General features: G+C 62.9%; 58 protein-coding genes and 4 tRNA genes (2 of these 62 cut by a window edge). 16 read left to right on the top strand and 46 right to left on the bottom strand.

Going from position 1 to position 56,621, the window contains the following annotated elements:
- Both ACKAMS_RS01920 and ACKAMS_RS01915 read right to left on the bottom strand, forming a co-directional pair.
- On the bottom strand, window positions 1-553 hold the 5' portion of the coding sequence (locus ACKAMS_RS01920; protein ID WP_019744299.1) for an NADPH:quinone oxidoreductase family protein. The gene continues 413 nt to the left of window position 1, outside the view; the window shows 553 of its 966 coding nt (coding positions 1-553); the start codon lies at window positions 551-553; its stop codon lies off the left edge, out of view.
- Between the two features lie 79 nt (window positions 554-632).
- Window positions 633-1,289 (bottom strand): TetR/AcrR family transcriptional regulator, encoded by a 657-nt coding sequence (locus tag ACKAMS_RS01915; RefSeq protein ID WP_019744300.1) that lies wholly within the window; start codon window positions 1,287-1,289, stop codon window positions 633-635.
- A gap of 65 nt (window positions 1,290-1,354) precedes the next feature.
- Between ACKAMS_RS01915 and ACKAMS_RS01910 the strand changes: the two genes are divergently transcribed.
- Window positions 1,355-2,344, top strand: coding sequence for an NAD(P)-dependent alcohol dehydrogenase (locus ACKAMS_RS01910; protein ID WP_020906826.1), 990 nt, complete (start codon window positions 1,355-1,357; stop codon window positions 2,342-2,344).
- Between the two features lie 44 nt (window positions 2,345-2,388).
- On the top strand, window positions 2,389-3,147 hold the full coding sequence (locus tag ACKAMS_RS01905) for an acyl-[acyl-carrier-protein] thioesterase (protein ID WP_020906825.1): 759 nt from the start codon (window positions 2,389-2,391) through the stop codon (window positions 3,145-3,147).
- Here the strand turns inward: ACKAMS_RS01905 and ACKAMS_RS01900 are convergent.
- Window positions 3,144-3,344, bottom strand: coding sequence for a hypothetical protein (locus ACKAMS_RS01900; RefSeq protein WP_003941897.1), 201 nt, complete (start codon window positions 3,342-3,344; stop codon window positions 3,144-3,146). The two genes, ACKAMS_RS01905 and ACKAMS_RS01900, sit on opposite strands and share 4 nt — an antisense overlap.
- Window positions 3,345-3,417: 73 nt before the next feature.
- On the opposite strand from ACKAMS_RS01900, the gene ACKAMS_RS01895 reads away from it, so the two are divergent.
- Window positions 3,418-3,915, top strand: coding sequence for a histidine phosphatase family protein (locus ACKAMS_RS01895; RefSeq protein ID WP_256064652.1), 498 nt, complete (start codon window positions 3,418-3,420; stop codon window positions 3,913-3,915).
- Window positions 3,916-3,928: 13 nt separating this feature from the next.
- On the opposite strand, the gene ACKAMS_RS01890 is transcribed toward ACKAMS_RS01895, so the two are convergent.
- Window positions 3,929-4,936 (bottom strand): LLM class flavin-dependent oxidoreductase, encoded by a 1,008-nt coding sequence (locus ACKAMS_RS01890; RefSeq protein WP_408988527.1) that lies wholly within the window; start codon window positions 4,934-4,936, stop codon window positions 3,929-3,931.
- An 88-nt stretch (window positions 4,937-5,024) separates the two neighbouring features.
- Here ACKAMS_RS01890 and ACKAMS_RS01885 point away from each other — a divergent pair, with 88 nt between their 5' ends.
- On the top strand, window positions 5,025-5,411 hold the full coding sequence (locus ACKAMS_RS01885; protein WP_003942070.1) for a glyoxalase superfamily protein: 387 nt from the start codon (window positions 5,025-5,027) through the stop codon (window positions 5,409-5,411).
- Window positions 5,412-5,506: 95 nt separating this feature from the next.
- Here the strand turns inward: ACKAMS_RS01885 and ACKAMS_RS01880 are convergent, their stop codons facing one another.
- The 27 genes from ACKAMS_RS01880 to ACKAMS_RS01750 form a co-directional block, all read right to left on the bottom strand.
- Complete coding sequence (locus tag ACKAMS_RS01880; RefSeq protein WP_019744304.1) at window positions 5,507-9,463, bottom strand: DNA-directed RNA polymerase subunit beta'; 3,957 nt, start codon at window positions 9,461-9,463, stop codon at window positions 5,507-5,509.
- A gap of 117 nt (window positions 9,464-9,580) precedes the next feature.
- Window positions 9,581-13,087 (bottom strand): DNA-directed RNA polymerase subunit beta, encoded by a 3,507-nt coding sequence (gene rpoB, locus ACKAMS_RS01875; RefSeq protein ID WP_019744305.1) that lies wholly within the window; start codon window positions 13,085-13,087, stop codon window positions 9,581-9,583.
- A 450-nt stretch (window positions 13,088-13,537) separates the two neighbouring features.
- Entirely contained in the window at window positions 13,538-14,401 is an 864-nt protein-coding gene (locus tag ACKAMS_RS01870) for a hypothetical protein (RefSeq protein WP_408988526.1), read from the bottom strand.
- 45 nt (window positions 14,402-14,446) lie between these two features.
- Window positions 14,447-15,175, bottom strand: coding sequence for a hypothetical protein (locus ACKAMS_RS01865; RefSeq protein ID WP_019744307.1), 729 nt, complete (start codon window positions 15,173-15,175; stop codon window positions 14,447-14,449).
- A gap of 99 nt (window positions 15,176-15,274) precedes the next feature.
- Window positions 15,275-16,522, bottom strand: a complete 1,248-nt coding sequence (locus tag ACKAMS_RS01860) for an MCE family protein (protein ID WP_019744308.1) — start codon at window positions 16,520-16,522, stop codon at window positions 15,275-15,277.
- Window positions 16,519-17,796 carry an MCE family protein gene (locus ACKAMS_RS01855; RefSeq protein WP_020906821.1) on the bottom strand — a complete coding sequence of 426 codons (1,278 nt, stop codon included), beginning with the start codon at window positions 17,794-17,796 and terminating at the stop codon, window positions 16,519-16,521. Before ACKAMS_RS01855 ends, ACKAMS_RS01860 begins: the two co-directional genes overlap by 4 nt.
- Window positions 17,793-19,046 carry an MCE family protein gene (locus tag ACKAMS_RS01850; protein ID WP_003941941.1) on the bottom strand — a complete coding sequence of 418 codons (1,254 nt, stop codon included), beginning with the start codon at window positions 19,044-19,046 and terminating at the stop codon, window positions 17,793-17,795. The genes ACKAMS_RS01855 and ACKAMS_RS01850 overlap by 4 nt, the downstream gene beginning before the upstream one ends.
- The gene (locus ACKAMS_RS01845) at window positions 19,046-20,041 is read right to left on the bottom strand and encodes an MCE family protein (RefSeq protein ID WP_003942053.1); all 996 of its coding nucleotides are present in this window, start codon (window positions 20,039-20,041) and stop codon (window positions 19,046-19,048) included. The genes ACKAMS_RS01850 and ACKAMS_RS01845 overlap by 1 nt, the downstream gene beginning before the upstream one ends.
- Window positions 20,038-21,117 carry an MCE family protein gene (locus ACKAMS_RS01840; RefSeq protein WP_019744310.1) on the bottom strand — a complete coding sequence of 360 codons (1,080 nt, stop codon included), beginning with the start codon at window positions 21,115-21,117 and terminating at the stop codon, window positions 20,038-20,040. The genes ACKAMS_RS01845 and ACKAMS_RS01840 overlap by 4 nt, the downstream gene beginning before the upstream one ends.
- Entirely contained in the window at window positions 21,114-22,475 is a 1,362-nt protein-coding gene (locus ACKAMS_RS01835; protein WP_019744311.1) for an MCE family protein, read from the bottom strand. Before ACKAMS_RS01835 ends, ACKAMS_RS01840 begins: the two co-directional genes overlap by 4 nt.
- On the bottom strand, window positions 22,472-23,332 hold the full coding sequence (locus ACKAMS_RS01830; protein ID WP_003941894.1) for an ABC transporter permease: 861 nt from the start codon (window positions 23,330-23,332) through the stop codon (window positions 22,472-22,474). Before ACKAMS_RS01830 ends, ACKAMS_RS01835 begins: the two co-directional genes overlap by 4 nt.
- Before the next feature lie 5 nt (window positions 23,333-23,337).
- Window positions 23,338-24,132 carry an ABC transporter permease gene (locus ACKAMS_RS01825; protein ID WP_003942038.1) on the bottom strand — a complete coding sequence of 265 codons (795 nt, stop codon included), beginning with the start codon at window positions 24,130-24,132 and terminating at the stop codon, window positions 23,338-23,340.
- Window positions 24,133-24,141: 9 nt separating this feature from the next.
- Complete coding sequence (locus ACKAMS_RS01820; RefSeq protein WP_024487305.1) at window positions 24,142-25,263, bottom strand: ABC transporter ATP-binding protein; 1,122 nt, start codon at window positions 25,261-25,263, stop codon at window positions 24,142-24,144.
- Window positions 25,264-25,522: 259 nt separating this feature from the next.
- A complete protein-coding gene (gene rplL, locus ACKAMS_RS01815) occupies window positions 25,523-25,909 on the bottom strand; it encodes a 50S ribosomal protein L7/L12 (protein WP_003941857.1) in 387 nt (128 codons plus the stop codon).
- Between the two features lie 78 nt (window positions 25,910-25,987).
- Window positions 25,988-26,572, bottom strand: coding sequence for a 50S ribosomal protein L10 (gene rplJ / locus ACKAMS_RS01810; protein WP_003942074.1), 585 nt, complete (start codon window positions 26,570-26,572; stop codon window positions 25,988-25,990).
- A gap of 418 nt (window positions 26,573-26,990) precedes the next feature.
- Window positions 26,991-27,683, bottom strand: a complete 693-nt coding sequence (locus ACKAMS_RS01805) for a hypothetical protein (RefSeq protein WP_046378226.1) — start codon at window positions 27,681-27,683, stop codon at window positions 26,991-26,993.
- A gap of 152 nt (window positions 27,684-27,835) precedes the next feature.
- The gene (gene rplA, locus ACKAMS_RS01800; protein ID WP_003941982.1) at window positions 27,836-28,555 is read right to left on the bottom strand and encodes a 50S ribosomal protein L1; all 720 of its coding nucleotides are present in this window, start codon (window positions 28,553-28,555) and stop codon (window positions 27,836-27,838) included.
- 109 nt (window positions 28,556-28,664) lie between these two features.
- A complete protein-coding gene (rplK, locus tag ACKAMS_RS01795) occupies window positions 28,665-29,099 on the bottom strand; it encodes a 50S ribosomal protein L11 (RefSeq protein ID WP_003941896.1) in 435 nt (144 codons plus the stop codon).
- Window positions 29,100-29,165: 66 nt separating this feature from the next.
- The gene (nusG, locus tag ACKAMS_RS01790) at window positions 29,166-30,002 is read right to left on the bottom strand and encodes a transcription termination/antitermination protein NusG (protein ID WP_003942049.1); all 837 of its coding nucleotides are present in this window, start codon (window positions 30,000-30,002) and stop codon (window positions 29,166-29,168) included.
- A gap of 84 nt (window positions 30,003-30,086) precedes the next feature.
- On the bottom strand, window positions 30,087-30,590 hold the full coding sequence (gene secE, locus ACKAMS_RS01785; protein ID WP_020968963.1) for a preprotein translocase subunit SecE: 504 nt from the start codon (window positions 30,588-30,590) through the stop codon (window positions 30,087-30,089).
- A 31-nt stretch (window positions 30,591-30,621) separates the two neighbouring features.
- Window positions 30,622-30,694: transfer RNA gene (locus tag ACKAMS_RS01780), tRNA-Trp, on the bottom strand.
- Window positions 30,695-30,867: 173 nt separating this feature from the next.
- Window positions 30,868-31,293 carry a (3R)-hydroxyacyl-ACP dehydratase subunit HadB gene (hadB, locus tag ACKAMS_RS01775; RefSeq protein WP_003941909.1) on the bottom strand — a complete coding sequence of 142 codons (426 nt, stop codon included), beginning with the start codon at window positions 31,291-31,293 and terminating at the stop codon, window positions 30,868-30,870.
- The gene (gene hadA / locus ACKAMS_RS01770) at window positions 31,280-31,834 is read right to left on the bottom strand and encodes a (3R)-hydroxyacyl-ACP dehydratase subunit HadA (protein ID WP_019744315.1); all 555 of its coding nucleotides are present in this window, start codon (window positions 31,832-31,834) and stop codon (window positions 31,280-31,282) included. Before hadA ends, hadB begins: the two co-directional genes overlap by 14 nt.
- A gap of 86 nt (window positions 31,835-31,920) precedes the next feature.
- Entirely contained in the window at window positions 31,921-32,088 is a 168-nt protein-coding gene (gene rpmG, locus ACKAMS_RS01765) for a 50S ribosomal protein L33 (RefSeq protein WP_003941903.1), read from the bottom strand.
- A gap of 61 nt (window positions 32,089-32,149) precedes the next feature.
- Window positions 32,150-32,222, bottom strand: a tRNA-Met gene (locus ACKAMS_RS01760).
- A 45-nt stretch (window positions 32,223-32,267) separates the two neighbouring features.
- Window positions 32,268-32,340 (bottom strand) — tRNA-Thr (locus ACKAMS_RS01755).
- Between the two features lie 312 nt (window positions 32,341-32,652).
- Window positions 32,653-32,735, bottom strand: a tRNA-Tyr gene (locus tag ACKAMS_RS01750).
- 224 nt (window positions 32,736-32,959) lie between these two features.
- Here ACKAMS_RS01750 and ACKAMS_RS01745 point away from each other — a divergent pair.
- Window positions 32,960-33,451, top strand: coding sequence for a YajQ family cyclic di-GMP-binding protein (locus ACKAMS_RS01745; RefSeq protein ID WP_003941854.1), 492 nt, complete (start codon window positions 32,960-32,962; stop codon window positions 33,449-33,451).
- A gap of 70 nt (window positions 33,452-33,521) precedes the next feature.
- Here ACKAMS_RS01745 and htpX read toward each other — a convergent pair whose 3' ends face one another.
- Window positions 33,522-34,385, bottom strand: a complete 864-nt coding sequence (gene htpX / locus ACKAMS_RS01740) for a zinc metalloprotease HtpX (protein ID WP_007728460.1) — start codon at window positions 34,383-34,385, stop codon at window positions 33,522-33,524.
- Between the two features lie 136 nt (window positions 34,386-34,521).
- A complete protein-coding gene (locus tag ACKAMS_RS01735; RefSeq protein WP_020906817.1) occupies window positions 34,522-35,571 on the bottom strand; it encodes a polyprenyl synthetase family protein in 1,050 nt (349 codons plus the stop codon).
- Window positions 35,572-35,675: 104 nt separating this feature from the next.
- Here ACKAMS_RS01735 and ACKAMS_RS01730 point away from each other — a divergent pair, with 104 nt between their 5' ends.
- On the top strand, window positions 35,676-36,938 hold the full coding sequence (locus tag ACKAMS_RS01730; RefSeq protein ID WP_408988525.1) for a geranylgeranyl reductase family protein: 1,263 nt from the start codon (window positions 35,676-35,678) through the stop codon (window positions 36,936-36,938).
- A 55-nt stretch (window positions 36,939-36,993) separates the two neighbouring features.
- On the opposite strand, the gene ACKAMS_RS01725 is transcribed toward ACKAMS_RS01730, so the two are convergent.
- The 4 genes from ACKAMS_RS01725 to menD all read right to left on the bottom strand — a co-directional run bounded on the left by ACKAMS_RS01725 (window position 36,994) and on the right by menD (window position 40,997).
- Window positions 36,994-37,692 (bottom strand): demethylmenaquinone methyltransferase, encoded by a 699-nt coding sequence (locus tag ACKAMS_RS01725; protein WP_003941879.1) that lies wholly within the window; start codon window positions 37,690-37,692, stop codon window positions 36,994-36,996.
- Between the two features lie 37 nt (window positions 37,693-37,729).
- Window positions 37,730-38,875 (bottom strand): glycosyltransferase family 4 protein, encoded by a 1,146-nt coding sequence (locus ACKAMS_RS01720; RefSeq protein ID WP_408988524.1) that lies wholly within the window; start codon window positions 38,873-38,875, stop codon window positions 37,730-37,732.
- Between the two features lie 68 nt (window positions 38,876-38,943).
- Window positions 38,944-39,387, bottom strand: a complete 444-nt coding sequence (locus ACKAMS_RS01715; RefSeq protein WP_020968960.1) for a DUF3592 domain-containing protein — start codon at window positions 39,385-39,387, stop codon at window positions 38,944-38,946.
- A complete protein-coding gene (gene menD / locus ACKAMS_RS01710; protein ID WP_020906813.1) occupies window positions 39,384-40,997 on the bottom strand; it encodes a 2-succinyl-5-enolpyruvyl-6-hydroxy-3-cyclohexene-1-carboxylic-acid synthase in 1,614 nt (537 codons plus the stop codon). The genes ACKAMS_RS01715 and menD overlap by 4 nt, the downstream gene beginning before the upstream one ends.
- A 68-nt stretch (window positions 40,998-41,065) precedes the next feature.
- Between menD and ACKAMS_RS01705 the strand changes: the two genes are divergently transcribed.
- Window positions 41,066-41,668 carry a flavin reductase family protein gene (locus tag ACKAMS_RS01705; RefSeq protein ID WP_021343457.1) on the top strand — a complete coding sequence of 201 codons (603 nt, stop codon included), beginning with the start codon at window positions 41,066-41,068 and terminating at the stop codon, window positions 41,666-41,668.
- Between the two features lie 58 nt (window positions 41,669-41,726).
- Window positions 41,727-42,554: a siderophore-interacting protein gene (locus ACKAMS_RS01700; RefSeq protein ID WP_070796627.1), complete on the top strand. Its 828-nt coding sequence runs from the start codon at window positions 41,727-41,729 to the stop codon at window positions 42,552-42,554.
- A 64-nt stretch (window positions 42,555-42,618) separates the two neighbouring features.
- On the opposite strand, the gene ACKAMS_RS01695 is transcribed toward ACKAMS_RS01700, so the two are convergent.
- From ACKAMS_RS01695 to ACKAMS_RS01685, 3 genes are read right to left on the bottom strand one after another with little or no spacing between them, the layout of a single operon-like run.
- The gene (locus tag ACKAMS_RS01695) at window positions 42,619-43,065 is read right to left on the bottom strand and encodes a DUF6918 family protein (RefSeq protein WP_003941973.1); all 447 of its coding nucleotides are present in this window, start codon (window positions 43,063-43,065) and stop codon (window positions 42,619-42,621) included.
- A gap of 48 nt (window positions 43,066-43,113) precedes the next feature.
- Window positions 43,114-44,109, bottom strand: coding sequence for an o-succinylbenzoate synthase (locus ACKAMS_RS01690; protein ID WP_020906810.1), 996 nt, complete (start codon window positions 44,107-44,109; stop codon window positions 43,114-43,116).
- Between the two features lies 1 nt (window position 44,110).
- Window positions 44,111-44,755, bottom strand: a complete 645-nt coding sequence (locus ACKAMS_RS01685; protein WP_024487302.1) for a PaaI family thioesterase — start codon at window positions 44,753-44,755, stop codon at window positions 44,111-44,113.
- Between the two features lie 83 nt (window positions 44,756-44,838).
- Here ACKAMS_RS01685 and ACKAMS_RS01680 point away from each other — a divergent pair, with 83 nt between their 5' ends.
- Both ACKAMS_RS01680 and ACKAMS_RS01675 read left to right on the top strand, forming a co-directional pair.
- Window positions 44,839-45,732, top strand: a complete 894-nt coding sequence (locus tag ACKAMS_RS01680) for a 1,4-dihydroxy-2-naphthoyl-CoA synthase (protein WP_024487301.1) — start codon at window positions 44,839-44,841, stop codon at window positions 45,730-45,732.
- Window positions 45,733-45,760: 28 nt separating this feature from the next.
- Entirely contained in the window at window positions 45,761-46,150 is a 390-nt protein-coding gene (locus tag ACKAMS_RS01675; RefSeq protein WP_019744328.1) for a VOC family protein, read from the top strand.
- A gap of 80 nt (window positions 46,151-46,230) precedes the next feature.
- Here ACKAMS_RS01675 and ACKAMS_RS01670 read toward each other — a convergent pair whose 3' ends face one another.
- Genes ACKAMS_RS01670 through ACKAMS_RS01650 form a run of 5 tightly spaced genes read right to left on the bottom strand, consistent with a single transcriptional unit; the run spans window position 46,231 to window position 51,827 of the window.
- On the bottom strand, window positions 46,231-46,590 hold the full coding sequence (locus ACKAMS_RS01670; protein ID WP_408988523.1) for a hypothetical protein: 360 nt from the start codon (window positions 46,588-46,590) through the stop codon (window positions 46,231-46,233).
- Window positions 46,591-46,592: 2 nt separating this feature from the next.
- Complete coding sequence (locus ACKAMS_RS01665) at window positions 46,593-47,351, bottom strand: ABC transporter ATP-binding protein (RefSeq protein WP_020906807.1); 759 nt, start codon at window positions 47,349-47,351, stop codon at window positions 46,593-46,595.
- Window positions 47,348-48,091 (bottom strand): ABC transporter ATP-binding protein, encoded by a 744-nt coding sequence (locus tag ACKAMS_RS01660; RefSeq protein WP_007728482.1) that lies wholly within the window; start codon window positions 48,089-48,091, stop codon window positions 47,348-47,350. The genes ACKAMS_RS01665 and ACKAMS_RS01660 overlap by 4 nt, the downstream gene beginning before the upstream one ends.
- A complete protein-coding gene (locus ACKAMS_RS01655; RefSeq protein WP_408988522.1) occupies window positions 48,084-50,342 on the bottom strand; it encodes an ABC transporter permease in 2,259 nt (752 codons plus the stop codon). Before ACKAMS_RS01655 ends, ACKAMS_RS01660 begins: the two co-directional genes overlap by 8 nt.
- Window positions 50,343-50,402: 60 nt before the next feature.
- Window positions 50,403-51,827, bottom strand: coding sequence for an ABC transporter substrate-binding protein (locus ACKAMS_RS01650; RefSeq protein ID WP_047889752.1), 1,425 nt, complete (start codon window positions 51,825-51,827; stop codon window positions 50,403-50,405).
- Window positions 51,828-52,111: 284 nt separating this feature from the next.
- Between ACKAMS_RS01650 and ACKAMS_RS01645 the strand changes: the two genes are divergently transcribed.
- The 5 genes from ACKAMS_RS01645 to menE are packed head-to-tail and all read left to right on the top strand — an operon-like array spanning window position 52,112 to window position 55,423.
- A complete protein-coding gene (locus ACKAMS_RS01645; RefSeq protein ID WP_099697448.1) occupies window positions 52,112-53,311 on the top strand; it encodes an inorganic phosphate transporter in 1,200 nt (399 codons plus the stop codon).
- 15 nt (window positions 53,312-53,326) lie between these two features.
- On the top strand, window positions 53,327-53,590 hold the full coding sequence (locus ACKAMS_RS01640) for a membrane protein (RefSeq protein WP_019744334.1): 264 nt from the start codon (window positions 53,327-53,329) through the stop codon (window positions 53,588-53,590).
- Window positions 53,591-53,644: 54 nt separating this feature from the next.
- Window positions 53,645-53,980 (top strand): DUF3349 domain-containing protein, encoded by a 336-nt coding sequence (locus ACKAMS_RS01635; RefSeq protein WP_019744335.1) that lies wholly within the window; start codon window positions 53,645-53,647, stop codon window positions 53,978-53,980.
- 4 nt (window positions 53,981-53,984) lie between these two features.
- Entirely contained in the window at window positions 53,985-54,287 is a 303-nt protein-coding gene (locus tag ACKAMS_RS01630; protein WP_019744336.1) for a DUF3349 domain-containing protein, read from the top strand.
- Complete coding sequence (menE, locus tag ACKAMS_RS01625; RefSeq protein WP_021334073.1) at window positions 54,284-55,423, top strand: o-succinylbenzoate--CoA ligase; 1,140 nt, start codon at window positions 54,284-54,286, stop codon at window positions 55,421-55,423. The genes ACKAMS_RS01630 and menE overlap by 4 nt, the downstream gene beginning before the upstream one ends.
- 54 nt (window positions 55,424-55,477) lie before the next feature.
- Here the strand turns inward: menE and ACKAMS_RS01620 are convergent, their stop codons facing one another.
- Window positions 55,478-56,371 carry a hypothetical protein gene (locus ACKAMS_RS01620; protein WP_408988521.1) on the bottom strand — a complete coding sequence of 298 codons (894 nt, stop codon included), beginning with the start codon at window positions 56,369-56,371 and terminating at the stop codon, window positions 55,478-55,480.
- Window positions 56,372-56,525: 154 nt separating this feature from the next.
- Between ACKAMS_RS01620 and ACKAMS_RS01615 the strand changes: the two genes are divergently transcribed.
- A protein-coding gene (locus tag ACKAMS_RS01615; RefSeq protein ID WP_003941960.1) for a daunorubicin resistance protein DrrA family ABC transporter ATP-binding protein crosses the window boundary here: on the top strand, window positions 56,526-56,621 show its 5' portion. It continues 912 nt past the right edge of the window; the window shows 96 of its 1,008 coding nt (coding positions 1-96); it begins with the start codon at window positions 56,526-56,528; its stop codon lies off the right edge, out of view.

Here is a 56,621-nt window from a genome sequence, read left to right as displayed (position 1 = left end):
CGTCGGCACCGAGCTCACGCAAGAAGTCCTCGACGCCTTCGCGTCGTACCACGGCGATCACCCGAGCGCCGTGCGCCTTGGCCAGCTGGATGGTTGCCGTTCCGACTCCGCCCGCAGCGCCGAGCACGACGACCGTCTCCCCCGCGACGATCTTCGCGCGACGAGCCAGCGCGAACTCCATCGTCTGATAGTTGATGATCAGAGAGGCCGCCTCGTCGAAGGCGAGTCCGTCCGGAATTCGGAGTACCTGCGCCGGGTTGACGGCAATCCGCTCTGCATAGCCGCCCAGATACGCGGCCGCGAGAACACGATCGCCCGGAGCGAAACCCGACCCTTCCGGCGCGGAGACCACGACGCCCGAGATCTCCGCGCCGGGAATGAACGGCGGTTCCGGGCGGATCTGATACTTGCCGTAGGTGATGAGTAGGTCCGGAAAGCAGACGCCACTGGCCTTCACATCGATGAGAACAAGACCTTCGGCTGCGGGCTCGGGAACCTCCTGCGCGACAATTCCTTCGGGACCGGACAGTTCCGTAACCACCATGGCGCGCACAGAAAGCTCCTCTTCGGGACATCTGAAGTCTGGACCGGTAACCCGGTTTTCTCGACTTTAACCCGGTACTCACGTCAGATCATCGTTCGCTCCCGATGTGCAGACGTTCGAGTCCGTCGAGAATCAGATCAAGACCGAAAGCGAATTCGGCGGCGTAGCTGTATCCCGGAGCTAGGACGTGCTCGGTGGTCAGCTCGGCCAGGTGCGGATACTGACCGCTCTCGAACGAGCCCATGATCGCCTTCGCCAATTCCGTCGTTTCCTGCGCTGTTTCGAACGGCAAGCTCACCTCTTGCAGCACGAAGCCGTAGATGTACGCATCCATGATCGAAAAGGCATGCGCAGCAAGGGCGACCGGAAAGTCGGCAGCGCGTAGTGTTCCGATGACGGCGTCGTGGTGGCGCAGGGTCGCGGGACCAGGCGTCGTTCGGGACTCCATCAACGGAGTTGCCCACGGGTGCCTCCCCAGCACCTCCCGAGTCGATACCGCTCGCGCGTGAACTTCCGTTCGCCACGGCAGTCCCGGCGTCGGAAGATCGATCTCCGCAAAGACCGCGTCGACCATTCCGTCGAGCAGATCCCCCTTGTCCGAAACATGGTTGTACAGAGACATCGCCTCGACGCCCAGTTCGGTCCCCAGCTTCCGCATGGTCATCGAATCGATTCCGACGGAATCTGCAAGCGCCACGGCAGCGCGTACAACGTGATCTCGGGTCAATCTTGTGCGCTTCTCCACATTGACAGAACTTACACCGTAAGTGCAATACTTACGGTGTAAGCATTCGACGAACGGAGACTCGCATGCCGCAGGAACTGATGACCGCCGTCGTACAGGATCGCTACGGCGAAGCCGACGTTCTCTACCTCGACCACATTCCGCGCCCCACTGTCGCCGACAACGAAGTGCTGATTCGCGTCGAGGCCGCGTCCGTCGACCGCGGGGCATGGCATCTCATGGCCGGACTGCCATATCCGTTGCGCCTCGCGGGATTTGGACTGCGCAGACCTGAGAACCGGGTCCGCGGACTGGACGTGTCCGGCCGAGTCGAGGCCGTCGGCAGTTCGGTGACCCGCGTGGCAGTCGGCCAGGAGGTATACGGGATCGCGGTCGGTTCGTTCGCGGAGTACGCGTGCGCACTCGAGACGAAGATTGCCGCAAAACCTGCCCGGTTGTCGTTCGCACAAGCAGCAGCGGTGCCGGTCTCCGCCCTCACAGCGCTGCAAGCCGTGCGCGACCACGGCCGTGTGCAGGCGGGGCAATCCGTCCTCGTTCTCGGTGCATCCGGTGGCGTCGGGATCTACGCGGTGCAGGTGGCAAAAGCCATGGGCGCGCTCGTCACCGGCGTATGCAGCACCTCGAAAACCGATACCGTCCGCTCCCTCGGTGCCGACGAGGTTCTCGACTACCGCGTCGACGACGCCACCGACGGATCGCATCGGTACGACGTCATCATCGACACCGGCGGCAACCGCCGACTGCGAGATCTTCGACGGGCGCTCACACGCACCGGAAGGCTCGTGATCGTGGGCGGCGAGAACGGCGGACGGTGGCTCGGCGGAATCGATCGCCAAATCCGCGCACTGTGCTTGTCTCCGTTCGTATCTCAGAAGCTCGGGTCTTTGATGGCTTCGGAGAACGCCGAGGATCTGGAGGTGCTGACGGCAATGATCGACGCAGGTGTCATCACCCCGGTGATCGACTCCGTTCATCCCCTTGCCGACACCGCCGTCGCCGTGGCACGAATGGTCGACGGTTCCGGCTGCGGAAAGCAGATAATCGCCACTCGCTGAAAAGCCTGACAGAATCGGCTCACTCCAGCGAACAGGAATCTCACGTGAACCCAGATCTCACGCTCGCGCCGCAGCCAGACAGAGGACCGATCTTCGTCAAGTCCCGCCCGGTCCGTACCGGCGACATCGACGTCGCCAAGCAGGTCAGGCTCGACGCCGTCGCCCGTTATCTGCAGGACATCGGCAACGACAACATCGAAGCCGCCGGCGCCATCGACACTCATCCGCTCTGGATAGTGCGTCGTACGGTCGTCGATGTCGTACGCCCGGCGATCTGGCCGGAAGAGTTGACGATGACTCGCTGGTGCTCCGGCTTCTCCACGAGATGGGCGAACATGCGCGTGCGCTTCGACGGCAGCAACGGCGCGCTGATGGAAACCGAAGGCTTCTGGATCAACATCAGCGCCGAGTCAGGCATGCCCACCAGGATGAGCGACGACTTCATGCGGCCGTTGGAAGAATCCACCGACGAGCATCGCCTGAAGTGGAAGCGTGTCCTCGCCGAGAACGCACCGGAGGCAGACGACGCGGGTGTTCTGGACACGCCGTTCGCTCTGCGCGCCACGGATATCGACCCGTTCGACCACGTGAACAACGCCGTCTACTGGCAGGCAGTCGAAGAGGTCCTCAGCGCGCGCACCGAACTGCGTACAGTTCCGCATCGAGCACTGATCGAGTACCTCTCCCCCATCGTCTCCAGTGACGACGTCGTCCTGCGCAGCCGCGTCGACGACAAGACCGTCACGGTCTGGTTCCTGGTCGGCGAAGCGCTCCGCGCAGTTGCGCAGGTGAGCGCCCTCTAACGCAGTTTCTGGGTCGCGACAGCCGCGACACCGAACACCAACGCAAGAAGAATCGCGGCCCAGAAACCGAAGAGCCACCACACCACGCCGAACACGACCACTGCCGGGGCAACGGTGATGAAAGCGATGGTGGGGCTTTCGCGTACCACCTCGAGTGCAGTTCGGGCATTAGTTCGATCGAGCTTCTTACCGGCCATCGAAAACCTCCTTCAAGGTCCTGACCATCCAGAGTAACCGGACTGACGGGCACAAAGCGGATACCGTGAACGCATGGCCGACCACCGCACCCTCGTCCTCATGCGACACGGCAAGTCCAGCTACCCCGAGGGCATCCGTGATCACGAGCGTCCGCTCGCCGAACGGGGCCTGCGCGAGGCCCGCGTCGGCGGCGAATGGATCCGCGAAAACGTCCCGCCCGTAGACGCCGTTCTGTGCTCCACCTCCCGGCGCACCGTCGAAACCCTTGCCTCGACGGGAATCGAAGCTCCCGCCGGATTCGAGAAGTCCATCTACGGCGGCTCACCCGCAGACGTCATTGCAGCTGCGCGAACCACGTCCGACCACGTCAAGACGCTCCTGATCGTCGGACACGAACCCGGAATTCCCTGGACTGCACTCGATCTCGCATCGAACGAAAACTCCGAAGCAGCCCAACGTATCCGCGACAAGTTCCCGACTTCGGCGATCGCCGTCCTCTCCGTACCGGTGCCGTGGACCGAACTCGACGACTCCGTCGCCACTCTGCTCGAGTTTCACGTGCCCCGTTAGATCAACCACACCGCTAAAGCACCTCACGTAGCAGGCGGTCCGAAAGTGCAAGCGCGTCACGGTCGTACGTCGACGTCGACGCCAGCACTTCGTCGGCACCGGTCCGCTCGGCGAGATCGTGAAGCTGTTGTTTCACCTCGACAGGTGTGCCGTGCAGCGCCGACGCCATGAACGACTCGATACGCCTGGCATTTCGATCACTGCGCGGGGCGCGCCTGATCCCGTCCGGCGACGCGAGCGGCGGAAACTCCCCCGTCCGTGACGATTCTGCGAGCGCGTATGCCTCCGGGATCAGCAACTCACGCGCCGCGTCGGTGGTATCGGCAACCGCCACTTCGAGAGAAACCACCACATAGGGTTCGGGATGAGCGTCGGTGGCCCGGAAAGCTCGGCGGTACTCGTCCAATGCATCCACCCGGTCGGTGCTCCCGGTTCCGAGTATCGGCCCACCCACGACCACCGGAAGCCCCAGTTGCGCTGCCACTTTCAAACCTGTACGCGTCGCGAGTACGAAGATCGGCACCCCGGTCTCCGACGCCGGCCGTGCCGTCACTGCCGCGGATCCGTCCAGGTAGCGCCTCACCTCTTCGAGATCTGACGCAAACGTGTCCGGAGCATCCTTGCTGCGTCGTAGTGCCTGACGAACAGGCTCCGTGAATCCCAGCGATCGGCCGAGGCCGAGATCGATTCGCCCCGGGTACAGAGCCTCCAGCATCAAGAACTGCTCGGCGACGATCAGCGGTTGGTGATTCGGCAGCATGACCCCACCGCTCCCGAGTCTGATATCGCGCGTATGCGCGCCGATCGCGGCAAGCAGTACTGCCGGCGACCCGCTCCCGATCCCGGGCACCGCGTGATGCTCGGCCACCCAGAACCGGTGGTAGCCGAGAGCGTCGGCGTGCGCGGCGCGTTCGACGGAATGCGTCAGAGCTGCGGAGTCGGGGTATCCGCTCCTGGTTCGGGATCGGTCGAGCAGTGAGAGAAGCACTCTCGGAGCAACAAGGAATTCGGAAAGTTTCATCCGGACGCCTAATGAGGACCGTTTCTGACCGCAATACCCGCAACACTGGACCTGTCGCCGGAATCCACCATCACATGAAGGGCACGTCATGGACATCAAGCTCGAACTGGTCGCCATTCCCGTCACCGACATCGACCGCGCCAAGGACTTCTACGTCCGCCTCGGCTTCAACGCCGACCACGATCACACGGTCAGCGAGGACCTGCGCTTCGTCCAGCTGACCCCACCCGGTTCGGCCTGCTCGATCTGCATCGGCAAGGGAATCACCGACGCCGAGCCCGGTTCCGTCGTCGGCATGCAGGTAGTGGTCAAGGACATCGAAGAGGCCGAGCGCGAGTTCAAGAGCCGCGGCATCGACATCAGCCCGATCGACGACCAGGCTTGGGGCAGATTCATCTACTTCGCCGACCCCGACGGCAACAAGTGGGCAGTCCAGGAGATCGTCATCCCGGACCTCAGCGGCAGCAACTCCTGAAACGAGCGACATGAAAAATCCCCCCACCTCTTTCGAGGTGGGGGGATTTTCTACGAACTAACGCTTAGCGGTAGTCGTCACATGCGACTACCCGACTAGCGGTAGTCGTTGCTGAAGCCGTAGTCGTCCAGCGGAACTGCAGCACCGGTGTTCTGGCCGAAGCCGTCCGGGCTGTAGTACTGGTCGTCGTACGACGGCACTGCGTAAGCAGCGGCGCGTGCCTCTTCGGTCGGCTGAACCTGGATGTTGCGGTAACGGTTGATACCGGTACCGGCAGGGATCAGCTTACCGATGATGACATTTTCCTTCAGACCGATCAGCTTGTCCGAGCGGCAGTTGATAGCCGCGTCGGTCAAGACACGAGTGGTCTCCTGGAACGATGCCGCGGACAGCCACGAATCCGTCGCGAGCGACGCCTTCGTGATACCCATGAGCACCGGACGGCCGGCTGCGGGCTCGCCACCCTCGGCGACAACGCGGCGGTTTGCCGACTCGAACTCGGCGCGCTCGGTGAGCGAACCGGGCAGGAACTCGGTGGCACCGGAATCGATGATCGTCACGCGACGAAGCATCTGGCGCACGATGACCTCGATGTGCTTGTCGTGGATCGACACACCCTGGCTCCGGTACACCTCCTGGACCTCGTTGACCAAGTGGATCTGAACCTGACGCGGACCCATGACTCGCAGGACCTCGTGGGGATCGGCAGCACCTTCCATGAGCTGCTGTCCGACCTCGACGTGGTCACCGTCAGCCAAGAGGCTTTCGCGACCATCGGCATGCTTGAAGACGCGCAGACGCTGACGCTTGCTGAGCTTGTCGTAGACAACCTCTTCGCCGCCGTCGTCCGGAACGATGGTGATCTTGTAGAAACGATCGCCGTCTTCGAGCTGTACCCGACCGGTGACGTCCGCGATAGGAGCCTTGCCCTTGGGCACACGTGCCTCGAACAGCTCCTGGACACGCGGCAGACCGCCGGTGATGTCATCTCCTGCGACACCACCCTGGTGGAAGGTACGCATGGTCAGCTGGGTACCGGGCTCACCGATCGACTGTGCGGCGACGATACCGACAGCCTCACCGATGTCGACCAGCTTGCCGGTGGCCATCGAACGGCCGTAGCAAGTGGCGCAAACGCCGGTGCCGGTGGTGCAGGTCAGGACCGAGCGGACCTTGACCGTCGTGATGCCGGCTTCGAGCAGAGCATCGATCGCGGGGTCACCGAGATCGTGGCCACGCTCGACGATGACGGTGCCGTTCGCGTCGACTGCATCGGCCGCCAAGGTACGGGCGTACGTGCTGGTCTCCACGTGAGCATCGCGGATCATCGTGCCGTCGGCCTGCTTCTCGGCGATCGTGGTGACGATGCCGCGCTCTGTTCCACAGTCGACCTCGCGGACGATGACGTCCTGCGAAACGTCCACCAGACGACGGGTCAGGTAACCCGAGTCGGCGGTGCGGAGTGCGGTATCGGCCAGACCCTTACGAGCACCGTGCGTGTTGATGAAGTACTCGAGAACGGTCAGGCCTTCCTTGAAGGAAGACTTGATCGGACGCGGGATGAACTCACCCTTCGGGTTTGTCACCAGACCCTTCATACCGGCGAGCGAGCGAACCTGAGTCATGTTGCCGGCTGCGCCGGACTTCACGATCATCGGGATCGGGTTGCTGTCGGGGAAGTGAGCCTCCATGGCCTTGCCGACCTTGTCGGTCGCTTCCTGCCAAATGGTGACCAGAGCGCTGTTGCGCTCCTTCTTGTCCAGAGCACCACGCTGGTACTGCTTCTCGATCTTGTCGGCCTGAGCCTCGAAGTCCTCGATGATGGCAGGCTTCTCCGGCGGCACGAGCACGTCGGAAATCGAGACCGTGACACCCGAACGGGTGGCCCAGTAGAACCCGACGTCCTTGAGCTTGTCGACGGTCTGAGCAACCACGATCATCGGGTACCGCTCGGCGAGATCGTTGATGATCGTCGCCTGGCGCTTCTTCGGCATCTGCTCGTTGACGAACGGGTAGTCCGCCGGAAGCAGCTCGTTGAAGAGCACACGGCCGAGTGTCGTGGTGGCGGTCCAGCCGTCACCGTATTTCCAGCCCTCGGGGAACAGTTCGTTCTCGAGGTCGCGCGGCGGACGCTGCTGCGTCAGACGCACCTTGATCTGAGCCTGAACCGAGAGCGCGCCGCGGTCGACTGCCATCTGAGCCTCGGCGGGCGAGGAGTACACGCCCTGCTCTGCCTCGTCGTTGGTCGGAGCAACGAGCTCACCGGTGACACCCTCGTCGAGACGGGTCAGGTGGAACAGACCCGTGACCATGTCCAGACGCGGCATGGCGAGCGGGCGACCTGAAGCAGGCGAGAGGATGTTGTTCGAGGACAGCATCAGGATGCGTGCCTCGGCCTGAGCCTCTGCCGACAGCGGGAGGTGAACAGCCATCTGGTCACCGTCGAAGTCGGCGTTGAAGGCCTCACACACCAGCGGGTGGAGCTGAATGGCCTTGCCCTCGACGAGCTGCGGCTCGAATGCCTGGATACCCAGACGGTGCAGCGTAGGTGCACGGTTGAGCAGCACGGGGTGCTCGGCGATGACCTCTTCGAGGACGTCCCACACCTGGACGCGCTTGCGCTCGACCATGCGCTTGGCCGACTTGATGTTCTGCGCGTGGTTGAGATCGACCAGACGCTTCATCACGAACGGCTTGAACAGCTCGAGAGCCATCAGCTTGGGCAGACCACACTGGTGCAGCTTGAGCTGAGGACCGACGACGATCACGGAACGACCCGAGTAGTCGACGCGCTTACCGAGCAGGTTCTGACGGAAACGACCCTGCTTGCCCTTGAGCAGATCGCTCAGGGACTTCAGCGGGCGGTTACCCGGTCCGGTGACCGGACGTCCACGACGACCGTTGTCGAACAGGGCGTCGACCGACTCCTGCAGCATCCGCTTCTCGTTGTTGACGATGATCTCGGGAGCACCGAGGTCGATCAGTCGCTTGAGGCGGTTGTTGCGGTTGATGACGCGGCGGTACAGGTCGTTGAGGTCGGACGTCGCGAAACGTCCACCGTCGAGCTGAACCATCGGGCGAAGCTCCGGCGGGATCACCGGAACAGCGTTGAGGACCATGCCCATCGGCGAGTTGCCGTTGGTCTGGAATGCCGCAACCACCTTGAGGCGCTTGAGTGCACGCAGCTTCTTCTGGCCCTTGCCGCTGCGGATGGTCTCGCGGAGAGACTCTGCCTCGGCGTCGAGATCGAAGTTCTGCATCAGGATCTGGATGGACTCTGCGCCCATCGCACCCGTGAAGTACTCGCCGTAACGGTCGACCAGCTCGCGGTACAGGAGCTCGTCGATGATGAGCTGCTTGACGCTCAGCTTGGTGAAGGTGGTCCAGATCTCGTCGAGACGATCCAGCTCGCGCTGCGCGCGGTCACGGAGCTGACGCATTTCGCGCTCGCCGCCGTCCTTGACCTTGCGGCGGACATCGGACTTCGCGCCCTCTGCCTCGAGCTCGGCGATGTCGGCTTCGAGCTTCTGCGCACGTGCCTCGAGATCGGCGTCGCGCTGATCTGCGACGGTCTTCTTCTCGACCTGCATCTCGGCTTCGAGGGTGGACAGCTCGTTGTGACGGAGCTCCTCGTCGACGCCGACGATGACGTAGGCAGCGAAGTAGATGATCTTTTCGAGATCCTTCGGAGCCAGGTCGAGCAGGTAACCGAGACGGCTCGGAACACCCTTGAAGTACCAGATGTGCGTGACCGGTGCGGCCAGTTCGATGTGACCCATACGCTCACGACGAACCTTGGCGCGAGTGACCTCGACGCCACAGCGCTCACAGATGATGCCCTTGAAGCGGACACGCTTGTACTTACCGCAGTAGCACTCCCAGTCCCGGGTGGGGCCGAAGATCTTCTCGCAGAAGAGGCCGTCCTTCTCGGGCTTGAGCGTGCGGTAGTTGATGGTCTCCGGCTTCTTGACCTCGCCGTAGGACCAATTGCGGATGTCCTCTGCACTGGCCAAGCCAATGCGGAGTTCATCGAAGAAGTTGACGTCGAGCACGTAACTTCCTTTCCCCGTTGGGGTTACGGTTGCCGGTCACCCGGCAACCTGACTGCCAATTCAAATGTGAACTACGCCCCCGGGCCGCTCTTTCAAGAGCAACCCGGGGACCGAAACCTAGTTCGCGAGGTCGTCGACCGTCGCAGCTTCGTTCCTGGACAGGTTGATGCCCAGGTTCGCTGCGGCCCGCTCCAAGTCCTCGTCGTCGCCGTCCGCCATCGTGATGGCCGCGCCGTCCGAGGACAGCACCTCCACGTTGAGGCAGAGCGACTGGAGCTCCTTGAGGAGCACCTTGAACGACTCGGGGATGCCGGGTTCGGGGATGTTCTCGCCCTTGACGATGGCTTCGTACACCTTGACTCGACCGACCACGTCGTCCGACTTGATGGTCAGCAGTTCCTGCAGCGTGTAAGCCGCGCCGTAGGCCTGCATCGCCCAGCACTCCATCTCACCGAAGCGCTGGCCACCGAACTGGGCCTTACCACCGAGAGGCTGCTGCGTGATCATCGAGTACGGACCGGTCGAACGAGCGTGGATCTTGTCGTCGACCAAGTGGTGCAGCTTGATGATGTACATGTAACCGACCGAGACCGGGTACGGGAACGGCTCGCCGGAGCGGCCGTCGAACAAGGTGGCCTTTCCGTCGGGTCCGACCATCTGCTCGCCGTCACGGTTCGGCAGCGTCGCGCCGAGGAGACCGGTGAGCTCGTCTTCCTTCGCACCGTCGAACACCGGGGTGGCGATGTTCGAGTCGGCCGGAGCGGACAGCATCTCTTCCGGCAGGGTCGCAGCCCAGTCGGGACGAGTGCCGTCGGACGCGATCTGAATGTTCCAGCCGGTCTTGCCGATCCACCCGAGGTGGGTCTCCAAGACCTGACCGATGTTCATACGACGCGGGACACCGTGCGTGTTCAAGATGATGTCGACAGGCGTGCCGTCCGAGAGGAACGGCATGTCTTCCTGCGGCAGGATCTTGCCGATGACGCCCTTGTTACCGTGGCGGCCGGCGAGCTTGTCGCCGTCCTGGATCTTGCGCTTCTGTGCCACGTAGACGCGGACCAACTCGTTGACACCAGGAGGCAGATCGTCGTCTTCGTCACGTGAGAACACGCGGATTCCGATGACCTTGCCGGTCTCACCGTGAGGAACCTTGAGGGACGTGTCACGAACCTCGCGAGCCTTCTCACCGAAGATGGCGCGAAGGAGGCGCTCTTCGGGGGTCAGCTCGGTCTCGCCCTTCGGCGTGACCTTTCCGACCAGCACGTCGCCGTCACGAACCTCGGCACCGATACGGATGATGCCGCGCTCGTCGAGGTCGGCGAGGACCTCGTCGGAGACGTTCGGGATGTCGCGAGTGATTTCCTCGGCACCGAGCTTGGTGTCGCGGGCATCGATCTCGTGCTCCTCGATGTGAATCGAGGTCAGGACGTCCTCTTCCACGAGACGCTGCGACAGAATGATCGCGTCCTCGTAGTTGTGGCCTTCCCACGGCATGATCGCGACGAGCAAGTTCTTGCCCAGCGCCATCTCACCGTTCTCGGTGCAAGGGCCGTCGGCCAGAACCTGGCCGGCCTCGACACGCTGTCCCTCGTCCACGATCGGACGCTGGTTGGCGCACGTGCCCTGGTTGGAACGCGCGAACTTGCGCATCCGGTACGTCTTGCGGCTTCCGTCGTCAGCCATCACCGTGACGTAGTCCGCGGAGATCTCCTCCACGACACCGGTCTTCTCGGTGATGATGACGTCGCCGGCATCCACAGCTGCACGCAGCTCCATGCCGGTTCCGACGAGAGGTGCCTCGCTGCGAACCAGCGGGACAGCCTGACGCTGCATGTTCGCGCCCATCAGGGCACGGTTGGCATCGTCGTGCTCGAGGAACGGAATCATCGCGGTTGCGACGGACACCATCTGACGCGGCGAAACGTCCATGTAGTCGATGTCGGAGGACGCGACGAACTCGACCTCTCCACCCTTACGGCGGACGAGAATCTTCGAGTCGGTGAAGCGACCCTCGCGGTCGATGGCCGAGTTGGCCTGCGCGACTACGTGGCGGTCTTCTTCGTCAGCGGTCAGGTAGTCGACCTCGTCGGTCACCTGTCCGTCGACGACGCGACGGTACGGGGTCTCGATGAAACCGAACGGGTTGACGCGGGCGTAGACCGACAGCGAACCGATCAGGCCGATGTTCGGGCCTTCCGGGGTCTCGATCGGGCACATGCGGCCGTAGTGCGACGGGTGAACGTCGCGAACCTCGAGGCCGGCGCGCTCACGGGACAGACCACCCGGGCCGAGGGCGGACAGACGACGCTTGTGCGTCAGCCCCGACAGCGGGTTGTTCTGGTCCATGAACTGCGACAGCTGGGAGGTTCCGAAGAACTCCCTGATCGCAGCGACGACGGGCCGGATGTTGATCAGCGTCTGAGGCGTGATTGCCTCGACGTCCTGTGTGGTCATGCGCTCACGAACCACACGCTCCATGCGGGACAGGCCCACGCGGATCTGGTTCTGGATGAGCTCGCCGACGGTACGCAGACGACGGTTGCCGAAGTGGTCGATGTCGTCGACCTCGACGGGAACCTCGACGCCGCCCGGAGCCGTCATCGAGGTGTCACCTGCGTGCAGACGCACGAGGTACTCGACGGTGGCGACGATGTCTTCTTCGGTGAGCGTGGATGCAACGATCGGCTGACCCGCGTTCAGGCCGAGCTTCTTGTTGATCTTGTAACGACCCACGCGAGCGAGGTCGTAGCGCTTGTCCTTGAAGAACAGGTTCTCCAGCAGGGTCTGCGCGCTCTCCTTGGTGGGGGGCTCGCCCGGACGCAGCTTGCGGTAGATGTCGAGCAACGCCTCATCGGTGCCGGCGGTGTTGTCCTTCTCCAGCGTGGCCATGAGGATCTCGGAGAAGCCGAAGCGCTCCGTGATCTGCTCGGTGGTCCAGCCGAGTGCCTTGAGCAGGACGGTGACAGGCTGACGACGCTTGCGGTCGATACGGACACCAACGGTGTCGCGCTTGTCGACGTCGAACTCGAGCCATGCGCCGCGACCCGGGATCACCTTGACGCTGTGCAGATCCTTCTCGGTGCTCTTGTCGACGCTCATGTCGAAGTACACACCGGGGGAACGCACGAGCTGCGAGACGACCACACGCTCGGTGCCGTTGATGATGAAGGTGCCCTTGTCGGTCATCATCGGGAAATCTCCCATGAAGACCGTCTGGCTCTTGATCTCACCAGTGTTGTTGTTGATGAACTCCGCGGTGACGAACAACGGCGCCGCGTAGGTCATGTCCTTGTCTTTGCACTCGTCCGTCGAGGCTTTGACCTCGTCGAATCGAGGGTCGGAGAAGGACAGCGACATAGTGCCGTTGAAATCCTCGATCGGAGAAAGCTCCGCGAGGATGTCCTCGAGACCACCGGACACTGCATTGTCGCCGAGTGCCGCTGCTCGTTCACGCCAACTCTGCGCGCCGATCAGCCACTCGAAAGAATCTGTCTGTACGTCAAGAAGCCCGGGAACTTCGAGGGGTTCGCGAACTTTCGCGAACGAAACCCTCTTCGGGGCTCCGGGGATTCCGGAAACTGCCTTGGTCTGGCTAGAGACTGCCAAGATGCGTCCTTCCAGCACCTCACGCGGGCCGCTCCGTGCTGTTGCGACCGCCGCTGTATCTGCTTCGAATTTCGCTGGTTACAACCCGAACGAAACCCGTCGCAGAAAGCAAGAAGTACTTGACTTCGCAGCGGTTGAGACGAGGGGTGGACAGGAGGCAGCCAGCGCAACGTCCAAAAGTACACCCTTACTCTGGAAATGTCGAGTCGGGTGTAACTGAGGGTCGAATTCAGATACTGACGTGAGACTGCCGATCACTCGTCCGTGCATGTTCACCGATCAGAGTGGACCTTGCGGACCGCTCCGTCAAGGGCGAGAGCGCGTGTCGCAGCATTCGAACATTCGTGACGCGCATTCGAACACCGCCACCGGAAGTGTAGCCAGCAACGGCGTCACATACGAAAAATCTGGACCGACATCGTGAGTCAGTCCAGATCTTCGCGCTGGTAGTGGTCGCGAATCTCCGAGCTACTGGTCGCGAATCTCCGAGATCAGCCAGTTTCCGTCCTGCTTCTCCAGACTCACGATGACCATTCCGGAGCGAGAGTCTGCCGCCACGCCGTTCTGCGTCGAGCTGACGTTCAGTTGGGCGAGCAACTGCGCCCGGTCCTTCTCGAGTCGTGTGATCCCGATCAGCGGGACATCAGCGGTCGTTGCCGTCTGAGTTTGTTCGACGCCGGCCTTCTGCGTGTCCTTGTACTGCGTCAGCTGATCGCGCATCGACTGGTTCAGGCCCTGTACACCTTTGTCGAAATCGGCGTCGAACGTGTCGGGCGAGAACGTGAAGACTGCAGCCAACGCCGACGGCGTCACACGAAGAACCTCAGCCGTGGCGCCTTCGTCCACCCAGGCGATGTCGTCCGTCTTCGCGCCGACTTTGAAGAAGGCGATGCCGGCGAGGATCGCGACGATGACCGCTGCGGCCCCCAGGATCGCGACCAGGCGCCAACCGGCCTTGGATTGTGTAGGTGTTGTCGCCGACTCCCCCGCGCCCGTCTCCGGGGTAGCAGGGGCCTTGGGCTCGTCTGCGACGGTTTTCGCCGGTTTGGTCAGATCGGGGCCTGGCGTGGATTCCGGAGCGTCGGTTTCCGTCTTCGGCGGCTCGATGTCGCCGGACTCGGCCTTCGTGAGCGTCGGCTTCGCAACCTCCGGCTTCACAGCCTCTGGCTTCACAGCCTCCTGTGTCTCTTCTTCCGGCTGTTCGATCGCGGGCTCGACCGGGTCCGAGTCGGACGTCCCCGCGGGGACGTTGAGCGAACGAGCGCTTCCAGCGATCTTCGGCCGACGGTTCTGAGGGGAGGACGGTCCGCCGGTACGACGTTTGGGTGGCATTACGCGCTTCTCCTTCGAGGGATGTCGGTGTGCAGGTTCGACGAACTACTGGCCACCGGAATCACCACCCTCGGTTGTCGGTGCAGGAGCACCGGATGCAGGTGCTTCGGTCCCCGAACCGGGTGCGGGCGTTGCGTCAGGAGCAGGCGTGGAGCCGTCGGCAGCCGGCAGAGTGCCCGAGCCGAGATCGAGCCGCGATCCGATCGGATCAGCGGACTGCGCCTTCCAGACCCCATCGACCTCGACCATGCCCAGGCGCATGCCGAGCTGATTCTTGACGAACTGGTTGCCCTGGGTCGTGGTGACTCGAACGACGACCAGTGCCGTGGCGGTCCGGTCATCGGTATTGAGCTCGGTCAGCGCGGACTGCACAACTTCGGTGTCAGCCTTCGAACCCGAGTTACGCAACTCGTCGGTGATGGAATCCTGAACGGTCTGCAGATACGTCGTCATCTCGTCACCGGTCACCGAAGAACGCATGTTCTCGATCGACTGGTCGAGATTCGCCGAATCCGCGTTGTTGAGGTTGATCGCGACTTGCTGCGCACCGATCAGCGCGTCGTCACGCATCTCGGCTGTGGTGCGGTCGGTGGTGAGCGCCCGAACGTACGGGACGCCGAACACACCGAGCGCAACCACTGCCGCCAGAAGCAAGACACCGACCGCAATCAGAGACGCTGTCAGCCCCTTCGGTCTACCGGTTGTCGGCGCTCCCGATTCGACTTGCTCGGGCCCGCCGGACTGCGGGGAACTGTTTCTCTGAATCACACTCACTACCCTACTTACCTGTTTTGCCCAGCCTCTGGCCGCGAATCGTCAACTGCCACAACTCAGTAGCCTGAACTGCACAAACTCGACCACATTCGGATCGGTCTACTTCGGTGTCACTCCGAGCAACGGCGCCAACTGCGTCGCGATCGGGTTGAGGTTCAACTTGTCCGGATCGACCTTCGGCTTGAAGTCCCAAGGCTGGATCGTGTCGGGATCGGCGTACACCACGCGGTTGGCACTGCGGACGCCCGTCTCGCTGCCCAGCGGCGTCTCACACGACGCCGCGGTGTTGAGCGGGAAATCCTGCTGGGTGTCGTCGAAGTTGGGATTCTGACGCTTCATCTCGTCCAGGATCGCCATGGTGCCTTCGTAACCCACCGTGCACGAGAGCGGATTGTTGGTCTCGAGCACCAAGCCCTGATGGACCGTTCCGTCGCCGGGAGCAACCGTCGGTGCGGCAGCGGCCAGGCCGGGAAGGAAGATCAGGAACGGCTGCAGCGCGATCGTTCGGGGTGCAAGCGTCTTGGTGGTCGCGGCAAGATTGGTCAGGTCAGTCGTCAGGCTCGGGCCCGCCTCGTTGATGAGGGCACCGATCTGATCGCTGGCCGGGATGCCGTTGTCGATCAAGCGACGGATGTCCGGATCGCTGGTCCTCAACTGCGCCGTGACAGCATCGAGATCGGTACTGAACTGCTTGATCGCGGAGGACTGATCCGACTGCGTCGTCAGTACCGTCTCACTGTTCCGAATCAGCGCGAGCGTCTGAGGCAGAGTGTCGAGCCCGGACTGCGAGAGACCGGACAGCGAATCGGCCAGGACCTGAATGTCCTCGCCCTTGCCGTTGAATGCGGCACCGAGTTCGACGGCGACGGTGTGGAGCGCGTCGACCGGCACGGACTTGACCAAGCCATTGGCGCTGGTCAGCACATCTTCGATCGGGATCGGAGTTGTGGTGTCCCCCACCGCGATCACCGAGCCGTCCGCGAGGAACGGTCCCTGATCGGTATCGGGCTGAAGGTCGACGTACTGCTCACCGATGGCGGAGCGGTTGGCCACGACTGCACGGGCCGACGCGGGAATCTCCGGAGCACTGTTGTCGATCTTCAGGTCGACCTGAATTCCGTCCTCGGTCAACGACATGTCGCCCACTCGACCGACCGGCACACCGCGATACGTCACTTCGGCGTTGGTGAAAATTCCACCGGACGTGGCCAATTCGGTCTTGACCGTGTACTGACCGAACCCCATGAGGTTGTCCAGACGCACGTACTTGGCGCCGACGTAGATGAGACCCAGAAGCGCGACCACCACGAAGCCGACGAGCTGCCATCTGACCAGAGCTGATCTCACTGTCCATCACCACCGATTCCGAACTGTTCCAGCATTCCCTGGATGGGGTTGAGTGGGTCCGCTGCCGGAGCCGGTGTTGCCGGGTCACCGGCCGTGGTGGCGGGTAGACCGGCGACGACGGGGATCTGCGGCAGGATCGGAGCGATCGGCAGCAGCGACACCGTCGGCCAACCCGGCCGCGGTCCGTTTCCGTTGTAGTACGGGTTGGACGGATCTACCACCGGCTTGGGATTGCCGAACTTCGGCTGACGGTATTCCGGTTCACCCTGTCCGACACCGAGACCCGAGAGAGTGTTGCCGATCTGCAAGTCGACGCTCAGGAAGAGGTTCACGGAACCACCCTGCGCAATCTTCTCGACACCGTCCGGGAACGGGAACGTCGGAAGGAAAGGAAGTGCCCCGACGAAGTCGTCACCGGAGTCTGCGAGCGCCTGCAGCGTTGGACGCAGAGCCTGAAGATCAGCGATCAGATCGTCCTTGGACTGCGTGAGGACGTCGGTTCCCACTGTTCCGAGTCGATCCACCTGAGCAAGCATCTGCGTCAGCTGCGGGCGCTGCTCGTTGAGAACCTGTGTCGCAACGGGGAGTTCCTCGAGAATCTTCCCGATCTTCTCGTTCTGATCGTTGACGCGGGTCGAGAGCACATCCAGGCCGTCGAGCGCGCGGGTGATGTCGTCACGCTGTTCGTTGAGTCCACCGATGAGTGTGTTCGCCTGCTCCAGAAGACTTCTCGTCTTGCCCTCGCGACCGTCGAATGCGGCCCCGAGTTCTTCGACGATGGGTTGCAACTGGCCCACACCGCCGCCGTTGAGCAGCAGCGACAATGCGCCGAGAACCTGCTCGATCTCCGTGGCGTGGCGAGTGCGATCGAGCGGAATCAGGTCTCCGTCGGCCAGCTTCGCAGAGTCCGGTCCGGACGGCGGGGCCGACAACTGGATGAACTTCTCGCCGAGCAGGTTGGTCTGCTCGACCGCGGCAATTGCGTTGGCGGGTAGATCAACCGACGAGTCGAGGATGATTCCGACGTCCGCGGTCCATCCGTCCGGTCCGACCGACACGTCGTCGACTCGACCGACCGGAACACCGTCGACCTTCACAGCGGACTGCGGAACAAGGTCCAAGACATCGTCGAACTGAATGGTCAAGTGCATCGGATCGGAACCCACATCGGGACCGCCGGGAAGCGGAACCGCGTAGATTCCCTCGGACGAGCAGGCTGTTGCCGAGATCAGGACGGCGCACAGTCCGGCGCCGACTATCAATGAACGCTTCACTCGCCCTCCCCGTTTCCACTGGTCAGTCGCGGTGACACGACGCCGGGCACAGTGCCCGGAACTACCTGCATCTGTCGTTCGGAACCGGCAAGGATGCCGAAGGGAAGGTTCAGGCCTGCAGCCTGATTGGCTGCGTCGGTCATCGCCGCGACGTTTGCGCACTGGTCGATAGCCGGTTGCATCTGCCTTCCCAATGCCTCGAACCGCGGATCACCGGGCAACAGCTTGCCGAGGTCCATCAACTTGCAGAGCACGCCGGCCGGGTTCTGAAGATCAGGGAACGCCAGACGTGAAGCCAGCACACCTGATTCGGCGTCGTACGAGTTGACCAAGTTGGAGATCGCCAGCGGAAGCATGGTGAGCGTGTTGGCCAGTGCTTCCTTGTTGTTCGCCAATGTCTGTGTCGGTTCGACGAGACCCTCGGTTGTCTGGACCAACTGATCGCGGTTGTCGGCCACGAACTTCGCGACGTCGCCGAGAGCAATCGAGAGCTGGTTCAGAGCGGCACCGAGATCGTCGCGCTCACCTGCCAAGAATCCGGTCAGGTCCGACAGCTGAGTGTTGAACTGGCGCACCTGCTGATCGTTGGCCGCGAGAGCGCCCACGAAAGTATCCAGGTTCTTGATGGTGAGCGAGATGTTGTCACGCGAATCATTGAGCGTCCGTGCGGCATCCGAGAGGTTGGTGATGCTGTCTCCCAACGCTTCACCGTTGCCCTCGAGGTTGGCCGCACCTGTCTCGACGAAATCGGACAGCGCGCCGTTCTTGTTGGCACCTTCGGGACCGAGCGCCGACGCGAGTTCGTCGATGCTGGAGTACAACTGGTCGACCTCGACGGGCGTCGCCGTCTTCTCGATCGGAATGACTGCACCACTGGCCATCTTGTCGCCACCGGTGAAGACCGGTGTCAGCTGGATGTAGCGGTCGGCAACCACCGAAGGCGTGATCTGAGCGGCGCTGGCGCCGGCGGGGATGTCGATCCCACGATCGACGCGCAACTCGACCTTGACCTGATCTCCCTGAGGTTCGACGGATTCGACGGTGCCGACCTTGACACCGAGAACACGAACGTCGGAACCGTCGTAGATACCCACCGACTTGTCGAAGTAGGCGGTGATCTTGGTGGTACCGGCGCGAGTGAACACCCACCACAGCGCGCCACCGATTACGAGTAACCCGATCAGAACAGCGGCGATGATCGCGACCGAGCGCTTCTTGGAGCCGCTTCCGGCTTCGGCAGTATCAGCCATCAGTTGCCTCCCAACGTACGAACGGGGTCACGGTAGCCCGGAATATCCGGCAGACCCGGCGGAAGGAGGTTCACGACGACCTGGTCGAACCAACGGCCGTTGCCGACCACGTTGGCGTACAAGCGAATGAAGGGTTCGTAGAGCTTCAGTGCCTTGTCCAAGTTCTCGTTGTTGGCCTTCAAGATGTCGATGACGCCGTTGAGCTGCGTCAGCGCCGGCCCGATTGCCGCCTCGTTGTCGCGAACGAGACCGGTGAGCTGCTGAGAGACGCGCTGAGTTCCGGTGAGCAGCTGCGAAATCGCTTGCTGGCGATTGTTGAGCTCCTGCACCAGAAGTCCGCCGTCTCGGATCAGCTGGGTGAACTCCTTGTTGCGATCCGCAAGAATCTGCGACGTCTTCCCGGTGGCGGCGAAGAGCTTCTGCAGGTCCTGATCGCGGCTCGCAATCGTCTGCGACAGCCGGCTGACACCGTCGAGCGAAGCGCGGACATCGCCAGGTGTCTCGGAGAATGCCTGGGACAACGTCTCCATGCTCTTCGCCAACTGGTCGGTGTCGATGTCGCCGACGGTGTCCGCCGCTGCCGAGAAGGCCTGAACGACGTCGTACGGAGAGGTGGTGCGCTCGAGCGGAATCCGGTCCTTGGGATCGAGGTTGTCGGTTCCGCGCGGATCGAGTGCGAGGTACTTCTGTCCCAGAATCGTCTTGATCTGAATGGACGCAGAGGTTTGATCTCCCACCCACGCGTCACTGACCTTGAAGTCGACGAGAACACGGTCACCGTCGAGGTCGACGGAAGTGACCTTGCCGACCTTCACGCCGGCGATACGAACCTCGTTGCCAGGCTTGAGACCCGCAGCTTCGGAGAACTCGGCGGAGTAGGACGAGCCTGCTCCCACGAACGGAAGCGAATCGAGGAAGAACGCGGACAAAGTGGCCAACAGCACCACGAAGATACCGATGGCTCCGGCCATTGCCGGACTGCGACGTTTACTCATCGACCTTGCAACTCCCTCATACCGTCTTGAGTGCATCGCGTGGCCGCGTTGGTGTAAATCGGCTGATTGACCGTCGGCAGGCCGGTGGGCAGATTCAGCGAGGCAGACTGTCCTGGACCGGCAACGATGTCGATTCCGCACAGGTAGAACTGGAACCAGGAACCGTAACTCGCTACGCGAGCGAGCTTGTCGAGCTTGACCGGCAAGGTCTCGAGCACCGCGTTCACATCGTCACTACGACGGTTGAGTGTGGTCGCCAGCGTGTTGAGCGCCGTGATCGAGCCCTGAATCGACGGCCGCGTCGGCTCGAGCAGATCTGCCGTGGCATCGGTCAACCCGGCGAGTGAGGTGACGGCCGAACCGACGACACCGCGCTCGTTGGCCAACCCGGTGACGAGTTGCTGGGTATTGACGATCAGCGAATCGAGGTTCTTGTCGTTCGCATTGACGGTGTCGAGAACGTCGTTGAGGTTCTTGATCACCGCCCCGATGACGGCGTCCTTGTCCGCGACGGTGTTGGTCAAACTCGCTGTGTTGCGGACGAGTTCGCTGATGGTGCCGGACTCCCCCTGGAAGACCTGGATGATCTGGTAGGACAGCTTGTTGACGTCGTCAGCGCTCAGGGTGGTGAACAGCGGCTTGAAGCCGTTGAACAGCGTCGTGAGATTTACTGCCGGGCGAGTCTGCGCCAACGGCAGGGTGTCGCCGCCGGTGATCTTCTGCCCCTGGCTGCCTTCACCTTGCGAGAGCGAAATGTATCGCTGCCCGACCAGGTTGCGGAACCGGATCGTGGCGATGGAACTGGCAGGCAACCAATCACGGTCGGACACCGAGAACTGCACCTCGGCCTGGTTGTCGTTGACGATCGCGATCTTCTCGACCTGTCCGACACGAACACCGGCGATGCGCACCTCGTCACCCTCGTTCAGCGAAGTGACGTCGGAGAACACTGCGTTGAACTTGGTGCCTCCGCCGCCGCCGAGGTTGGCGATGCTGGCGGCCAGCAATCCTGTTGCCAGGACGGTGACCACCACGAAGATGATGAGCTTTGTCAGTGGAGCTGCGAGTCCTCTCATTGGACGCTCACCTCCGCACCGGAAAATGCCGGAGCACTGACCATCGTGGTCCACGCCGGAACATCGTCCGGCGCAACACCGTTGGCCTGTCCGTAGATCACCTTCAACGTATCCTCTTCGAGTTTCGAGCCCGCGTAGCCGGCCTGCTGAGCAGGACCGCTGTTGTTGGTCGAGAACAACTGAGGTCCTGAGCCCTCGGGTGCAGGCAGGAATTCCATGGTGGCGGGACCGGGATTGCGGGAAGGAACCTGGTAGGAACCGTCACCGTACGAACCACCGGGGTACTGCGGGAACGGACGACCTGGCTCGGTCACGTTGTCGTAGCAAACCGGGCCGCGGTTGTCGACTAGCCGTGGCTCGTCCTGGTTGGGCAGGTAGCGACCCTTGGGGTTCACGATCTGAATACTCGCACGCACACCAGGATTGGGCGCATCGGTGGACAGGATCTTGGCAGCTTCCGGGGCGGTGTCCGAGAAGCCCTTGAACGTGCACCCGAACGTCGGTGAGTACTGAGCCAGAAGCTGGAGAGCTTCCTTCGAATCCGCAGCGAGCGTGATGATCGAGGACGAGTTCGCTTCGAGGAAGGCTGCGGTGTCCGACGATGTCACGGTGAGCGACGCCAGCAGAGTCCGCAACTGGTCCTGCTTCTGCACCACCGTGTTACCGGTCGTCCGCAGATTGTCGAGAGCGTTGATCAGATCGGGCGCAGCGTCCGAGTATGTCTGGGAGAAGTCCGCGAACTTGCGCAGATCCTCTTGCACCGCGGGCAGCTCGGTGTTGACGCCGCGGAAGATCTCCTCGAGACGATCGACCGTCAGACCGAGCTCAGCGCCGCGTCCCGTCAGACCCTGCGCGAGAGAACCGAGAGTGTTCGCCAGATCCTGCGGCGGAATCGCCTGCAGAAGTGGGAGCAGTCCGTCCAGAACGTCGCCGACCTCGACAGCGTTTCCGCTCTTGTCCTGCTGGATCACCGTTCCCGCGGAAATCGGAGCAGCGGTGGTTCCCTCCGGAATGATCAGGGAGACGTAGCGCTCACCGAAAAGCGTCTTCGGGAGCAGACGTGCCGTCACGTTCGACGGAATCAGATCAGCCTTGTCCGGTTCGATCGCGAGGACCGAGGTGACCTGGCCGTCTTTTGTCGACGCGGATCGCACCTCGCCGACCAGCAGACCACGAACCTTGACGTCCGCGTTGGGTGGCAATGCATTTCCGACGGTGTCGGTGACGAGGTCGATCTTCACGACGTCCTTGAACGTCTTGTTGAAGGTTCCGATGGTGAAGGCCAGGAACAATGCCAACACCACGAAGAACACGAGTCCGAGCACACGGCGGCGCAGGACTGACGGAGCCTCGATCATCCGGCCACCCTCACTGTCGTCGTGGTGCCCCAGATTGCGAGGCTGAGGAAGAAGTCGAGAACGGCGATCGTGACGATTGCGGCACGAACAGCGCGGCCGACGGCCACGCCGACGCCTGCGGGACCACCCGAGGCATGGAACCCGTAATAGCAGTGGATCAGAATCAGCACGAAGGCGAAGACCAGGACTTTCGCAAACGAATACAGCACGTCCTGCGGTGGCAGGAACAGATTGAAGTAGTGGTCGTACGAGCCCGTCGACTGCCCGTTGAACACGGTACTGATCACTCGCGACGCGAGGTACGCCGCAAGCAGACCCACGATGTACAGCGGGATGACGGCGACGAAGCCGGCGATCATGCGGGTCGTGACCAGGAACGGCACTGACGGAACTGCCATGACCTCCAGTGCATCGATCTCTTCGGAGATTCGCATGGCACCGAGTTGAGCGGTGAAACCACAACCCACCGTGGCCGAGAGCGCAAGAGCCGCAACGATCGGAGCGATCTCACGGGTGTTGACGTATGCGGACAGGAAGCCGGTCAGGACCGAGCTACCCAACTGCTCCAGAGCGGCGAAGCCCTGCAGACCGACGACAACACCGGTGAATCCCGACATCATCGCGATGACGCCGATCGTTCCGCCGATGACTGCGAGCGCACCGCTACCGAAGGTCACTTCGGCGAGCAGCCGAAGCGTCTCCTTCCGGTACCGATGCAGGGTGCGCGGGGTCCATGCGATGGCGCGCGCGTAGAACGACATCTGCTCGCCCGCGCGGTCCAACGCGTTCACTGGAATTCTGGCAACTTTGCGGCTCTTCAGCAGGAACTGATCGCCGCGGCCTCGTGCGATGGTCATTTAGGTCAAGATCCCTTCGCCGGCACGATCTGGAGGTACACCATCGTCAGAATCAGATTGGCGAAGAACAACAGCAGGAACGTGATGACGACGGCCTGGTTCACCGCCTCACCGACGCCCTTCGGGCCACCGGATGGGTGGAGTCCCTTGTACGCGGAGATCACACCGGCGATGACACCGAACACCGCGGCTTTGATCTCACCGCTCCAAATGTCCGGTAGCTGCGCAAAAGCTGAGAACGACGAGATGTAGGCACCGGGGTTACCGCCCTGCAGGATCACGTTGAAGAAGTAACCACCCGCGATACCGACTACGGACACCAGTCCGTTGAGCAGCACAGCGATCAGCACCATCGCGAGTACACGCGGAACCACCAGGCGCTGAATCGGATTGATTCCGAGGACTTCCATCGCGTCGATCTCTTCGCGAATGGTTCGAGAACCGAGGTCGGCCGTCACGGCCGATCCGGCCGCACCGGCGACCAACAATGCTGTCACCAGAGGGCTACCCTGCTGGATCACCGCCAGGACGCTGGCAGCGCCGGTGAACGATTCTGCACCCAACTGCTTGATCAGCGAACCGGTCTGCAGTGAGACGACGGCGCCGAAAGGAATGGCTACCAATGCCGTCGGCAAAATTGTCACGCTGGCGATGAACCAGGCCTGCTCGATGAACTCACGGAACTGAAATGGACGCCGGAACGTATTCCTGACGACGTCGACAAACAGTTCGACGATGTTTCCGGCCTGAGTTAATGCTCCGTTGACCGGACTCAGAACCGAGTTGCGGGTAACCCCCATCCGATATGCCTACCCTTGCCCGTGTGTCGTGTTTCCGTAGGGATCGCCCTCGTATGCAGGAATGACCTGCGTGTCTTGCGAGTTGTCGTTCCACTCCCCCTGATAGCCGCTCGCGTCGGCGTACTGGGGAGCGTACTGCCCAGTTCCGTCAACCTCGTCGAGGCTGTCCTGAATTGCCGCCTGAGCGTTAGCTGGGAGGGTGTGCATGATCTGGCGGACGCGCTCCTGGCGACGACGAACAGCCTGACGCTCCGGGTTTCCGGGGGTGGCCTTCATCTGCGGCACGATGCCCTCGACGTCGTCGACACCACCGGCGTGGTGACCGGCGTCGACGAGCGCCTGCTCGTGCGCCATCTGAGCCTCGTCCTTTTCCTCCGACATACCGATCGGACCGATCATCGTTCCGTTGAGGAACTGCTTGACGACGGGCTCGTCAGAGGTGAGCAGCACCTCACGAGGACCGAACATCACCAACTGACGACGGAAGAGCATGCCGATGTTGTCCGGCACCGTGCGTGCGAGGTTGATGTTGTGCGAGACGATCAGAATCGTCGCGTCCGACTGGGCGTTGATGTCGATCAGCGTCTGGCTGATGTACGTCGTACGCACCGGATCCAGACCGGAGTCAGGCTCGTCGACGAGGATGATCTCGGGATCGAGAACGAGTGCACGCGCAAGACCGGCACGCTTGCGCATACCGCCGGAGATCTCACCGGGAAGCTTGTCCTCGGCGCCGACCAGACCCGTGAGATCGAGCTTCTCCATCACGATCTTGCGGATATCGGATTCCGACTTCTTGGTGTGCTCACGAAGCGGGAATGCGATGTTGTCGTACAAGTTCATCGAGCCGAACAGTGCGCCGTCCTGGAACAGAACGCCGAACAGCTTGCGGATCTCGTAGAGCTCCTTGGAGGAGCACTGCAGGATGTCCGTGCCGTCGATGACAATGGAGCCTTGTTCAGGGCGGAGCAGTCCGATCAGGGACTTCAGGAACACCGACTTACCGGTACCCGAAGGCCCGAGCAGTGCGCTGACCTCACCCGCGGGAAGTGTCAACGACACGTCCTGCCAAATCCTCTGCGACCCGAAAGACTTTGTCAGTCCTTGTACCGCTACCTCGACTCCCACCATTACCTCCGCGACGTCCGTTGCATGCATGCACCCGTGTGGGTTGGGTCACTCTATCGCATGGGAGTGGTACCCGTGACTGCGAATACTACTAACGAGTAGGGAAGAAGCATAATTCAGGTCACAGCCTAGTTCGGGCACCCCTCCCACCTGCATGGATTCCGACATATCACCCGCGAAAAAAGTTCAAAAAAAGAGGGCCACTCCCCGTGGGGAGTGGCCCTCTTCGTTACTACTCGCGAAGAGCAGCGGGAAAACCGTCTTACTTGATGACGATCTTTGCGCCGGCAGCTTCGAGCTTTTCCTTGGCAGCCTCTGCGGCGTCCTTGGCAACCTTCTCGAGGATGGCCTTCGGAGCGCTCTCGACGAGGTCCTTGGCTTCCTTCAGGCCGAGGCCGGAAACGACCTCACGGACGACCTTGATGACCTGGATCTTCTTGTCGCCAGCCGACTCGAGGACGACGTCGAACTCGTCCTGCTCTTCAGCAGCTTCTGCGCCGGCAGCCGGTGCGCCTGCAGCGGCGACGGCGACGGGAGCAGCAGCGGTGACCTCGAAGGTCTCCTCGAATGCCTTAACGAACTCCGAGAGCTCGAGGAGGGTGAGCTCCTTGAACTGGTCCAACAACTCTTCGGTGCTGAGCTTCGCCATTGTGGCGGTCCTTCCTGTAAGTCCCATGTCGCTGATCCGCGACCGGGCGGGGTTATAGCAGTGATGCGCGGGTGCGGATCAGCTTTCGGCTTCGGCCTCGGCCGGAGCCTCGGTGGCAGCCTCTGCGGGGGCCTCTGCGGCTCCGCCTTCTGCGGCCTTCTTCTCCTGCAGGGCAGCGGCCAAACGGGCCATCTGCGAAGCGGGAGCATTGAACAGGCCTGCGGCCTTTGCCAAGTTGCCCTTCATCGCGCCGGCAAGCTTTGCCAACAGGATTTCGCGGGATTCGAGATCCGCGATCTTGTTGACCTCTTCCACGGACAGCGCAGCGCCGTCCATGTAGCCGCCCTTGATGATGAGCGCCTTGTTGTCCTTAGCGAAGTTCTTCAGAGCCTTCGCAGCGTCGACCGGTTCGCCCTTGATGAATGCAATGGCGGTCGGACCAACGAACAGGTCATCAAGGCCCTCGATGCCAGCCTCTGCGGCGGCACGCTTGACCAGGGTGTTCTTGGCGACGGAGTAGGTGGCACCTTCTCCGAGAGCGCGTCGCAGTGTCGTGATGTTGCCAACCGAAAGGCCACGGTATTCCGTGACCACAGCGGCGGTCGAACCCTTGAACTGCTCGGTGATTTCCGCAACTGCGGAAACCTTCTCAGGCTTTGCCATACTTCGCCTCCTCTCGTGACAGTCGTTGTCCCACTCAGGAACCGCTGCACCTCATCGGGTGAACCCGAGAAGACACAGTCCGCGACATGCAAAACGCCCCGGCGCAAGCGCACGGGGCGTACAGAGGAAACATGAAGAAGAGGCTTACGAATCAGCGTAACGATGCAACGCAAAGCAGTGCATAACCAGGCAAACTGTAGAACCACTACATCAAGCTATCCCCCTACCTCGTTCACCTACGTGGGCCGCCGGGCACTCCCGGACTTTCAACCACACTCATTACTGAGTGCAATCACCAACGGTCTTGGGTAGAACATGATTTTGGGGTGAAGTTCATATCCAGCACTGAACTCCGCGTCGAAGACTACCTGACTACTCGCTGCATAACCAAATCGGCCTCGTCACGCAGCTGGTTTCTTCACGCACCGATGGCCCTGGCGATCTTGTGTTCGATCTCTGCCCGAGCTCGGTCCGGCAGCACCAGCAGCCCGTCGAGTTCCTTGTGAGCCTTCCGATACGCACTCTGACGTTCCTGTGGCGTCGCGCCATCGTCCATGGCCAGGCGCAGCAGACGTTGCGCCCTTACCAGGCGCTCTTGTTCGTCGAGGGTGAATCCGCTCCGTCGGCGACGCTTCGCCTCCGCTTCCGCGATCTCGAAGGCGATCGAGTAAGTGTGCACCGCCTCGCGGTACTCGGTTTGCGCCTGCTGGTTGCCGATCATCGTCTCCGGATTGCCTGGACGGAGCAGATCGGCACGATATTTGGCTCGATGAAAATCGGCCGTCAAAGGCTCACGCATGTCCGTCATCATCGGAGTGTCGAGCAGTGTGACCGGATCGAGCTCGTACGAGAACCATCGGGCGTCGACCGCATCGTGCTGCTCGATGGCCTTGGCCAGCTCTCGGCGCTGCGTTTCTTCGTCGGCGTGATGTTGTGCGTTGGCCTGCGCGACGGCGACCTTGGTCTGCTGTTTGAGCCGGAAGCGCTCTTGCCGGCGCTCGATCCGCCTTTCGTTGGCAACCGCGACACCTTTCAGCGCCCCACCGATGGTGCCGCCGAAAACGAAGATCAGCCACCAAAAGTTTCCGAGGAACTGGAACGCTTCGTGCATACCCCGATGATGCCACCGTTAGATCGATACCACCGTTGGATCGATACCCCCGTTGGACCGATACCACCGGCAGGGATCACCCTCTCCCGAAACAGACAAGAAGGCCGGCAGGGAGTGATCCCTGCCGGCCTTCTTGTTCGTATGCGGACTGCTTACGCGTCTGCAGCATCCTCGAGGAGGTTTCGAGTACGGTTCGGATCCACCGGGATGCCCGGACCGGTGGTGGTCGAGACCGTGATCTTCTTCACGTAGCGACCCTTGGCCGACGAGGGCTTCGCACGCAGGATCTCGTCCAGGGCTGCGCCGTAGTTCTCCACCAGCTTCTCATCGTCGAACGATGCCTTGCCGATGACGAAGTGCAGGTTGGCCTGCTTGTCGACGCGGAAGTTGATCTTTCCGCCCTTGATGTCGTTGACAGCCTTGGTGACATCCGCCGTGACGGTGCCCGTCTTCGGGTTCGGCATCAGGCCACGCGGTCCGAGGACACGGGCGATGCGGCCGACCTTGGCCATCTGATCAGGAGTCGCGATTGCGGCGTCGAAATCGACCCATCCACCCTGGATGCGCTCGATCAGGTCTTCTGCACCGACTACGTCAGCGCCTGCAGCCTCGGCTTCTGCTGCCTTCTCGCCAACAGCGAACACGATGACGCGAGCGGTCTTACCGGTGCCGTGGGGCAGGTTGACCGTTCCGCGGACCATCTGGTCAGCCTTACGGGGGTCGACGCCCAGACGAACTGCAACCTCAACGGTTGCATCCATCTTGGTGGACGACGTCTCCTTGGCGAGCTTTGCAGCCTGAAGCGGGCTGTAGAGCTTGTCTGCGTCGATCTTCTCAGCGGCGGCGAGGTACGCCTTGCTGCGCTTTGCCATTTGTTCTGTCCTTACTTATCACTGCAGCGAATTACCTGTGCAGTGGTGAATGGTTCAGTTGTGGTCGGGGCCTGGCCGGCCCTCCCACGTAGTGCTGTGGAGCGGACTATTAGCCCTGGACCGTGATGCCCATGGAACGAGCGGTGCCGGCGATGATCTTCGCGGCCTGCTCGATGTCATTGGCATTGAGGTCTTCAGCCTTGGTCTTCGCGATTTCGCGCACCTGATCCATGGTCACCGAGGCAACCTTGGTCTTGTGCGGTTCGCCGGAGCCCTTGGCGACGCCGGCTGCCTTGAGGAGCAGCTTGGCGGCGGGAGGGGTCTTCAGCTTGAAATCGAAGGTCCGGTCTTCGTAGACCGAGATCTCGACCGGCACAACGTTGCCGCGCTGGGACTCAGTCGCCGCGTTGTAGGCCTTGCAGAACTCCATGATGTTCACGCCGTGCTGACCGAGCGCGGGACCCACGGGAGGTGCAGGGTTAGCCTGACCTGCCTGGATCTGCAGCTTGATGAGCCCGGCGAGCTTCTTCTTCTTTGGGGGCATCTCTAGTTCCTAGTTTCTAGCTTGGGTGTGTGTCTTGCGTCGAACAAATTGCAAGTTTTGGGGTGGTCAGATCTTCGCGACCTGGTTGAAGTTGAGCTCAACCGGGGTTTCACGACCGAAGATCGACACGAGAACCTTGAGCTTCTGCTGCTCGCCGTTGACCTCGCTGATGCTGGCCGGAAGGGTTGCGAACGGGCCGTCCATGACGGTGACCGACTCGCCGACCTCGAAGTCGACCTCGATGAGGGGCTTGCCGAAGGACTCGGACGGTGCCTCGCCTGCTGCGACGGCGGCCGCTGCAGCCTGCTGCTTCTTCTGCTCCTGCTGCGGGAGCAGGAACTTGACGACCTCGTTGAGGGTCAGCGGCGAGGGACGCGACGTGGCACCGACAAAACCGGTGACGCCAGGCGTGTTGCGCACTGCGCCCCACGACTCGTCGTTGAGCTCCATGCGAACGAGGATGTATCCGGGCAGAACCTTGCGATTGACCTGCTTGCGCTGGCCGTTCTTGATCTCGGTGACCTCTTCGGTGGGAACTTCCACCTGGAAGATGTAGTCACCGACGTCGAGGTTCTGAACGCGAGTCTCGAGGTTGGTCTTGACCTTGTTCTCGTAACCGGCGTACGAGTGGATGACGTACCAGTCACCCGGGGCGCGACGCAGCGCAGCCTTGAGTTCGGCAACGGGATCCTCGACCTCGAGCTCGGCGGCGGGAGCGGCCTCGTCGGAGTTCTCGGCATCGTCGGAGATGACGTCCTCGGTCGCTGCAGCGTCTGCATCAGTGCCTTCGGCAACGTCTGCATCGGTGCCTTCGGCAACCACGACGTCTACTTCGGCTGCCGCCTCGGCAGAAACACGCTCTTCGGCCAAAGCCTCATTCGTGTCGTTCTCGGGGGTGCTCACTGGGGCACTCGCTTCCTCTCGTTACTCGGACCCGGGTCGGGTCTTGTCGCGCTCGCAGGCAAAGACGCCCGACTGCTACGGCGATCAGCCGAACAGCCAGGTGACACCCTTGATCACAGCGATATCGACGCCGCTGATGAAAGCGACCATGAAGACCACGAACGTCAGCACGACGCTGGTGTAGGTGATCATCTGCTTGCGGTTCGGCCAGATGACCTTACGGAGTTCTGCGATGACCTCGCGGAAGAATTTGCGCAGGCGCTTGAAGATGTTGTCCTTCTTCGCCTTGGGCTTCTTGCCGGGGTTCGTTGCAGTCGGCTTGGCCGAAGATGTCCGGGATGCCGTCCGGGCCGGAGTCTTCACGGTGGACGCGCTGACCGAGGCGCCGCGTGCAGCGCGCTTGCCGGTCGGCTTGTTGGAAACCCCACTGGATGCGGAGGGAGCCTTCTCGGCACCGTCCTTGTCCAACGACAGATCGGAACGCGTAGTCGCGTCAGCTGCAGTGTCGTCGACACCGGTCGAATCGGCAGACGTTGAAGTCTCCGCATCCGAAGTGTCGGCGTCGCGCTTGGCGCGCTCCTCGCTCACGTCGTTCCTCTCAGTCGCTGGCATCCGGGGGCAGGGGCGACAGGACTTGAACCTGCAACCTGCGGTTTTGGAGACCGCTGCTCTGCCAGTTGAGCTACGCCCCTTTGGTTGACATCGACAGGTGGACCCTGCCTGAATCAACCGTTCTGCGATCACACAACATACGCGCTACCCGAGGTGAATGTCTTGCAACATTCAGGGCAGCGCGCAGCGCTGAGGAATCCCAGAAATCTCAGTGTACTTCAAAGCCCCGGAACAAACACAATCCGCCCTGCGATCAGGCTAGACGGACCGTGGCGGTGGCACGACCGAAGATCTTCTTACCTTCGGACTTGGCCACGATTGCCAGTACTGCGGTCTTGCTTTCTTCGTCGATCGACTTCACCTTGGCGGTGAACTCGATCTCGGCAGCCTTGTCGGCTGCCACGATCACCGGGCTCGTGAACCGTACGTTGTACTCGGTCACTGCGCCCGGATCCCCCAGCCATTCGGTGACGTAGCCGGCACCGATGCCCATGGAGAGCATGCCGTGCGCGACGACGTCCGGCAAGCCGGCAAGTCGTGCGACCTCGTCACTGAAGTGAATCGGATTGGGATCTCCCGAAACACCCGCGTAGTTGGCGAGGTTTCCACGCGTCAGGGTGACGGACTTCTCGGGGAGAAGTTCGCCGACACTCACGTCGGAAAATTTACGAAGCGACATGCATCATCACGTCCTTGACTGCGTGGGCGATGTTCTCGTCCACTTCCCCACCCGTTCGAGCAACAAGCGTTGTCCACGTGGTGACAACTGCTTCGTCGTTCTGATCGGTGATGATGTTCTTGGTCACGATGATGTCGCTACCTGCGGCCTGCCTGAACGAATCCAGGAAAACATCGCAGAAGAGTCGGTCACCGACCTGCATGGGCTTGTGCAGCACCAGTCGCTGATCGGTCTGAAGAATCTGACTCAAGTCGTAGCCTGTGACGATCTCTTCGAACAGACGTCGCTGAGCAATGGCACCCACGATGGCGACGAACGTAATGGGAGCAATCAGGCCGTCGTATCCGAGGCCTTTGGCTGCCGATTCGTCGTAGTGCGCAGGATGCGCGTCCTGGACGGCGCGAGCGAACTCGCGCACCTTCTCGCGTCCGACCTCGTAGAAGTCTTCGACACGATAGTGGTGACCGACCATCTGGACGGCATGAGCGGCCGGGTCCGTAGGGACCTCGGCCGCTGCCTGGTTCTCTTGCAAATCTGTCACGCGGTGAGACTCTCTTCTAGCTAGGACCCGAAGACGCAGGCCCCGAGAGGGTCTTCCGCGAAAATCGTCGTCCTGTTAAGGACTTACTACTTCGACTCGCGATGCGACTGGTGGGTTCCGCAGTTGGGGCAGAACTTCTTGAGCTCCAGGCGATCGGGGTCGTTGCGCCGATTCTTCTTGGTGATGTAGTTGCGGTGCTTGCATACCTCGCAGGCCAAGGTGATCTTGGGCCGAACGTCGGTCGAGGAGGCCACGGGATGCCTTCTTTCGGGTGTATCTGATTACGAGCAATCAGGGTGGATCATGCATATTGTGTAGCGGTGACCGGACTTGAACCGGCGACGCAACGATTATGAGTCGTTTGCTCTACCAACTGAGCTACACCGCCTCGGTGTCGAGTGTCGCGCGGAAAGCACGGCACCACAATCCAGCGAGCCCCCTAACGGAATCGAACCGTTGACCTTTTCCTTACCATGGAAACGCTCTACCGACTGAGCTAAGGGGGCGTGGCTCAGGAGTGCGTTGCCGCTCTCTTGAAGCCTCCGAAAGATTACACACGAACGAGCGCCAGCACCAAATCCGCTGGTCATCGGGGCAAAAATGGTGCCGGAGCCCATTGTTGCACCGATCGGGGCCGCTGGCGAGGGCTTTGCGGGAACCAACTTGACCCCGCACTCCCCCGAAGCCATCCCAAGAAGCACTCCCGAGACCCCTGAGCCGCAGCCGACGAGGGCGTCACCAACGCGCACCCGACCTCGGAACAAGCACAAAAAAAGTCAGCCCCGACTCTCGTAAAGAGAATCGGGGCTGACTTGGTGTGGCAGATGTAGGATTCGAACCTACGTAGGCATAAGCCGACGGATTTACAGTCCGCTCCCATTGGCCGCTCGGGCAATCTGCCGTGCTTGCACCAGGCTTCGATCCGGCGCATTCGCAAGTATATCGCGACGTGCGGCGGCCGAAAACGGCTTCCTCGGTGCGGTGAGAAGAATACAACGAACACACCCCCATTTTGCAAACCGGGTGGTAACGGGCGGTGCCGACCCGATAACGTCGAGGTGTCCACCGGTATGGAAGGTGGGCAGAACTCGATGTTCGTGAACTACCGGAAAGCGGGAGTGTGAAGTGGCTGATTCGTCCTTCGACGTGGTGAGCAAGGTTGACCGTCAAGAGGTGGACAACGCCCTGCATCAGGCTGCCAAGGAGTTGACCACGCGTTTCGACTTCCGAAACACGGGAGCGTCGATCGAGTGGTCTGGTGAAGAGACGATCACGTTGAACGCCGACACCGAGGAGCGACTGCTGGCCGCCCTCGACGTGTTCAAGGAGAAGTTGATCCGTCGTGACATCTCGCTGAAGGCATTCGATGCCGGCGAGCCGGCGCAGTCCGGAAAGATCTACAAGCTGTCCGGAACCTTGGTCCAGGGCATCAGCAGCGAGAACGCGAAGAAGATCACCAAGAAGATTCGCGACGAGGGCCCCAAGGGCGTCAAGGCGCAGATCCAGGGTGAGGAACTTCGTGTGAGCAGCAAGAAGCGCGACGACCTCCAGGGCGTCATCTCCCTGCTCAAGGGTGAGGACTTCGGGATCGCCCTGCAGTTCGTGAACTACCGGTAGTAGGGGCTGCGCCCCTGTGCGCGGTTAAGGAGTCCTGGGACTACCTAACCGCGCACAGGGGCCGAAGGCCCTACATCCCGGCCATCTTCTCCAAACGCTCGATACGATCCGCCATGGGCGGATGCGTCGAGAACAGCTTGCTCACCTTGTCCCCCGCTCTGAAGGGGTTGGCAATCATCAGGTGTGACTGCGCCGCGAGCTTGGGCTCAGGCGGCAACGGCGCGGCTGCCACGCCCGACTCGAGCTTGCGCAGCGCCGACGCCAACGCCAATGGGTCACCGGTGAGCTCGGCTCCCGATTGATCAGCCTGATACTCGCGAGAGCGCGAGACGGCCAGCTTGACCACGGTTGCCGCGATCGGTCCCAGTAGGGAGACGAGCAGCAAGGCGATCGGATTACTTCCCTGCCCGTTCCCTCGGCCACCGAAGATGCTCGCGTACATCGCGAAGTTGGCCAGGCCCGAGATGACGCTGGCCATCGCGCCGGCCACGGACGAGATCAAAATGTCCCGGTTGTAGACGTGAGAGAGTTCGTGCCCGAGTACGGCGCGCAGTTCGCGTTCGTTCAGGATCTGCATGATGCCGCTGGTCACGCACACCGCGGCGTGCCGAGGGCTACGACCGGTGGCAAACGCGTTCGGGGCGTTCGTGGGGCTGACGTACAGCCTGGGCATCGGTTGGTGCGCCGTCGTGGCGAGTTCGCGCACGATCCGATAGATCGCCGGTGCCTCGACCTCGGTGATGGGCTGGGCGCGCATCGATCGAAGCGCCAGCTTGTCGCTGTTGAAGTACACGTAGGCATTCATGCCGACGGCAAACAGAACGGATCCCCACAGAAGGAACGGGCTGTTGAACAGCGAACCGATGAAGACGATCAGCGCCGACATCCCCACCAACAACCCGAATGTCTTCGCACCGTTCGCGTAGCCGTGCAAACTGCTCACCTCTTGCCTCGCTGGAGCCGAAGGCTCACCCGAACTTCCCGGCGTATGCACCGGTTCTGTTCAGTCAACGAAGGACAGGGTCATCAGGGTTCCCACCCAGGGTCGTCAGGGTTTCACCCCAGGTGTGTCAGCCGACTCGTTCGATCGTGTAGTCCACGAGGCGCACGAGCGCTTCGTTCGCCGGTCCCTGCGGGAGCTCAGCCAACTGGGCCTTTGCCGAGACTGCGTACTCGCCCAGCTTTGCCTTCGCCTTGACCATGCCCGGCGAACGCTCGAGCAGTTCGAGAGCTTCTTCTACCAGTGCGTCTTCGGTGACCGGGCCCGCGAGCAGCTCCCGCAGGCGATCTGCGTCGGCTCCTTCTTCGCGGAACGCGTACAGGACGGGCAGGGTGTGGACACCCTCGCGCAGGTCGGTGCCCGGAGTCTTTCCGGACTGCGCCGATACGGACGAGATGTCGATGATGTCGTCGGAGATCTGGAACGCGGTGCCGACGGCGTCACCCAGGCGCTCGAGACGCTCGATGTGAGCTGCGTCGGCGCCGGAGAAGGTGCCGCCGAATCGTCCGGATGCAGCGATGAGCGAACCGGTCTTCTCCCACACGACCTTGAGGTAATGCTCGACCGGATCCTGTTCCTTCTTGACGCCGATCGTCTCGCGCATCTGGCCGGTGACCAGTTCGGCGAAGGTTTCGGCGATGATCCGAACGGCTTCAGGTCCGAGCGTCGATACCAGGCGTGATGCGTGCGCGAACAGATAGTCGCCGGCCAGGATCGCCACGCTGTTTCCCCAGCGGGCGTTGGCGCTGGGCGCTCCGCGCCGCATGGACGCCTCGTCCATGACGTCGTCGTGATAGAGCGTCGCCAGGTGAACGAGTTCGGTGACAGTCGCTGCGGTGATGATCGACGGATCGTTCGGCACCGGTCCGAGTTGCGCGGTCAGGATCGTGAACAACGGACGGAAGCGCTTACCACCGGCTCGCGCGAGATGCAGCGCGGCCTCGGTGAGGAAGTCTTCGCCGTCGGACAGCTCGCTGACCAACAACTCCTCGACATCGGAGAGTCCACCACGCACTACTGCGGCGAGCTGTTCGTCGCCCAGGTCGATGCCTGCAACGACGGTGCTCGATGCGGTTGCGTCGGCAGCAGTCTTTTCGGTGCTCACGATGTCAGTACCCATTCCTGTCGTCAGTGACGGCTCGGTTCCCACGGTAGTGAACCTAGCGGTTCGCACTCGGGACGGCCTCGCCACGGTGGCGATCGCGAGCCTGGGAAGATGTGAGTGTGTCCGTAGAAGAGCAGTCCTCCGTCGTCGATTCGCTTCCGGCCGAAACCGACATTGTGGTCATCGGCGCAGGTCCCGCGGGTTCTTCGGCCGCGGCATGGGCCGCCCGCAGTGGCCGAGACGTCGTGCTGGTGGACGCTGCCGTGTTCCCGCGAGACAAGACTTGTGGTGATGGACTCACTCCGCGCGCCGTGGCCGAACTGGATCTCCTCGGCCTCGGCGAGTGGGTTCGGTCACATACGACGAACAAGGGACTACGGTTGTCCGGCTTCGGCCAAGAACTCGAACTCGAGTGGCCAGGGACGTCGTTCCCGCCGATCGGCAGTGCGATCCCCCGGACCGAACTCGACGACGCCATTCGCCGGTGCGCCGTCGAATCCGGCGCGGTCATGGTCGAGGGCACCAAGGCTGTCGACGTCGAACTCGACGGTGATCGAGTAGCCGCCGTCGTACTCGCCGGCCCCTCGGGACGCAGCACTCTTCGTTGCCGGACGCTGATCATCGCCGACGGCGTTCGCTCGACGCTCGGCAAGAAGCTGGGACGGCAGTGGCACCGGGACACCGCGTACGGCGTCGCGGCACGCGCTTACGTCGCGACGCCGCGCAGCGCCGACCCGTGGATCACCTCGCATCTGGAACTGCGGGACGCCGAGGGCACGTTGCAGGCGGGGTACGGCTGGATCTTCCCGCTCGGCACCGGCGAGGTGAACATCGGCGTCGGGACACTGGCGACGTCCAAGCGCCCGGCGCCGGGTGCCCTGCGTCCCTTGCTCGACTTGTACACCGACCAGCGCCGAACCGAGTGGCAGTGGAGCAGCGAAATTCATTCCGTCGCTTCGGCTTTGCTACCCATGGGCGGCGCCGTCTCCAACATCGCCGGACGCAACTGGGCCGTGATCGGCGACGCCGCAGCGTGTGTGAACCCGCTCAACGGTGAGGGCATCGACTACGGCCTCGAAGGCGGACGTCTGGTGGTCGAACAGCTCGGCGCCGACGACCTCACGGAGCTGTGGCCGACCGTGCTTCGGGAGCATTACGGGCAGGCGTTCTCGGTCGCGCGCCGGCTCGCAGGCCTGCTGACGGTTCCGCAATTCCTGCCCGCCTCGGGCCCGATCGCGATGCGCTCACGGGCACTGATGACGGTCGCCGTTCGGGTGATGGGAAACCTCGTCACCGACGCCGACGCCGATCTGACGGCGAAGGCATGGCGTGCGTCGGGGGCCGCGTCGAGAAAGATCGACTCCCGGCCGTTGTTCGGTTGAGCAAGTGCTGTGCGCCTTTATTAACCGCCGGGGGTTAATAAAGGCGCACAGCAGTTCAGGCAGTGGCGTAATGCAGCGCCACGATGCCGCCGGTGAGGTTGCGCCACTTGACGTTCTTCCACCCGGCAGCCTCGATCTTCCGTGCCAGCTCTTCCTGGGTCGGCCAGGCACGGATCGATTCCGCGAGGTAGACGTAGGCGTCGGGGTTGCTGCTGACGGTGCGTGCGACCTGCGGGAGCGCCTTCATGAGGTACTCCATGTAGACCGTGCGGAAGGGCCCGAAGACGGGCGTCGAGAACTCACTGACCACGAGACGTCCGCCCGGCTTGGTGACGCGGGCGATCTCGCGCAGTCCGGCTTCGAAGTCGGAGACGTTGCGCAGGCCGAAGGAAATCGTCGCGGCATCGAACACGTTGTCGGCATAGGGCAGGTACATCGCGTCACCTGCGACCATCGGAACTTTGCGCGAGATTCCGGCCTTGAGCATTCCCTTGGAGAAGTCGGTGGCGACGCACCAGGCACCGGAGCGCCCCAGTTCGACGGTCGAGACTCCGGTTCCGGCGGCGAGGTCGAGTACCTTCTCGCCCGGCTTGAGGTCGAGGGCTTCGCGGGTGGCCTTGCGCCAACCCTTGTCCTGGCCGAAGGACAGCACGGTGTTGGTGAGGTCGTATCGCTCCGCGACGTCGTCGAACATCGACGCGACTTCGTGCGGTTGCTTCTCGAGAGTTGCTCGGGTTCCGTGTGTAGTGGCCACACCCGAAACGCTACCAACCCTCGGGCAGCGAAGGCGTTCAGGCTGCTCTGGCACCCGTTCGCCGCCCGAGGCCCTGCACGTCCTCGTAGTGACGGAGCAACTCTTCGCAGATTGCCGGCCAGGTCCGGTGCAGCACCGAGCGCCTCGCTGCGGAGCCGAACTGCACCCGCAGATCACGCTGACGAAGTGCGTCGACTGCGCTTGGCAGGAGTTCGGTGAACCTGTCCGTCGGCAGGAGGTAGCCGTTGCGGCAATGCGAGATCAGGTCACGTGGTCCGCCGGCGTCCGGTCCGACGACAGGTACACCGCTCGCGAGGGCTTCCTGAACCGCCTGGCAGAAGGTCTCGTGCTCGCCGGGGTGAACGAATACGTCCAGGCTCGCATAGGCGTCGGCCAGCGCGGTACCGCCGAGTTGTCCGGTGAAGATCGCATCCGGCATCAGTCGTCGTAGGTTCTCGCGATCCGGGCCGTCTCCGACGATCACGATCTGCACGCTGGGATCGGCCGCCAGCACGGCCAGTCGCTCGACGTGTTTTTCGGGCGCGAGGCGACCGACGAAGCCGACCACCAACCTGTCGCTGTCGCCGATCCAGGACTGCCGCAACGCCGAGCTACGACGCGAAGGTGCGAATCGTTGTGCGTCGACGCCGCGGGCCCACCGGTGCACGCGCGGAATTCCGTGCTCTTCGAGGGCGTCGACTGCCGACGTGGATGGCGCAAGGGTCCTGTTGCAGCTCTTGTGGATTCGACGGGTCCACGCCCACGCGGCGCGACTGGTGACGCCGAGACCGTAGCTTTCGGCAAATCCGGCGACGTCGGTCTGGTAAACCGCGACGGTGGGTATCGCGAGCCGCTTGGCGACGGCCACTCCCCCGGCGCCGAGCAGGAACGGCGACGCCAGATGGACGACGTCGGGCGCGAAGGTCCGCACGGCCGTCGTCAGACGCGGTTGTGGCAGGCCGACGGGGAGTGAACTGACTTTGGGCACCATGACGGCGGGCACCCGAACCACCTGAACACCTTCGTGTTCGGTGGCGGCAGAGGTGTCGCATCCGACAGTGTCCGGCGCAATGACCATGGCGTCGTGGCCAGTGCGATCGAGGTGTTCGAGTACGCGTAGTACCGAGTTGGTGACGCCGTTCATGTTGGGCAGGAATGACTCCGCAACGATGGCTACTCTCACACCGAGAACGGTGACAGGGCCAGGAAAAGTCCACGTCATGTTCGTGTGAAGTTCCGGCGAAGCGCGAACTAACTCGAGGCGACCGGCGCCGATCCCGGAGCTCCCGCTTCCCGCTTGCGCAGGTACCAGATCGACGGTCCAGCCAGGAGCCACGTCACGACGATCACCGATCCTGCCGGGATCAGCGCCACCGTCGCGTTGCGTCCCGCTACCCGGACCAAATCAGGGTCGGCTTTGGAGTACTCCACCTCGATGCGTTGTCCCACAGTCAGATTGGTGGGGTAGAGCACGCCGAGTTCAGGGTTGTGATTCGCGCCGTCCGGTGTCACGAAGCTGATCGCCGAACGTAGCGAGCCTGCCGAGAGCACCTCGGCGGTTGCGGTCCCCATGTTCGATTCGATGGTCCGATCGTTGCGCCAGGCACCGAGAACCAGGATCACCGCGAGCACCGAAATGCCGACCGCAACCACGAGTACGCCGATGCGGAAGCGCCGCAGAACCGTTTGCGTCACAGCTGTGCCCGCACGGAAGCGTGGAGTTCGCGCAGTCCACTGCGATCTGTTGCGACTTCGAGCACACGAATGCCGTTTGCGGGTTGCGCCAGCGTCGTTGCCAGGGCGTCGACGGTGACGGCTGCGTGCGGCACGCGGTAGGCCGCGCACAGCGCAGCGAGGTCCATGCCGTGCGGTGTTCCGAACACTCGCTCGAAGACGCCGGCGTACTGCGGGTCGCCTTGTTCGAGGAGTTCGAAGATGCCGCCGCCGTCGTCGTTGGCCACGACGATGGTGAGGTCGCTCGGCCTCGGCTCACCGGTCCCGATCAGCAGCCCGGACGCGTCGTGCAGGAAGGTCAGGTCGCCCATGAGAGCGACGGTCCGGCCGCCCTCGTACGCCAATGCGGCACCGACCGCCGCCGAGACGGTGCCGTCGATACCTGCGACGCCGCGATTCGACAGCACCCGGACAGCGGGCTTGGGATAGCTCACGAGGGCCGCGTCGCGAACGGGGTTGGACGCGCCGAGCAGAAGCTGGTCGCCGTCCGCGAGTGCATCCATCACGGCAGCTGCCACGTGCAGGCCAGTGGCTTTGGGGTGGGCGTCGAGTTGCTTGCGGACGGCAGTTTCGGCGTGTTCGGTCAGCGCGGCGCATCGAGCAATCCAGGCGGGATCGGGCGTCCCGGTGACCACTGCCCTGGTTCCCGTGGCGAGCACGTTGCCGGAGACGTCGGGCCAGCGCGGCCCGGTGGTCAGCGCGTAGACGTCGACGCTCGGGTCGGCCAACACCTTCGAGACCTGACGATGCAACGTCGGGCGGCCGGTGATGATCGCCTGCTTGGGCTTGAGTTGCGAGAGCGCGAGTGGATGCAGTGCGATCCCGTGCATCGGAGCCGTCGGCTCGGCCACCGTCGGCAGGCCGGCCAGCTCAGGCCGAAGTGCGCTGCCGTGTCCGGAAATGACCACCGTATCTGCGGTGAGGTCCAGATCGACCGGAACATCGAGCGTCGCGTTCTGCGTGGTGGTCCAGGCTGCACCGCCTGGACGGCCCTCCGGAACCGGGCCATGGACGTGCACGTCCGGCACCAGCGGCTCACGGAGCGGGATGTCGAAATGCACCGGACCCGCGTTTCCGGATCTGGTTCCGCGGGCAGCGGCGAGGACCCGGCAGACCGCCGAGCGCCACTGGCTGTTCTGCGTCGAATCGTCCTCGGCCAAGCCCAGGCTGATGGTTGCGCGAACTTGACTGCCGAAGAGCCCGAGCTGCTCGACGGTCTGGTTGGCGCCGGTGCCGAGCATCTCGTAAGGCCGGTTGGCGCTCAGGACCACCAGCGGCACTCGCGCGTAGTTGGCCTCGAGGACAGCAGGTCCGAGGTTTGCGACGGCGGTCCCGGAGGTCATCACGATGGGGACCGGTCGTTTCCCGGCGATTGCCAGTCCGAGTGCCAGAAAGCCTGCTGTCCGCTCGTCGATCCGCATGTGCAGACGCAACCGGCCGTCGAGATCGGCGGCCTGGAGGGCAAATGCGAGGGGCGCGTTGCGAGAGCCTGGACACAGCACGACTTCACGCACGCCACCACGAACCAGTTCGTCGACGACGGCTGTGGCTTGTGCAGTGGACGGATTCACGCCTTCAAGAGTGTCAGATGTTCGGGTGCAAGCATGCCCAGGGGCGGGGACAGCGGCATTATGTGTGGGTGCGCACACTCTTCGATCCAGCCGAGCTCGAACCCCGCCGGTTCTATCAGTTACTCACTGCTTCGGTGGTCCCCCGGCCGATTGCCTGGGTGTCCACCCTGTCGGCGGACGGCGTCGGCAATCTGGCTCCGTACAGCTTTTTCACCGTGGCAAGTTCGGCGCCGCCGATCGTGCAGTTCACGTCGGTCGGACGCAAGGACAGTCTGCGCAACATCGAAGCGACCGGCGAATTCGTGATCAACCTGGCGACCGCCACGCTCGCAGACGTGGTGAACAAGAGTTCGGCCTTCTACGACGCCGAGGCCGACGAATTTCTCGAGTTGAACATCCGTAGCGAACCGAGCGAGCGGGTTCGCCCTGTCCGGGTCGCCGACTCCCCGATCGCCATCGAATGCACGCTTCACCAGGTCATCGAGGTGGGTAATTCATTTGTCGTGATGGGAAATGTGGTCGCGGTCGCAGTACGTCCCGAGGCTGTCGCCGACGACGGGTTACCGGACTTCGCGGCAATCGCACCGATGAGCCGACTTGGCCGAGCGCAGTGGGGTCTTCCTCCCGAAGTCGTCGAAAAGGACAGACCCACCACTCCACACCGGCCGTAAATCAGGTTAGGGTTACCTGATTAGGTACGAGTAACAGCTAATCAGGGAGCAACCAGTCATGGCCAAGCGCGCCAAGTTCGTGAAACCGGCCTCACGCAGCATCGTGTCGGCGCAGGTCGTGGCGAACAAACGAATCAGCCCGAGCTTCATCCGGGTGACCATTGCCGGCGAAGAGCTGTCCACCATCGCACCGATGGGTGCCGATCAGTGGTTCCGCATGTTCATCCCGCAGGTCGGCCAGAGCGAACTCCGGTTGCCGAGCGCGGCAAGCAATCTCTGGTACGCGCAGTACCTGATGATGTCCAAGGACACGCGACCGGTCGTGCGCAACTACACGATTCGCGCCTACCGTGCTGCCGGAACCGGTCTCTTCGGCGAGACCACGGAGATCGACATCGACTTCGCCTATCACGGTGACATCGGCCCGGCATCCGCGTGGGCGGACACCGCGTCGACCGGCGACAATGTCGCCCTCCTCGACGAAGGCTGCATCTACAACCCCACACCCGAGGCCAAGTGGCAACTGCTCGTCGGCGACGAAAGCGCACTTCCGGCGATCATCGGCATTCTGGAAACCGCGCCGGCAGACCTGCGTGCCGAGGTCTTCGTCGAGATTCCGAACATCGAAGACAAGCAAGACATTCCGGAGTTGGCGAACGTCAACGTGCATTGGCTCGTTCGCGAGGACGAACACGCAACGCCGGGTGTTCTGACCCTCGAGACCGTCCGCGCCGCCGAACTGCCCGAGGGGCCGTCGTACACGTTTGTCGCCGGCGAACAGGCACTCACCACCGGGCTGCGTCGGCATCTCGTGAACGACCGAAAGTTCGCCAAGACCGACATCACCTTCACCGGCTTCTGGCGCCACGGACATTCGGCTCACTGACAAACGAATGCAAAAAAACGAGCGGCCCGGGAGAATCTCCCGGGCCGCTCGTTGTCTACGTTGCTTATGCAGCGTGCTTCTGGATCACATCGCCCAGACGCGGCAGAGCTGCAGTCACATGCTTCTTGGCCGAACCGCGCAGCTTCGAGTACATCGACTTGACGACGGCCTTGTCGCTACCTTCGATACGCTCGTCCGTCACCTCGAGGAGGGAATCGGCAACCGCGTCGCCGCGGGCGCTGATGAAATCGGCGAAGCTGCCTTCACCGGAAGCCGAGAATTCCTGCCAGTACGGCTCGAGCTTTGCCACGAAAGCCGGCAGAAGCGCGGTGACGGCGTCCGGCACGATGGACGGGCTCACCTTCTTGACCGCGCCGTAGCCACCCTTGAGAGCCAGCCCTGAGGCCCCCGACTTATCCGAAACCTCTGCGTCGATCAAGGTCTGCACGTCCGCGACGACCGCGGGAACCCGTGATTCCTCGAGCAGGGTTTCGTTCAGAGCTGCAACCACTTTCGATCCCTTCATTCTTCACTGATGTTCATCAGGTCGCGCCCGAGACTATACGAAATTCGGCAGGTCTCTACTGCCGAGTATCCGATGGCAGCGCCTGGCCCTCTCCAACCACCAGTCGCGCCGGTCCGCGGGCGCGGCCAGCGTCTCGAGCAGAACCGGATCAGGCTCGACGGCACCAACAGACAAAGCGCCGTCGACGGCTGCTCCGGTGACCGCGACATCCCGGACGAACAGGCCACCCGTGCCGAGTCCGCAGGCAAACGGAAGCGTGGGCAAGGCTGCCGCGGCCGCCAGTCCCGCGGACATCCCCACAGCCGTGTCCAGCGCACTCGAGACCACCACCGGCACCCCGTAGTCCGCCAGCTGCGCCGACAGCGCCACCACAGCACGCATTCCGCCCAGCGGCGGCACCTTCACGACGGCTACGTCCGCTCCCCCGGCTCGTACGACGCGCAACGGGTCCTCCGCACGGCGAATGCTCTCGTCGGCAGCGATCCGCACACCGGTCCCCGCGGCGCGGACGCTGACCAGTTCCTCGACGCTTGCACACGGCTGCTCCGCGTATTCGAGTTCACCGTCTTCGGTGATCGCTCGCAAAGCCGTGATCGCCTCGTCCACACTCCAACCGCCGTTGGCGTCGACGCGCACGTTCGGGATGTGCCGACGCACCTCGTTCACCCGGGCGACGTCCTGCGCCAACGACTGCCCCTTCTCGGCGACCTTGACCTTGGCGGTCCGGGCCCCGGGGAAGCGCTCCAACAATTGCGGAACGGCAGAGGCGTCGATCGCCGGCACGGTGGCGTTGACGGGAACGGCGTGACGAAGCGCAGGCGGCGGACCCAGCCACGCCGCCTCGATCCCGGCGAGCAGCCACTGCGACGCCTCGTCGTCGTCGTACTCGACGAAGGGTGCGAATTCTCCCCACCCGGCCGGGCCACGAACGAGCAGAGCCTCACGAGTCGTGATGCCGCGAAAGCGAACTCGCATCGGCAGCGCGAGCACCACGGCGTCCGAGATCAGATCGTCGAACGAGGGGAACATGTCAGGGCTGTCCTGGAAGCAGTTCGATCATGAGCGCCTCACCGTCGGCGAGGAGCTTGCCGTCGAGGTCGGTCAGGCGTGCGCTGACAAAGGTCTTGCGACCCTCGACCCGATCCACCTTCCCTTCGATCACCAGTTGCGTGTTGAGCGGAGTGATCGCACGGTAGTTGATGTGGAGGTAGCCGGTCCGGGAAATCGGACGACCACCCGCGTGGACCGTCATCCCGAAGACGTCGTCGAACAGCAAGGGCAGGACGCCGCCGTGAGCGGCACCGTTGCCGCCCAGGTGGTAGCGGCGGAAGACGCCGGTACTGCGGACTCCTTCGGTGTCGAACTTCTCGACCATCCACGGGAGCATGAGGAGGCTGCCGCGTCCGGGCAGTTGGATGTTCGAGCCCGCGGGCGACTTGCCCTCCGGCACCTCGTACGGAGTCAACCGATCGGCAAGCTCCTCGGCCTGCGTAGCGATGTCAGCGAGTACGTCGTCGGGAACATTGGTCGAGACGGCAAGGTCCTGCAACCTGCGCATCGCTTCGACGAAGCGGCCGAAGTCCGGACCTGCAGGAGTGTGCCGGAACCGTGGAAATCCGCCCCGCTTCTCACCGTCTGTGACGATCTCCGTGCCGTCTGCGGTTTGTTCGCTCATGACCTGCACGTTAGCGCGCCCGGGAACGTGTTCTACCTCAGGCATCCGTTAGACACGCGAGGCGTGCCTCTATCGTGACTGAGGTGACCTTCAACCCGCAGCTCTGGCGCCCTGTTCCCGGATTCGAGAACCTCACCGACATCACGTACCACCGGCACGTCAGTCAAGGCACCGTTCGCGTCGCCTTCGACCGACCGGAAGTACGTAATGCGTTCCGCCCGCACACCGTCGACGAGTTGTACCGCGCGCTCGATCACGCCCGTATGACCTCCGACGTGGGAGCGGTCCTGCTCACCGGCAACGGACCGAGCGAGAAGGACGGCGGCTGGGCGTTCTGCTCGGGCGGAGACCAGCGCATCCGTGGCCGCAGCGGCTACCAGTACGCCGAAGGTGAAACGGCGGACACCGTCGACAAAGCACGCGCCGGACGCCTTCACATCCTCGAGGTCCAGCGCCTGATCCGCTTCATGCCGAAGGTCGTGATCTGCCTGGTCAATGGTTGGGCTGCGGGCGGCGGTCACAGCCTGCACGTGGTGTGCGACCTGACACTCGCCAGCCGCGAGCACGCACGGTTCAAGCAGACCGACGCCGACGTCGGAAGCTTCGACGGCGGCTACGGCAGCGCCTATCTGGCAAAGATGGTGGGCCAGAAGTTCGCTCGCGAGATCTTCTTCCTGGGTGAGACGTACACCGCCGAGGAAATGCATCAGATGGGCGCGGTCAACAAGGTTGTCGACCACGCGGAACTCGAAAACGTCGCGATCGACTGGGCAGGCAAGATCAACGGCAAGTCGCCGCAGGCACAGCGGATGCTCAAGTACGCGTTCAACCTGCAGGACGACGGGTTGGTCGGCCAGCAGCTGTTCGCCGGTGAGGCAACACGTTTGGCGTACATGACCGACGAGGCCGTCGAGGGTCGCGACTCGTTCCTCGAAAAGCGTGATCCCGATTGGTCACCATATCCCTGGTACTTCTGAGACAGTAGGTGCGAGAGGGAGGTCGGACGTGGAGATTCTGAGTAGCCGTACGATATTGCGCCCGAGCGAGTACGAACGAACGCTGAGCTTCTACCGAGACACCCTCGGTCTGGCGATCGCTCGTGAATATCCCGGCGGCACAGTCTTCTTCGCCGGCCAAGGGCTGATCGAAGTCGCAGCGCACGGCGGCACCGGCGAAGGTGGCTTTCGCGGCGCGATCTGGCTGCAGGTCCGTGACCTCACTGCCGCTCAGACCGAACTGGTTCTCGCCGGAGTCAAGATCGCCCGCGAGGCCAGGCAAGAACCGTGGGGTCTGCACGAGATGTGGATCGCCGACCCCGACGGGACACCGATCGTGATGGTGCAGATCCCGGAGGACCATCCGATCCGACGCGATTCCCGGCCACCGTCCGCGTAGTCGAGACACAGCTGTAGCCGAGCAGTGACAGATGCCCGCCACGACTTTCGTGGCGGGCATCTGTCGGTTCTTCGCAGAGATCAGTTGCGCGTGCTCAGCGCCTGAGAGATCTGATCTGTCTGGGCCTGACCCTCGAGCAGTTGGCGAACCAACCACAGCCGCAGCACCTTTGCCACCGATGCGGCCAGGAAGAGTGCGGCACCGACCACTGTCAGGGCGAGGAAAACCACGGTGAGGATCTGGTACGACACCAGATCCCGCAGGTCCGAGAGCGTCAGCGAAGAGATGTAGACGACGAAGGCGCCGACGACTCCGACGACCATGAGCACCAGGCCGGCGATGCGCGTCGCCGCGTCGCCGCCTGCCTGCTTCTTGTCCAGCTGCAACTCTGCGATGTTCTTCTTGAATTCCTCACGGCGATCTTCGGCGAGAGTAGTCATCGTCATCCTCCTAGATAACTGGTAGAAAGTTCGTTTTCGATGTCGAGGGGATCGCCGGTCTTCACGACGCGTCCCTGCAACATGAGTGCGGCCGAGGTCGCGATGGGCAGCACCGCTCGTGCGAACTGCTCGGCGACGAGAATGGAAATGCCTTCGGCTGCAAGCGAGCCGACGACGTCGTACATCTGCGAGACGATTCGCGGTGCGAGACCCATCGACAGCTCGTCGAGCAGGAGCACCGTCGGGTGAGTGCCGAGCGCCCGTGACAGCGCCAGCATCTGCTGCTCGCCGCCGGACATCGATCCGGCCAACTGCCCGCGCCGCTCCCCCAGGATCGGGAACCTGCTGTACGCAACCTCTTCGAGTTCGGCCAACCCGACGCCCGTTCCCGTGGCGATCCACAGATTTTCGCGCACGGTCAGGTTTGCGAAGATCCCGCGTCCCTCGGGGATGGAGCAGACGCCCAGCCTCGCCAACTCCGAAGGCTCGACGCCGTTCACGACCTGGCCCGCGAGCCGGAACTCGCCGCGGGTGACCGGCAGGACGCCTGAGCAGATCTTGAGCGTCGACGTCTTGCCACCACCGTTGGGTCCGAGCAGCGCCACCACTGCGCCCGGTTCGAGTACCAGATCCACCCCGTGCAGAACCTCGATGGATCCGTAACCGGCACGGACACCGGACAGTTCGAGCAACGGTTCGGCGCGGTCGGGGCTGCGTATGCCCTCGTCGATTTTCGCATCGCCAATTTTCGCTGAAGTCATACCGCCTCCTCCTCGGTCCCGATGTAGGCCGCGATCACTTCCGGATCCGTCCGGATCTTCTCCGGATCGCCCGATGCGAGGACTGCGCCGTAGTCGAGCACGTGAATGGTCGAGCACACCTTCATCACCAGCGGAATGTCGTGCTCCACCAGACAGATTCCGAGTCCACCCGCCGCCAGCTCGGTGAGCATCTCGGCAAAGACCTCGGTTTCCTGCTCGGTCTGGCCCGAGGCCGGTTCGTCGAGCAGCAGCACTCGCGGGTCGGTCATGAGCGCCCGTGCAACTTCGACTACGCGGGCGCGTCCGGTGGGGATGTCCGCGACGTCCTTGTCCGCGACATCCGTCAGCCCGGTCAGCTCCAGCAGACGATCCGTCTCGCTGTCCACGTCGATCTTGTTGCGGCCGTTCGCCTTGTGGATGTCTCCCGCGACACGCAGGTTGTCACGCACCGACAGCGAGACGAACAGTTCGAGCCGCTGGAAGGTACGCGCAAGCCCGCGACCTGCCCGCTTGTGCGGCGGCAGCTTCGTCACGTCGACGCCGCCGAGGAACACCTGACCGGACGTGGGTTTCTGCAGCCCGGTGATGGTGTTGAAGAGCGTCGTCTTGCCCGCACCATTCGGTCCGATCAGTCCCGTCACGGTTCCGGGTTGCACGGTGAGCGAAACGTCCTTGACCGCGACGTGCCCACCGAAACGAACGCTCACACCGCGTGTTTCGAGAAGAGGTGTGTCAGACATGGGCGGTCAACTCCTTCGGCGAGCCGCCCTGGTACTGAGGAATCCCCAGTTCGCGGTCGATCTCGTCACGGATCTCGGGGCTGTACGGGACGTCGATCCCGACGTCTTCGGGAACGACTGTCGCCTTGGCGGCCAATTCTTCCGGAGTGAGAACCGCACGGGGCATGACCATCTCGCCGATCACGGGCAGCATGAACACCACCGCGATCGTGATGGACGCGAACCACCAGTTGCCGAGTACGCCGGTCAGAGCAAGGACGTAGGTCAGTAGAACGACTGCGGCGCCGCCGATCAGAACCGGCCTGGCATCGGTGAGCCGACGGTATCCCTCGATCACGCTGTGCACGGTGCCACTGGGGTTCGCGCCGACACCGATGCCGATCAGGGCCGGGCTGACGGCCGCGATGTTGCCCAGCAGCAGCCACATTCCCTCCAACTCCGGTTGCGCCGAAGCCAGATTGGTGAACGAGACCATGATGACGGCAAAGCCGATTCCGGCCATGAGCCCACCGAACAGCGCGCCGGTGACGTATCCGATGCCCGCGACGACGGTCAGCATGAGCAGCGAGAGGCTGACCATGATGGCAAAGCTCTCGCCCGAGACCGAACCCATCGCGCTCGACATCAGAATGCCGCCGAGACCGGCGATCCCCGAAGAGATCATGAAGACGCTCAGCTTGAGCCGAACCAGGCTCTGGCCGAGCATGGCCGAACCGGCCGGGCTGTCCTTCATCGCAGCGAGACGGCGCCCGTAGCCGCTGTTACGCAACGCGATGACGCCGACGCCGAGTACCGAGAACAGCGCGGTCACGGTCATCAGGAACACCGTCTCGTTGCTCAGATCGAGCGGGCCGATCTTCAGCGGAGGGATAGCGATGTTGCCGTCTTTGAACAGCGAATACTTCATGCCGAACATCTCGTGTTCGGTGGTGTCGCGAAGGACCATGTTGGAGAGGAACACTCCGAATGCCATGGTCGCAAGCGCGAGATACAGCCCTCGAAGTCGCAGCGCCGGCAGGGCGACGAGGCCACCGATCACTGCGGTGACGAGGACTCCGACGACGATGCCCCACAGGTTGAGGTGCGCAGCCAACCCGGAACCGGAGATCCCGAAGTGGAAGGCCACGATGGTAGCGATAGCGCCGAAAGATACCGGCGCCAAGTTCAATTCACCCGCGTAGCCGGTGAGGAGTGTGAGCGAGAGCGCGATGATCGCGAAAGTCATTCCGATGGTCAGTGTCGTGACCGCCGACGTCACCATCAGCAGACGGATCAGGTACACGATGACGATCAGTGCCACGCCCCAGACGACGGCCATGCGCACGCTCGGGACGTGGTACCGCTCACGGGTGCGAGTGACCGCACCGCGCAGGCGGTCCTGAGGTAGGACGATGAGTACGACGAACAGCGCGATCATCGGTAGGGAGACACGGAAATTCGACGTCCAACTCCAACTGGTCGGGAAGTACGCCAATACGTACGTACCGGCAAGCCCGAGAACCACGGCACCGACAAACGTGCGCGGGATGCTGCGCAACCGACCGAACATGGCCGCGGCAAACGCGTCGATCACCAAGAGCGTCAACATGTTCGCCTCGAGTGTGCCGCCACTGATCGGGGTGATCAGGATGCCGGCCAGGACTGCGAGCGTCGAACCCATCGCCCAGGACAGTGCCGCGAGACGCTCCGGATTGTGGCCGTTGAGGCGCAGTAGTTCCGGATCGTCGACGACGCCGCGCATCGCAACACCGGCACGGGTGCGCGTGAAAAGAATACGCAGACCGACGGCGATAGCGATCGCAACGAGGATGCAGATCAGCTCGTGGTAGCGGATGCTCGCGCCGAACACCGTGATCTTGGACTGGTCACCGAAGAACATCTGCATCGTTCGGGCGGTCTCGGGATGCCAGAACCAGTGAGAAATCGAGAGCATTCCGAGCAGGATCGATACCGTCACAACGATTTTGGTGACCTCGGCGGTATCGCGTAGCCCCTTCATGATCAGGACGTAGAGGCCGAGACCCATCAGCGGACCGACCAGGACCAACGAGATCAGCAAGGCAACGACAGTGGGAAGTTCCCAGCCGTAGCGCAACTGCCAGTAGATGAACGCACCGAGCATTGCCTGTGCACCGTGCGCGAAGTTGAAGATGCCTGACGTGTTGTACGTGAGTACCAGCCCGGAGGCGGCGATCGCGTACACCGATCCCAGGACCAGGCCCAGGATCGTGAAAGTGACAAAAGTGTTCATGGCTGAACCCTCGTTAGGGACTCGGGCGGCGGTTGGCGCTCGCCGCCCGAGTCGGAAGAATCAGGACTGCGGCTTGATGACGTTGGCGTTCTGGTACTTCGTCGAGACGCGGTCAGCGCCGAGCTCGGTTCCCCAGGTGCTCTTGTCGGTCGCGACGAGGTACTTGGGGTCGCACTTGAATTCGCCCGCGGTGGACGGGAACGCCTGCGAGTAGGTACTGCCCTTCAGCGAGGTCATGAGTCCGCAGGTGGCCGGCATGTTCTTGCCGGGATCGGTGGCGGCATGCAATCCGCCGCCGTCCCACTCGTGAATGTTCGAGAGTTCGTCGACCATGCACTGACGCGTCAGATCGCTGCCGCACTCGTCCGCGGCGGCCGCCCACAGCAGGAACGACGACGCCGCCTGCATACCGAGAAGCGCAGTCTTGCCACCCTGCTCGGAAACCAGATCCACGTACTTCTTCACTGCAGGCACCTTGTCCGCGTTCTCGAGCATCTGGAAGGTCATGCCCGCGTTGAGGTTGTCGAGCAGTCCGGTGTCCTTGTTCCAATCGGAGACGGTCGCGCCGTACCAGGTGGCTTCACCGAAGAAGATGGGATCGATCCCGACCTGGTCGAGGGCCTTCACGAAGTTCAGCTCCGACGGGCTTGCCGATCGTGACGTCCAGATTCCCTTCGCACCGCACTCCTTGTACTTCTCGGCAAACGGCACGTAGCTCGATTCGCCCTCGTAGTTGAGTGTGACGCCGCAATCCTTGAGCTTGAAGCCCGCAGCCTCGGCGATCGAACGAATCTTCGTGGTGGAGCTGATGATCGTGGGCATCGTGCTGTTGACGACGTCGAAGTCGTTCACCAGATCGGGATGCATCTCGGCCATCTGGAACCACTGCGAACCGTTCGCGTAGTCGACGGGGAACGGGACTCCCTGGAACGTCATGGGTCCGTTCGCGGCGTCCGGCGAGACGGTGAAGCCTGGCACTGACACCAGGTTGCACGCGACACGCGTCTGCTCGGCGGTCTGATCCATCGCGAAGCCGTAGCCGACCATCATGAACTGACTCGCGCACGCTTCCTGCATGACCGAGTTGGCCTGCGTCATCGCGGCGTCGTAGTCGGTACCGACGACCTTGCGGCCGTTGATACCGCCTTGATCGTTGCACCACGAGATGAGCGCGTTCACCGCATCGCTCATTTCCTTGTTCAGCCCGGGAGACTTCACGTACCCGCGGTCGTCACCGAACCCGATCTTGATCTCGGTGTCGCTGACGCCTTGATCGGTTGCGCCGGTGGCATCGCCTTCGCCACACGGCGAATCGAGGGTGCCGAACTTCGCGTCGGATGTGCTCGACGCAAGATCGGCGCTGACGCCTGGTCCGCCGACAGCGACGGCGTAGGGATCGTCACCACGATTCGATGCGCAGGCTGATGCCAGAACGGCGGTCGCTGCGAGTGCCACGATCAGCTTCGTGGACTTGTTGGGCTTCACGGTCGGAGCTCTCCTTCTCACTGACAGACACCGAGATACAGAGGTGAAACCCCTGTTCCGGTGCGCTCGGTGCCCGTAGGTAATCAGCGTTTAAAACGGTCCGAATGTGCCTTCCCGGTGAGTGAGACCAAAAAGTGAGGTCCCACACAGGGTTCGGATTTCGTGGCGCTGAACACATCGCGAACGGCAGCGCCGCAGCCCACGCGCGGGGACGTACTCCACGGAGGCCCTGTTCGCATCCCGTTCGCTGTACTTTTACGCGTTCGATACGCACAATTCACGTTGTGACCGCAGAGCTCGTAATCCTCCTGGTGGTAGTTGTCACCGCCCTCGCGTTCGATTTCACGAATGGTTTTCACGACACGGGTAACGCAATGGCCACCTCCATCGCGACCGGTGCACTCAAGCCCAAAGTTGCGGTCACACTTTCCGCGATCCTGAACCTGGTCGGTGCGTTCCTGTCCGTCGAGGTCGCCGCGACGGTAGCCAAAGGTGTCGTCAACCTCGGCGCGGTCAGTGGGCAGGATCTGCTGCTGATCGTGTTCGCCGGTCTTGTCGGCGGAATCATCTGGAACCTGGCGACCTGGCTTCTCGGATTGCCGTCGAGCTCCTCGCACGCGCTGTTCGGCGGATTGATCGGCGCCGCGATCGCCTCCATCGGTATGGGCGGAGTCGAGTGGGGCGGAGTGCTGACCAAGGTCGTCGTCCCCGCGATCCTCGCGCCGGTCGTCGCTGCTCTGGTCGCGGGCGTCGGCACCAAGCTCGTGTACCGCATCACCGCATCCGTCAAGGAAGACGAGCGCGAGCGCGGTTTCCGTTTCGGCCAGATCGGCACCGCCTCCCTGATCTCACTTGCACACGGCACCAACGACGCCCAGAAGACGATGGGCGTCATCTTTTTGGCCCTGGTCGCTCACGGCACCATCACCGCCGAGACCGAGATGCCGTTCTGGGTGAAGTTCACCTGTGCCGTCGCGATCGCCCTCGGCACCTACCTCGGCGGTTGGCGCATCATCCGCACACTGGGCAAGGGTCTTGTCGAGATTGCCGCGCCGCAGGGTCTGGCAGCCGAAGCGTCGTCCGCCGCCATCATCCTCACGTCGAGCCACCTCGGACTCCCCCTCTCGACCACCCACGTCGCCACCGGATCGATCCTCGGTACGGGTATCGGTCGCAAGGGCGCCGAGGTCCGTTGGGGTGTCGCCGGCCGGATGGCCGCAGCCTGGCTGATCACATTGCCGTCGGCTGCCGTCGTCGGAGCTATCTGCTGGGCTCTTGCGCATCTGGTCGGCGGACTCGCCGGCGTGCTCGTCGTCTTCGCCGCGCTCATCGCTTTCGCGATCTTCATGTACATACGCTCGCGTAAGGAACCCGTGGACGCGGCGAACGTCACCGCCGAATGGGACGAGAATTCAGATGCGGCAATTGCCGAGATCCCGGCAGCCGAATCTACTCCGTCCACCGAAGCCACCCGCAACTCCTGAAAGGGGCGCAAGAGAATGCATCTACTCACCGATACCCTCGATTCGCTCTGGCAGGTAGTGGCAGTAGGACTGCTCTTCGGAGCGGGACTGCCGGCGATCTTCGCATTCGGCCTCAAGTCGCTGAGCCTGCCGAATCCCGACGGCACCGAAGGACCGACCACCCTGGGTAAAATGGGTGCGTACCTCTGTTTTGCGATCGTGCTCGTCACGATCTTCGCCGGAATTCTGTTGTTGATGAAGAACTTCTTGGCCAGCACGTTCGGAATCCACGTCTTCTGAGTGGTCGTCGCGGCACACCACTGAAACCACCGAAACGAAAATGAGGCCGAGGATTTGAGCAAGTATTCATTGCGCAGCGTGCTCGACTGGCTACGCGCCGGGTACCCCGAGGGCATCCCGGACAAGGATCATTTCGCCCTGCTCGCGGTTCTCCGTCGACGTCTGACCGACGAGGAGATCGAGCAGGTCGTTTCGATGTCCATCGAGTCCGCGCACGAGGTACCGGACCGCCACGTCGACTACGACACGATTCGCGCCATCATCGAGGGGATCCTCAACGAGGAGCCGTCCGAGGACGACGTCGATCGTGTCACCGAAAGACTGCGCGCAGGTGGGTGGCCGGTCATCGAAGACGTGGACGCCGACAACGAAGTTCGAGATGTGAGCTGACGTCATGGCTCTTCCGCCCTTCCTCACGTCGATAGTCGGCTGGTTGCGGGCCGGCTATCCCAATGGCGTCCCCGAACAGGACTACATCCCGCTCTTCGCACTCCTCACTCGCAGACTTTCCGAAGCCGAGGTCGACGCCGTCGCCGACGCGTTGATCGAGGACGGCGATCTGCCCATCGAGAAGACCGACATCCAGGTCCTCATCACGAAGATCACCAACGAGATGCCTCTCGAAACCGATGTCGACCGCGTGCGAAGCCATCTGGCTGACGGTGGTTGGCCCCTTGCCGGGCCGGACATCCGGTGAACGTTCTTCGCACACTCGCGGTTCCGCAGGGCGAGGCGGCTTTCGAGGTATTGCCTGCCGTCGCGCAGATCCTGGGCGGCGAGCACGACGCCGTGCTCCCCGTCCCGGCTGCCGACGCACGCGAGACGGCCCGACTGAGCGACGCTCTGCACCCCGATCAGCCCATCGACGACGGCGTCTCGCTGGTAGTCGCCACGTCGGGAACCACGGGAACGCCGAAGGGCGCGATGCTCGGTGCTGATGCCCTGCGTGCCAGCGGCGACGCGACCCACGAACGCCTCGGCGGCACAGGATCCTGGTTGCTCGTTCTCCCTCCGCACCACATCGCCGGTATGCAGGTTCTGCTGCGCAGTGTTCTCGCCGGAACGCAACCGGTGATCGTCGACGTCAGTGCGGGTTTCGACCCGGCAGCGCTTCCGGGCGCCGTGGCCGCGATGAGCGGACCGCGCCGCTACACCTCCTTGGTGCCGACGCAGTTGGTCAAGGCGCTCGGTGATCGCGCCGCGGTCGAGGCGTTGGCGTCACTCGACGCGGTTCTGCTCGGCGGCGCTGCGACTCCCGCGCCGGTACTCGCGCAGGCCACCGAAGCGGGCATCACCGTCGTCCGCACCTACGGGATGAGTGAAACCTCCGGCGGTTGCGTCTACGACGGAATCCCGTTGTCCGGAGCGCAGATTCGTATCGACGACGGGCGAGTGCTGCTGGGCGGACCGATGCTCGCGTCCGGGTACCGGGGGCTTCCCGACCACCCCGCTTTCGCCGAGCCCGGTTGGTTCCGGACCGACGACGCCGGAGCGGTGGTCGACGGAGTCCTGCGCATCAGCGGCCGGTTGGACGAGGCAATCTCCACCGGCGGGCTGACCGTCGTACCGCAGGTGGTCGAGGCCGCGTTGGCCGATCACCCGGCCGTTCGCGAGTGCGCGGTGATCGGCATCGAGGACCAGCGGCTGGGGCAGCGGGTGGTGGCCGTGGTCGTACCCGAGGGCGAAGCTCCCACGCTCGATGAACTACGCGCACATGCTCAGCGGACACTCGACGTCACCGCGGCGCCGCGCGAGCTGTTCGTCGTGGACGCACTGCCGCTCCGGGGGCCGGGCAAGCTCGACCGCGCCGCCCTGGTGGCTCGGTTCAGCTAGCAGCCGCAGCACGATTGTTCAGCCGCAGGCCTGATCAGCGCCGCGGCTGCACAATCAGCGCGCGGCTCCGCGGAGGCAAGCCCGCTCGAACCTTTCGCGGACACGTTCGAAGTCGCGAAGATCCGCCCATACCCACCGGAACACCTCGAACCCCGCGTCCCGGATCGCGTCCTCCCGCAGTTTCTCGCGCTCTACCGCCCTCCCCGGATTGTCGCCGCGATACTTGACCATCCCGTCGAACTCGCCCACCACACCGTGCTCTTTCCAGAAGAAATCGACTCTCCCGATGAACCGGCCACCGTGACGGATCTCGTGCTGCAGGGTCGGCATCGGCCAACCGTCGTCGCGCATGCGTACCCGGCTGATGGACTCCCCCGGACTCTCGGCACCTGGTTCGATGAACGTCGCCGCCACTCGAGCGCGACTCATCCCCAGCCGTCCGCGCGCATGATCGAGCGAAGCGTCGACGTCCTCACGCCTCATCCCACGTCGCAGGGCGCAATCACCGATCACCACGGCGGTCTCGAACGGCGTCGTCCGTGCGAGGTCGACGAACGTTCGCGCAAGCGACGTGGTTGCGACGCCGTCGATCAGCGCGACCTCCTCGGCCGGGACCACTGCCGGATGAAGATGCAAGGTTTGACTCTTCCGCCCACCCGAGCATCGGCTACGCGTCAGATGCACGGTGTCCAATCGCAATCCGCCGCAATCCAATCCGTGCATGACCGCTGCCGAAGCGTGGCTCACGATTGCGCCTGGTCCACAGCTTTCGGTGGCTACCATGACAGCGCAGCGGTGGCGTGCTCTCGCATCGAGTTCGCGGAAGTGATCGGCGCGCATGTAGATCCCCGCTGCGATTCGGTGCAGCTCGCCGCGCCTGACCGCTCGCTGCAACTGCGCGTCGCTGGTGCCGTCGCGGTGAGCCTGTGCCCGCGTGAGAATCTCCATGCAGCGAGCGTGATGCCGCCGCGCCCGCACACCGACAAGCAAGATCCGTCTGGGGATTGTTTGCCGGTTGTGGAGCACCGACCTCGCGCGCTGTGCAAGTAACCGCAAGTTCCACGCAAGGTCCATGCAAGATCGATCTGCCAAGCTTCATCCCATGAACCACACAGCTTCGCCTCTTGCCATCGAGGCCGACGGACTCGTCAAGAAGTTCGGCGAGCACCGCGCGGTCGACGGCGTCAGCCTCACCGTC

The organism is Rhodococcus sp. 5A-K4 (genome assembly GCF_046097995.1).
GTDB classification, from domain to species: Bacteria; Actinomycetota; Actinomycetes; order Mycobacteriales; family Mycobacteriaceae; genus Rhodococcus_F; species Rhodococcus_F erythropolis.
This window is presented reverse-complemented; position numbering and strand designations above follow the sequence as displayed.

Bases quoted from the DNA above. Each gene is read 5' to 3' on its own strand.
- ACKAMS_RS01910 (WP_020906826.1), top strand. From the start codon at position 1,355: ATGCCGCAGGAACTGATGACCGCCGTCGTACAGGATCGCTACGGCGAA.
- ACKAMS_RS01900 (WP_003941897.1), bottom strand. From the start codon at position 3,344: ATGGCCGGTAAGAAGCTCGATCGAACTAATGCCCGAACTGCACTCGAG.
- ACKAMS_RS01895 (WP_256064652.1), top strand. From the start codon at position 3,418: ATGGCCGACCACCGCACCCTCGTCCTCATGCGACACGGCAAGTCCAGC.
- ACKAMS_RS01890 (WP_408988527.1), bottom strand. From the start codon at position 4,936: ATGAAACTTTCCGAATTCCTTGTTGCTCCGAGAGTGCTTCTCTCACTG.
- ACKAMS_RS01885 (WP_003942070.1), top strand. From the start codon at position 5,025: ATGGACATCAAGCTCGAACTGGTCGCCATTCCCGTCACCGACATCGAC.
- ACKAMS_RS01870 (WP_408988526.1), bottom strand. From the start codon at position 14,401: ATGCCACCCAAACGTCGTACCGGCGGACCGTCCTCCCCTCAGAACCGT.
- ACKAMS_RS01850 (WP_003941941.1), bottom strand. From the start codon at position 19,046: ATGGCTGATACTGCCGAAGCCGGAAGCGGCTCCAAGAAGCGCTCGGTC.
- ACKAMS_RS01845 (WP_003942053.1), bottom strand. From the start codon at position 20,041: ATGAGTAAACGTCGCAGTCCGGCAATGGCCGGAGCCATCGGTATCTTC.
- ACKAMS_RS01840 (WP_019744310.1), bottom strand. From the start codon at position 21,117: ATGAGAGGACTCGCAGCTCCACTGACAAAGCTCATCATCTTCGTGGTG.
- ACKAMS_RS01835 (WP_019744311.1), bottom strand. From the start codon at position 22,475: ATGATCGAGGCTCCGTCAGTCCTGCGCCGCCGTGTGCTCGGACTCGTG.
- ACKAMS_RS01830 (WP_003941894.1), bottom strand. From the start codon at position 23,332: ATGACCATCGCACGAGGCCGCGGCGATCAGTTCCTGCTGAAGAGCCGC.
- ACKAMS_RS01825 (WP_003942038.1), bottom strand. From the start codon at position 24,132: ATGGGGGTTACCCGCAACTCGGTTCTGAGTCCGGTCAACGGAGCATTA.
- ACKAMS_RS01820 (WP_024487305.1), bottom strand. From the start codon at position 25,263: ATGGTGGGAGTCGAGGTAGCGGTACAAGGACTGACAAAGTCTTTCGGG.
- rplL (WP_003941857.1), bottom strand. From the start codon at position 25,909: ATGGCGAAGCTCAGCACCGAAGAGTTGTTGGACCAGTTCAAGGAGCTC.
- rplJ (WP_003942074.1), bottom strand. From the start codon at position 26,572: ATGGCAAAGCCTGAGAAGGTTTCCGCAGTTGCGGAAATCACCGAGCAG.
- ACKAMS_RS01805 (WP_046378226.1), bottom strand. From the start codon at position 27,683: ATGCACGAAGCGTTCCAGTTCCTCGGAAACTTTTGGTGGCTGATCTTC.
- rplA (WP_003941982.1), bottom strand. From the start codon at position 28,555: ATGGCAAAGCGCAGCAAGGCGTACCTCGCCGCCGCTGAGAAGATCGAC.
- rplK (WP_003941896.1), bottom strand. From the start codon at position 29,099: ATGCCCCCAAAGAAGAAGAAGCTCGCCGGGCTCATCAAGCTGCAGATC.
- hadB (WP_003941909.1), bottom strand. From the start codon at position 31,293: ATGTCGCTTCGTAAATTTTCCGACGTGAGTGTCGGCGAACTTCTCCCC.
- ACKAMS_RS01735 (WP_020906817.1), bottom strand. From the start codon at position 35,571: ATGGGTACTGACATCGTGAGCACCGAAAAGACTGCTGCCGACGCAACC.
- ACKAMS_RS01700 (WP_070796627.1), top strand. From the start codon at position 41,727: ATGGCCAAGCGCGCCAAGTTCGTGAAACCGGCCTCACGCAGCATCGTG.
- ACKAMS_RS01690 (WP_020906810.1), bottom strand. From the start codon at position 44,109: ATGTTCCCCTCGTTCGACGATCTGATCTCGGACGCCGTGGTGCTCGCG.
- ACKAMS_RS01685 (WP_024487302.1), bottom strand. From the start codon at position 44,755: ATGAGCGAACAAACCGCAGACGGCACGGAGATCGTCACAGACGGTGAG.
- ACKAMS_RS01670 (WP_408988523.1), bottom strand. From the start codon at position 46,590: ATGACTACTCTCGCCGAAGATCGCCGTGAGGAATTCAAGAAGAACATC.
- ACKAMS_RS01665 (WP_020906807.1), bottom strand. From the start codon at position 47,351: ATGACTTCAGCGAAAATTGGCGATGCGAAAATCGACGAGGGCATACGC.
- ACKAMS_RS01660 (WP_007728482.1), bottom strand. From the start codon at position 48,091: ATGTCTGACACACCTCTTCTCGAAACACGCGGTGTGAGCGTTCGTTTC.
- ACKAMS_RS01655 (WP_408988522.1), bottom strand. From the start codon at position 50,342: ATGAACACTTTTGTCACTTTCACGATCCTGGGCCTGGTCCTGGGATCG.
- ACKAMS_RS01640 (WP_019744334.1), top strand. From the start codon at position 53,327: ATGCATCTACTCACCGATACCCTCGATTCGCTCTGGCAGGTAGTGGCA.
- ACKAMS_RS01630 (WP_019744336.1), top strand. From the start codon at position 53,985: ATGGCTCTTCCGCCCTTCCTCACGTCGATAGTCGGCTGGTTGCGGGCC.
- ACKAMS_RS01620 (WP_408988521.1), bottom strand. From the start codon at position 56,371: ATGGAGATTCTCACGCGGGCACAGGCTCACCGCGACGGCACCAGCGAC.